Here is a 54,601-nt window from a genome sequence, read left to right as displayed (position 1 = left end):
TCGGTGACCGGCGGCAGCTGGGCGCTCAGGAACGTCACCGGCATCACGCTGATGCGCTTCGACGTCGACGAGGTCGATGTGAAGGGCGCGACGCACTCCTCCTTCGCCTGGCTGCGGGTCGCGGAGAACTGGGTGGGCCTGGCCGCGTCGGCGGGGCTCCCCGTGCGGGACGTCGAGCTCATCGAGGTCGTCGAGCCCGACTCCGCCCTCAAGAACGGCGACTCGGCGCAGATCAAGGCGTACGCGCCGGACGTGCTCAGCGACGTGCTGGTCGAGGGCGGCTACATCGCGCCGTCGTATTACGTCGACGCGCAGTACGGCGGCGCAACGCCGCGCCCGCACACCGACAGCCTCCAGATCGAGGGTGACGGCATCACCGGCCAGGTCACCGTCCGGGACACCGTCGTCTTCAGCTCGAACAACAGCGCCGTCATCATCGGCGGAGTGCGCAACGTCGCGTTCGAGGAGGCGCTCGTCGTCGGCGGCGATGTCGCCGCCCGGCGCTACCCGTTCCTCCGGGGCGGCGCCGGCTACCCGGGAGCGACCAACGGCAAGGGCAGCCTCAGTGCGATTCAGGGGTCAGGGGGCGGGAACGTCGACGCGTCCGGCTCGACCTTCATCGGCTCTCTCCAGCCCACCTGGGACTCCGTCTCGAGCACCCGCACCGACCTCCCCGGCAAGGTCGCGCGCAGCGGCGGCTTCGCCGTCGACGCGGGTCTCAGCACGATGACCGCCGCGCAGCTCGACACGATGAGTACCCGGCCCACCACGGCCTCGCTCACCCGCATCTGGGATGACGTCACCACCTCGGGTACGCCGTCGCCGGCTGCGACGGCGAGTGCGACCGCCTCTCCGACCGCGCCCGGGGCGCCCGTCGCCGACACGACCGCCCCGAAGGTCGCGATCACCTCGCCCCGGGCCGGGGCCGTGCTCAGCGGCACGACGACGGTCACGGTGACCGCCACCGACGACACCGCCGTAACGGGCGTCTCCTTCTACCTCGGCAGCGACAAGATCGGGGAGGCCGCTCGGACGGGGTCGGCCACCTGGTCGATGACGACCGGCACAGCGGGCCTGCGCGGCACCGTCCTGCTCACCGCTCGGGCGACCGATGCCGCGGGCAACACGACGACGAGCGCTCCGGTCACGGCCGTGCTGCGGTAAACCGCACTTCCGGCACCGCCGAGCGGCCCGCCCCGGGCACCATACGGATTCACCGGAACCTCGATCAGCAGGGTGCCCGTCCCGGCCGGTCCCAGTAGCACCGCGTTCACTTCCCACCGCGCGACCATCGTCGGCCGTTGGCCGTCGCGGTTCGCAACGCAACGAGCAACGGCACTAGGACTGCAGACCGCCGGATCGTTCGACGACGTCGTCCGCGAGTGCTTCCGTGACGGCACGACTGCATGAGCACCCGAGCGGCGACCAGTGCGGGGCTCGCCCGCCGTCAGCGGCGCCGGCACCGGAGGTCGATGTCCTTGCGATGAACCTTTAGTTACCGAGAGTGCGTCAGTTGACCAAGCGGCTAAGCGGGCAGTTCAAAACCTGAAAACGAAAACGAAAACGAAAACGAAAACGACTACGACTACGACTACGACTACGACTACGACTACGACTACGACTACGACATTCTGGACACTTTCAAGAGTCCTTTGAACTCCGATGAGGTCGTCTCCTGATCATGACGAGGTCAGTACGCGCGCCGGCGGGGTGCCTGGTGCTTTGCGGCCCGATGGTCAGAGCACGGCGAATGCGGGTGTGATGGACGCGTGGATGTCGGCGGGGATGACGGCCGTGAGGTAGCGGTCCTCGAGGTGGGCGCCTACAGCGATGACGTGAGGAGCGATGTTGACGCGGTAGCTGCGGCAGAGTTCCCCGTTGATGCGCAGCGGGATTCCTCGGTGGACGTCGTACTCAGCTAGTGGTGCACCTCGGACGGTGCGGAGCCGCTCCGCACGCGGCTGCCGGGGAGAGAGTGCGCGGAGGTAGTCGGTGATGTGTGCCTCGAGTCGAGCCTCGAGGGGGTGGGTCCGTTCGGCGGGGATTGGTAGAGAGGTCCGCACTGCTTCGAACAGGGTCGGGTAGCGCAGGCGGCGGATCTGATCACGCATCCACGCGGGCAACGCCGACGTTTCCGCGCGCGCGATCGCGGCCTGCTGCTGCCGGTTAAGGTCGACGAAGTTGCGGGCGTCATCTGGCCGGGCGGGGTGTCGGTAGAAGGTGTAGGACATGCTCACAGCGACCACTCGCCCACTCGCACGCGTGGAGGACGCAGCGAACGCTTCGAGGTGCGGTTGCGGCGCGAACGAATAGACCGGGCCGGGAAGTGTTGCCGCGACCTCGTGGAGAGTCGGCGGCGCCGGCACGTCGCGGTCTGGTGGCTCATTCATGCCGCGGCCTGCTGCTACTGACCGTTGAGGATCTGCCGCGCGAGGATCGTGATCGGCGTGCTCGTTGACCGCGATCGGCTCCGAAGGACCTCGAACGCCTGCTCCACGGTGATGCGGTTGGCGTAGGCGAGGACACCCTTGGCCTGTTCGATGATGACCCGGCTGTCCAGAGCTCGCTGCAACTGCGTCTGCGCGAGAGTGCTCTCACGAAGCGCCCGCTGTTGCAGGATGCCCACCGTGGCGACGTCTGCGAACCCTTGAACGACGGCTATGTCATCCGCGTCCAGGGTTCCGGCGTGGCCTTGGAAGAGGTTCAGGGACCCGATGGTGACACCGTGAGCGCGCATGGGCACGCAGTGCGCGGCGTGAAAACCCAGCTCGGCCGCCCGCTCACGAAACTCGGCCCACTGCTCTCTAACCGCCGTGATGTCGGGCACGATGACCGGCTCACCGCTCGTGTAGCTGTCGATGCAGGGGCCGGCGCTGTCCAACTGCAGCAGCTCGATCAGCCGAGTGTCCTCGTCCGTGGACGCGAGAACCTCCAGAACGCCGCCCGCGTCGGCGAGGACGAGACCAGCGGACACGGCGTCGAACAGCATCGCGCTTGCATCGACGAGGGTCAACGCGAAGTCGACGACGTCGTAGTCCTCGACGAGAGTGTTGGAGAGGACGACGAACGTGTCGATGATGCTGCGTTCGCGGGAGGTGGTCACCACGGGTCCTCCTGAGCGGCGAGGGGGCTGTCGGGAAAGGCGTCTCGACGCTTCACAATGTCTTCGGCGACGTCCATGACGGAACGGTCGTGGGCGAACGCGTGAGCGCGCAGAAGCAGCAGCGCGTTCTCCGATGTGGTGCCGTAGTGGGCAAGGAGCATGCCGGTGGCCTGGTAGACGATTCGCCGGGAGGCAGGATTGCTGCTCTGCTCCTCCCCGCTGTCGCGCAGAACAGCCGCGAGTACGCGCAGGGACGTCCTCGCGGACGCGGCCATGATGTCTTTCACAAGCGTGTCGCTGAGCAGGCCGGGGGTGCGGGAGTAGACGTCGACGGCGCCGATCGAGAGTCCTGCGAAGACGAGCGGGAAGGCGAACACCGCCCGGATGTCGATGCCGCTGACCGCGTCGGCGAACAACGGCCACCTGGTCTCGGCGCTCGTGTCGGGGACGAACATCGGAGCGTCAAGGGTGATGGCGTCCCAGCAGGGACCTTCTCCGAGGTCGAGCTGGATCTCGTCCAGACGCGACGCAGTGGAATCACTCGTCGCGATTGTCTCGGCGCTGAAGGAGCTTCCGATGGTGGAGATCGCGACACCGTCGATAGGGAAGCCGCGCAGGTACGGTTCGCAGAGAGCAGCACCATCCATGGCCCCCACCCTAACCGCGGGTAGCGGGCGCTGCTCGCGCAGCTGCTGCACGACATTGCGGGCGAGACCCGGATGGATGGCGCCCGGCGGATCAAGAGCGGCGAGCAGATCATCGATGACAGGTTCCACGGGATCGCTCACAATCGGAACCTCTCAGCCGGCGACCCACGACCGCTTCCCGATCCACTCACATCGCGAACGGCCGGAGATCCACCGCACAGGGTCCGGGCGCGACGAACGATTCACCTCGACGGTAAGAGACGACATTTTCAGAGTCGAGACGCTTGACTTCCGCCCTCGCCTTCCTCGCTACAGTCCGAAACGCCGCGTGACCGGCACTTCTGGCGTGCGTGCTGCACTCAGTCGGTGTTGGTGTCGTCGACATCGTTGCCGATGATCGCGAGCGATGAGTACTTTGTCACCAGAATGAGGGCACTGTTCGCGCGCCCCTCACCATGGTGACCTTCACCCACTGCGGCATGTCTGCGGCGAGGACGGCATCGACCTCGGCTTGGAACTGCTCGGTCGTGCTGTCGAGGACCGTGTAGGGCGTGCCGTTGTAGAGGATGTCGACGCGTTTCATCGGTGCGGCTCGCGTTCAGGGGCTCGGAGGTGCTGCGTGTCGGGTTCGGTGATCACGAACAGGCCTCCCGCGGAGTTCGCGAGGTCGGTCAGAGTGTTGATCCATGCGGGATTGATCGCGGGCATTCGACCACCGAAGTACTTGTAGCGCAGCGACTGAGACGCGTGCAGCCAGATCGCGCTGCGTCCATCGCCCATGCTGTGGTCATCACGCCAGCTGAGCAGGAACGATTCGTTGCGGCGTAGTTTCGCGGTGATCACGATCTGCAGATGAGCGAGGACCCTGTCCTCGAAATCGATCTCGACCGATCCGTCGTAGTGCAGCTTGCCCATCGGCGCCTCCACCCTCAGTGCAGGCCGCCAAGCACCCGCCAGAACAAGGCTCTCCTCGGCAGCGGGTTCCGGCAACCGGGACGCCAGCCGGGTCGCGGGTCTGCTATGGCCCTGTCGAGGCGGGGCAGGACTGTCAACCGTCTCGCCAAGTGCAACAACCGCGCAGACCATGGGCGACATGAAGCACATCCTCTTCGCCGACAAGACCGTCCTCGTCGGAGACGACGCCGCCGACGCTCTCGTCGAATACGCCGTCGCCCTCGCCGCGAACGACACCGCCGACCGAGTGGACTACACCGGCATCGGAGCAGACGGTGCAACGATCCAGGTGTCCTTCCTCCTCAACGCCGGCGCATCACTCGTCGCCGAAACCACGCCCTCCGACCTCCCCGAACCAGACGATCACGCAGAGATCGCGCGGATCCGCGAACGCGTCGACGCACTCACCGGCAACCATCCAATCCAACCTGATGGCGATGCGATCACCTCCGATTTCGACCTCGAACGCCAGTTCGATCTCTGACCACGCCATGAGCGCCCTCAGCCACCCCAACCCTCGCCCGAGCAAGGACGCCACCGTCCCCTCAGCTCGCGACCTTCCGCTCTGGGTCCACCAGGCCCGCAAAGAGCCGCAGATGGCGGTGCTGCAAGGACGCGTCTTCGAGATCGGAAGTCCCGACGTCGTCAGCGACCTGATCCTTCTCACCGTCTGGCAGGCAGGCCGACCAATCGGGCACATCCTGCGCGACCACCCGCTGAGCTACCGCTCCTCCACCAGCCTTCGAGCATCCGCACCGCAACCTGTGCAGAGCATCGAGGATCTCCTCTCCCTCCTCACCCTCACCTCGACGACGAGCTCTGCCGATGCGAGGCGGACAGCCCATGGCTGAGACCGCCCCCCTCCACATCGGCTTCCGCTTCTGCGAACCCAGCCCTGACGGCGCTACCGAATGGACCATCAGCGCCCTTCATGGCGACACCGTGACAGCACGAAGTGGCACCAGCGCCGAACGGACCTTTCCGCAAACCTTTGTCAGAGCCTGCGCGGACGCGACAACGAAGGCTGTGAGCGCCTTCGAATGAAGCGGTAATCACCCGGAACCTCTTGCCGTGCAGCAAGATCCCTACCCTTGCTCGTGACACAGCACCCGCTCACTGACCGACCGTGCGGCGTCGCTGCTAAGCGCATCGAATCAGACTGGAGGCGGCCGGCAGCGCCACTACGGACGAGGTCCTCATCATCGGCGAGGGCGCGGCGTTCGTGAGGCGACACCGCTCGACTACACACACGTTTCGAGCGCGCCGCACTCGTGCATGCCTTCACCGAACCCGGAGCGACCGTCACAGACGTCGGCGGCGTGCCCACGCTCGCCCCGTACGGCGCGCTCACCACCTTGCCCGTCGACTAACGTTGACCCGACTCAGCACCCCCCCGCTGACGTCGGAAAGCCCCCGCTCGAGCCTTCGCTCGCGGGGGCTCTTCCGTTCCGACCAATGGGCAGCCTGGGCAGCTGGTTCAGTAGGATCCGATTCGTGGATGACTACGAATCGCAGCTCACCAGCATCTTCACCAAAGTCGAGCAAGGCGTCGACGGCGACGACGGCGCGAAGGTGAACGTTGACCATCCAGAGATCCTTCACGATCGGATCCACGACTGCTACGAAGCCGTCATGGCCATGACGTCAAAGGGGCAGCCCAACATTCGAAAAACGGTCGGCGGCACATTGCCGACGGACTGGCAGAAGGTCATCTACGCGAAGCTCGACGATGCAGTCTTTGATCTTTCGATGGACGATCGTCAAGGAGCCGCAGACAATCTGTTCGAAGCTCTCGAACTTGCCTCGCTCGCCAGCGGTCGCAGAGCGCCGAACATCAACTAGCGCTACAACCGGATCATGACGCCGGCTCTGCCACTCGAGCAGCAACCGAGCGAGAGCTTTGGTGTGCAGGCTCACGTCGGGGTCAGCTTTCCGTCAGTACTGACCTCCTCCCACGCGATCCACCTCATCGGAACTCACGCACTCTTGAACCGGGTGAAGTGCGGGCTCGGTCACCCACAGACGCCCCCTGTCCACCTGTGCACAGCCCAGCTCTCGCTGGGGCTGGCCTGCACACAGGTGGACAGCGGGACCCCGACTGAATTGCGTCCGAACGGGGAGTGAGGACTCGACGCGAGCAGCCTCAAACTCGAGTCACTACGGCCGCAACCAACGGGGTCTACCGTGCCGTCGCCGGACGCGAAGGCCCGTTCGGATTGATCCACGCCCGGATTCTTGACGACAAGGGAATCGACTTCGGCCGGGGCATCGGGGACCTCGACGGCTGAGCACCCAGGCCAGGATGGTCACATGACAGAAGCTTCCCACCGCCCCTCACTGGCGGACGTGGCGCGTCTCGCTGGTGTGGCCCCTGTCACGGCATCACGGGTTGCAAATGGGCAGACCAATGTCGTTCCCGCGACGCGGCAGGTCGTGCTGGAGGCGATGCGCGCCCTCGGCTACCGGCCCAACAGCGCGGCTCGTGCGTTGAAGAGCGGAACATTCCGCACCCTAGGGGTCGCCTTCTTTGATCTAGGCACCTTCGGGATGATGCGGACCATGGACTCGATCGCCACTGCAGCGGCGGAGGCGGGCTACGCCATCACGCTGGTGCCGGTCTCGGCACCGAGTCAGATCGGGCTCAACGGCGCCTTCACCCGCTTCGGCGAGCTGACGGTGGACGGCCTCATCGTGGTCGTGGAGACGTACCTGCGGGACACGGCGCAGCTGGTCCTCCCCGAGATCCCCCGCGTGCTCGTCAATGCGGCCGCCGGAGCGCACGGGCCCGTCGTCGACGCTGATCAGGCGGGCGGCGTGCGCGCCGCCGTGCAGCACCTGCTCGAGCTCGGGCACCGCACGGTGCACCACATCGCCGGACCCCGCGGCTCCTTCGCGTCCGAGCGCCGCGAGGCGGCCTGGCGGGAGGCGCTCGTCGAGGCCGGCGCGTCCGTGCCGCCCGCCCGCTACAGTAACTGGCGCTCCGATGGCGGGTACCTGCACGGCGCCGCCCTGGCCGAGAGCGGGGACTGCACGGCCGTGCTGGTCTCCAGCGACGAGGCCGCGCTGGGCGTCTACCGCGCGTTCGCGGAGCACGGTCTGCGGATCCCCGAGGACGTCAGCGTGGTGGGCTTCAACGACATCCCGCAGGCGCAGGACTTCTCGCCGCCGCTGACGACGATCCGGCAGGACTACCGGGCGGTCGGAGTGAAGTGCGTCGAGCTGCTGCTCGAGCAGCTGGCCAACGGGGTCAGCGACGATCCCATCGTCGAGCTGGTGCCGACCTCGCTGATCGTCCGGGCGAGCACCGCGCCGCCCGCGACCCGCTAGGCCACCGTGGGGCGGATGTGGCCGGTCAAGCTCATGTTGGTCGCGGCCAACGCTTGCTAACCGAGCTTCGAGAGAGTGTCAACCGACCAGGCGGAATTCGACACCGATCGGATAATTGAGAGGTGTCTCGAAGTACTCCGGCATCATTGGTCAAAGGTCAGCACGTCCGCCTCGTTCGCTATCTGAATACGCGCGACGGCTGGACCTATGAAGTCGTGCAGGGTCAGCTCGAGCAGCGTACGACATCGGGCTGGCATGTCTGGGTGGTCGACGAGTTGCGCGAACTCCCCGAGACGGAGTGGTCCCTCTACCGCCCCTGACGGCGTCTCCGCGGAGAGCCGACAGAAGGCTCCACGGTAGGACTGAAGATTCCACAGTAGGGCGACCCCCTTCACCTCCCACCACCGTGCTTTGCCATTGGTCGGGTGTCCGTCAACCCTCCTGCGACGCTCGGTCGGCGCGCGGTGTCATGACGCATGCGCAGTACCGCCCTCGATCCCGACGCCCTCGCCCAGGTCCTCCGCGAGCAGCGCGCCGACTACCGGGCGCTGTTGACGGAGTGGGTGTCGATCCCGTCGGTTGCGGGCATGCCCGAGCACGCGGGCGACCTGCGGCGGTCGGCCCAGTGGCTGGTGCGCGCGTGCCGCGAGGTGGGCTTCCCGGAGGCGGAGATCCTGCCGACCGGGGAGTCGTTCGCGGTGCGGGCGCGGTGGGCTGCCGCGGATCTCGAGGCGCCGACCGTCCTCGTCTACAGCCATCACGACGTGCGGGCGGCGAAGGCCGAGCAGTGGAGCGTCACGTCCCCGTTCCAGCCGGTCCTGCGCGAGGGCCGCCTCTACGGCCGCGGCGCGTCGGATGCGAAGGGGCAGGCGCTCGCGCACGTGCGGTCGGTGGCGGCACTGCTGGCCGCGACGGGCCTCGAGGCGCCCCCGGTGACCCTGGTGCTGCTCATCGAGGGCGAGGAGGAGCTCGGCTCACCGGGCCTGAACGCCCTTCTGACCGAGCACTACACGGACCTGCGGCCCGACGTCGTGGTCTTCTCCGACACCCTGCAGTGGCGGGCCGGGGAACCGGCGATGTGCACGAGTGTCCGCGGGATGCTGCCGGTGCACGTCGAGGTGCGGGGGACGCTGCACGACGTGCACAGCGGCGCTGTCTCCGGCGCGGCACCGAACGCTGCGCTCGCCCTGGCCGACGTCCTCGCGCGGCTCCACGACGCCGAGGGGCGCATCGCCCTGCCCGGGTTCTCCGACTCGGTCCCGGAGATCACCGAGCAGCGGCGGGCCGAGCTCGCCGCCCTGACGTTCTCCGAGGCGGACTGGCTGCGCCGGTCGCACACCCGGGTCGTCGGCGGCGAGCCGGGCTACTCCGTCCTCGAACGGCTCTGGGAGCGGCCCGCTCTCGAGGTCGTCGGCCTGCTCGCCGGCGACCCGACCGGCATGCCGCGGGCCGTCATCCCGTCCGGCGCGACCGCGGACATCAGCATCCGCACGGTGCCGGGGCAGTCGGTGCACGAGGCGGGCGAGCAGCTGCGCGCCTTCGTCCGCGACGCCCTCGCTTCGGGACTGGACGTCGAGGTGAGCGTCTCGGACAGCACCGCGCAGGAGGGGTACCGCACGCCGTGGACCTGGTGCAGCGACGCCCTCGAGCAGGCCATGCGCCGCGGCTACGGCGTGACGGAGGTGAAGCGGATGGGGAACGCGGGCGGCGGCCCCGCTGAGCTGCTCGCCCGCCGGTTCGAGGCGCCCGTCGTCTTCTTCGGCACCGGCCTGCCCGAGGACAACTGGCACGACAGCGACGAGAGCGCCGACCTCGACGAGCTCCTGCTCGCCGTCGGCGTCCTCGCCCACCTCTGGGTCGAGCTCGCCGACGGACCCGCCGCCGAGGAGACACCGTGACCAGCCGCGCCCGAACCTTCGGCGTCGAGGAGGAGTACCTCCTCGTCGACTCCGCGACGTTCCTTCCCGCACCGATCGCTCCCGCGCTGCTGCGCTCGGCGCACGGCGCGTGGAGCGGATCGCTCACGGCGGAGCTGAAGGCCGAGCAGATCGAGGCGGTCGGCCGACCGCAGCGCTCGCACGCCGACCTCCTCGCCGGCGTCCTCGAAGGGCGCTGCGCCGCCGATAACGCAGCGAGGTCCGCCGGAGGCCGCGCCGTCGCGCTGGCGACGAGTCCGGCCGCCTTCACCCCGCACCTCTCCGAGGACGAGCGCTACGGCCGCATCGCGGAGCACTTCGGCCTCACCGCCCAGCAGCAGTTCACCTGCGGGCTCCACGTGCACGTCGGCATCGACTCCCCCGAGGAGGGCATCGCCGTCCTGGACCGCATCCGCGGCTGGCTGCCGGCGCTCCTCGCGCTCAGCGCGAACTCCCCGCTCGACCACGGAGCCGACACCGGCTACCAGAGCTGGCGCTACCAGTCCTGGGGCCGCTGGCCCACCGCCGGCCCCGCGGACCTCTGGCAAGACCTGGCGCACTACCGCCGCGTCGTCACCGCGCTCACCTCCTCCGGCGCCCTCCTGGACGAAGGGATGCTCTACTTCGACGCGCGACTCTCCCGCACCCACCCGACCGTCGAGGTGCGGATCTCCGACGTCCCGCTCCACCCGGCGGACGCAGCGCTCATCGCCGTCCTCGTACGAGCGCTCGTCGAGACCGCCACCCGCGAGGCCCTCGCGGGTGTGCCGCCCCTGCCGATCCCGACCCCGGTCCTCGCAGTGTCCTCCTGGCTCGCGAGCCGTTTCGGCACGACCGGAGACCTGATCGACCCGGTCAGCGGCTGCCCCGTCCCCGCACGCACGATGCTGGCCCATCTGGTCCGTCACGTCCGAGACGCCCTCGAGGAGGCCGGCGACAGCGACACGGTGTCCTGCTCGCTCGAGCGGATCCTCCACCGCGGTACCGGAGCCCAGCGGCAGCGGGAGATCTGGCGCAGCAGCGGCGACCCAGGTGCCGTGATCGCCGACGCCGCGCGCCTCACCCGAGGCGAAGGCATCGTGGCGTCGGCCAGAAGCGGGTCGTGAGGCAGTGATCGCCCCGTCGTCGTCTGCCGGAGATGTGCGTTCGCCGCAACCCTCTTGAGCGTCTCGTCGCACTCAAGGAAATTTAGAGCATGAGAAAGTTGCACTACTCAAGCGGACATCTGCTCGTCGGAGATCTCACCTGCAAGGCGGTCCTGCGCTACGCGAGAGCCCTCGCCGACGTCGGGAAATCGGATGTCATCTCCGTCCCCGTCCTGACCGAGGGTGGTGGCCGCGCCTACGCCCATCTGCTGATCGGTCCCGCGAGCCAGCTGTGGTCGGTGCCGGTCGACAGCAGTGAGGTCGAGGAACCGGACGACGCGGAGGCGATCGCGCACATCGAGCAGGAGACACGTCGCATGCAGCCCGCGCGGCCCTCCTGGAACGAGGAGATGACCGACATCCCGCCCCTCGACTTCCTGGACTTCCAGGACACGGCAGATCTGGAAGCGGCCCAACGCGACCCTCAGCCCTGAGCGCAATACTCGCCCGGCGCCAGCACCGGTGGCCTTGCAGGGCAGGCGGCACAGAAGCATCAGCTTCTGCGCGACATTCGACCTTGTGAGGACTCGTCTCTCCCCGACGTCGGCGCGACCGCCGAGTTGAACGTCGGCGGCAGTCCTCGAGTGACGTCTTCTTGCCTTGGTGAGGGCCGTACTCGTTCGCAGTACTCTCGCGCAGTCCTGAACCCCATGCTCGCCGAGCAGATGCGAGCGGTGACCGCGGCAAGGAGGCGTCGCCCTGACCGCACATGGGCCGGCGATGCACCGGAACGGCACTGGTCGGCCAGTAACGGCGCCCGTCGTCGACAGCACTTATCTCCTAGTGAGACTGAAGACATGCAAGTGACGAAAATACGAATCGATGGTCAGTTCTTCTACCTCCACGAGGACGTCGACATCCCCGCGCTGAAGGAGGAGATCCTCCAGGCGGCGGCTGGACCGCCCGCGTTCATCACCTTCCGCACGCACGGGTACGGGGAGGTGTCGGTGTTGATGGGTCCGCAGTTCGGAGTCCGCTTCCAAACGGAAGACCACAGCGTCGACGAGGTCACCGCGTGGGAGTGGGAGCCCCCCGTAGCGGATGACTTCCACTTCCTCCCCGAAGCGACGCGTTCTGCCCAAACCGACCCCGGTCTGCAGCGATCTGATCCCTCAGCCGCGTAGAACGCTGCCAGGGTCGGTGCCGAACTCCGAACGATGCAGGGCCGCGAAACGGCCCGCGTTGCTGAAACCCCAGCGATGGGCGACTGACGCGACGGAGTCTCCGGCGGCGGGGTCAGAGGCCACGAGCTGCCGGTGTGCGCCGGCGAGGCGCCCCGAGCGCAGGGCCGCCATCGGAGTGGTGTCGAGTTCGCGCCGGAAAGCGGCGGTCAGCCCGCGGGCCGAGAGGCCCGAGGCCGCCGCGATGTCCGCGACGGTGATCGGCTCCGTCAGGTGCTCATCAATGAACGTCATCCCGCGACGCACCGCCGCTCCGACGCCCTCCCGCGAGACCTGCGGGTCGCGCAACTCCATCAGCGTGTTGGGGAAGACTCGCAGCGCGGCGAGGGCCACCTGCTCGAACACCGCTCTTCGCACCAACGGCGACGCCATCGCCTCGTCGTCGCGAAGAAGATCCCGGTTCAAACTGCGCACCGTCGCCCGCCAGAACCGCTGCAACACTGCAGAGACCGGAGCGATCCCGGTGAAGGCGAACACGAAGGCCTCGGACCCCGCGAGCTGCGACGCGAAACGCTCCACCTCCCGCAGATCGAGGTTCACACCGCCCAAATGCACGTCGTCCCAGGTGGCCTGGAAGGCACGGGGTGGGATCAAGAACGGGCGACTCGTGTCGATGTCCGTCTTCCCAGCCGACATCGACAGCCCTCCCCCGATGAGATGCCCGATCGTGACGACGCCTGTCCCGTCACTGATCCCCGACGAGTTGGGGCTCCTGAAGCGGTACCGGATCGTGCTCAGCACCTCGGCGTCGACCACGTCGAGATCGAAGTGGAACTCGCCATCCCGCGCGCGCGAGAGCTTCGCGCCAGGGAAGAACGGACGCAGCACCGGTGCCGCCTCCTCTGGATCCGACGCTGCGAACGCCGACCGCACGAGCTGCTTCATACGTCCACGCTAAATCAGCAACTCTCGCGTCTGAATGCTCTTGCGCTCGCCCGGCTCGACTGCAAGAGACTCAGTCATCGCAGGCGGGTGGCAGAACACAGGCCTCTGGCTCTGCTGAAGGTCAGCCGAGGTCTAAGGGTTCTACGTCGTCAGCTGGGTTACTCCGACGCGAGTAGCCGATCGGGGAGAAGTACGACCGATTCCCAGAGGATCAGGCGCGTCGAAGAGAGGAGAGGCAAGAAATGGGAGCGCTATACGCGCGCGCCACACGGCGCTGAGCTGGACCGGCGGAGATCGTCATTGTTCCGCGTCGTCGGAACCGTTCGGATCATCGAACTCGTTCGTGATGATGGTCAGCGCCGTGTGCGGAGTGATCAGAATCAGGGCAGAGTTGACGCGCCCCTCGCCGTGGTTCACGGTGAGCCACTGCGGGGTGGCTGAAGCGAGGGCGGCGTCCACCTCCGCCCGGAACTCGTCGACAGTACGATCGCTCACCGTGTACGGCGTCCCGTTGTAGACGATGTCGAGCCGTCGCATCAGCGGCTCTCCCGGTCGACTGTGCGGACGTACTCGGTGTCGGGCTCGGCGATGACGTAGAGGCCGCCGGAGGAGTTGGCGAGATCGGTGAGCGCGGCGACCCAGGCCGGGTTGATGCGGGGCATCCGCCCGCCGAAGTACTTGTAGCGCAGGCCGACCGCGGGATGCAGCCAGATCGCGCTGCGGCCATCTCCCATGCTGTGGTCGTCGCGCCAGCTGAGCAGGAACGACTCGTTGCGGCGCAGCTTCGCGGTGACGACGATCTGCAAGTGCGCGAGCACTCGGTCCTCGAAGTCGATCTCGACAGATCCGTCGTAGAACAGCTTTCCCATCGGCGTCTCCAGCCTGCATCACGACAAGCAGGCGCCCGCCAATCCCTTATTGTGCCCGAAAGTCGGCATTCGGAGCGGGGCCATCCTCCTCGCGTGGTCGACGACGAACGCTCAGCCGGCTGGCAAGCAGAAGCTGAACGCCTAACCGACGATCCCCCTCCGTGACATCAGAGGAGCGAATGGCACCCAGCGGAGGAGCATTCTGCGGGTTACCCCGTACTAATGGCGCGGTGGTCCTGCGTGGATGCGCTGTCAGGCGGTTGGGTCGCTGGCGCTTGAAGTCACGCGTTCGATTTCGGCCTCGGGCAGGATGACCAGCCCGCGATCGTTGTGGGAGGTTTCGAGCATGGCGACGACCCAGGGCTTGTTGATGGTGGGGGGGCGGCCTCCGGAGAAGCGGAACTGCAGCGGGATGGACGGGGCGATCCATAGTGAGGCGCGTCCGGAGCCCTGGTCAACGCCGATTGGCCAGGACAGCAGGAAGCTCTCCTGCCGACGCAGCTTCGCGGTCAAAGCGAGCTTCACGTGCGCGAGGGTGCGGTCGTCCATCTCGTAGACGGTTCCCGGTCCGTAGATCAGCTGTCCCACACTTGTAGTGTGGCATAAGCAGTACTCGACGAACGTCGCCGAGTCAACACGGTCCCCCGTTAGGCCGCGCTCCATAACCTGACCATGCCGGCTACCGTTCCAGCAAAGCCGGGCACGAATGGGGAAACCATGTTGCACGTGATGATGTCGGGTAGGACGTACCTCCTCGCCGCGGATGCGACGATGGAGCAGACGAAGCAGGCTGTTCTTGACGCCGTCCGCGCAGCGCCCGCGTTCCTCTCGCTGCGGACGATCCTCGGCGGTCAGGTTGAAGTGCTGGTCACGCCGACCAGCACGGTGGTGCTCGAGCAGCACGACGAAGCACCACTTCGCGTGATCGCGCACGACATGTCTGCGGAGCACGACTACGACGACCTGTATGGCCTGGACTACGTCTAAGCAGCTGTCAGGTCATCCGCCCGAATCGGGTGCTCTCTGCGCCCACAGCAGCGGACACTGTCCGGTTGGCAGATACGTGGTGCACGAGCTGCGAGAGCTGCCCAACGCGGAGTGGTCGATCTATCGGCCATGAGCCTTGACCATGGAGATTCAGCTCTGCAGATCGGTCAGCGGCTCTGACCCCTCATGCGGCACCGAGATAAAGATCGAGGTCGAAGGCGGTACTCGCGTCCCAGCTGATCTCGGCGACGACGTTTCGGGGCGCCGTCAGCTGGTTGAGGCCACGGTCGATGTCGATGCCGGTATCAGAGCGATCCAGAGAACCTTCCGGACTGCGGGTCCCGACCACGGCGAGGGGAACACCGAGGCCGACGATCAGCACCAGCTGGTACCTGCTCCATGATCTGGGGGTTCTCGTCGAGGCGCGCCTGGATCAGCGGCGTCAGGATGGCGCCGGGCGCGATCGCGTTGACTCGAACGCCCTGCTTCGCATATTCGAGCGCGACCGACCTCGTCAGTCCGAGGACTGCGGTCTTCGCCGCACTGTAGACCGCCCGGGTCGGCATGCCGATGAGCGCCGCGCTGGAGGCGACCCGCGACATGATCCTCTACTGAACAGCCACGGTCACGGAACGCTCGACGCCCGGCTATTAGAGCGCTTCCTCGCGACGTGCGGTGCCCCGCATGGCCGCGGAGGATCGTTCCCAGGAGTTGGCGGCTTCTCCGGAGGTCGAGTGGTTCGATCGGCCTGGCGGTGAGCCGGCGGTCGTCGTTCCCTGGTCACCGAATTGAGCCGTCGACGCCGCTCGATGGGTCGGATGCATTGAGCGCGCGCTCGACTATTCGTCTCCGCGTGTCGAGCACATTGGCTCCACTGCCGTTCCCGGACTCGACGCCAAGCCCGTGATCGATCTGCTCCTCTCCGTACGTCACTTGGACATTGAGGCTGGCTACCGGCCGGCACTGGAATAGCTGGGACTCGTCCTCCGCTCGCGAGAGCCCGGCCACCGTGTCTCACCCGCCCCCCGCCGCAGACCACCCACGTGCAGTCCACATCCACGTCTACGCCACCGGCTCCCCGCAAAAAGCTCAGCAGCTGCGATTCCGTAACCCGTTGCGCCGCGACCCGGGCCCGGCCGCGGAGTACGCCGAGCTGAAGCATCGCCTTGCACGGAGGTCCGACAGGACCAAGGCGCCTACAACCGACGTAAGACAGCCTTCATACGACGCGTCATCGACGATTGAACCGAGCGCGAGAAGCGCTCCGGCGTTCAGGGGGCACTGACTGCTGACCGACGTCCCCTTGGCGGATCGCAGAATATCGGCTGCATAGAGAGGGTTGGGCCTTTAGCGATTGGTCCATTCGCCGGTGGCGAGGTACTGCACCTTCTGGGCGATCGAGACGGCGTGGTCGGCGAAGCGCTCGTGATATCGGCTGGCAAGCGTAACGTTGACGGTGTCGGCCGCGGTGCCTTTCCAGCGTCGCCCGAGGACGGTGTCGAAGACGCTCGCGTGCAGCTCGTCGATCCGGTCGTCGTCGGCGCGCATCTCCTCGACCAGAGCGATGTCTTCCGTTCGAAGGAGCACCAGGAGCTTCTGGGAGATGTCGATGTCCAGCCGGCCCATTTCGGTGAAGGTCTGTCGGAGGCTCTTCGGTATCACCCTGTCGGGGTAGCGGAGGCGTGCGAGCTGCGCGATGTGCTCGGCGATGTCTCCCATCCGTTCGAAGGACGCGCTCACTCGGAGGGCCACCACGACGGTGCGCAGGTCACGGGCGACGGGTTGCTGCCGGGCCAGGATCGTGAGCGCCAGCTCGTCCAAGCCTGTCGCGAGCGCGTCGATGCGGGGATCGTCAGCGATGACCTGCTCGGCAAGCGCGAGGTCTGACGTGGTGAGCGCCGTCGTGGCATTGCTGATGGCCGTGGTGACGAGCTCGGACATCTGAACGAGGCCCTCCTGCACTCCGCGCAGCTCTTGCTGGAACATCTCGCGCATGAGGAGCTGCCTTTCGTCGGGAGGAGCGACAGGGTGGGAGCTGCACGGAACCCCTGTGCTCCGCGGCTGGCCGGGAGAACGAGGTTTCTCGGCCCGAGGAGGGAGTGATCGCTTCTCCTCGGGCCTTCGTCTGCCTCCTCCGACCCGAACGGACGAGGCAGAACATTTCTCCTGCGTCGTGCAGGTCGGCCGGCGCCGGAACCGCGGCGCACCTGTGCTCGAGGGGCGCCGCCGGTGGACTCAGCTGCGTGAGTGTCCGGAGGAGCCGAGCGCGCGTGCGGCGTCGGCGACGCGGGCGGCCATGGCGGTTTCCGCGATCCGGCCCCAGGAGCGGGGGTCGTAGACCTTCTTGTCGCCGACCTCGCCGTCGACTTTGAGGAATCCGTCGTAGTTCGTCAGGACGGTGTCGGCGACGGAGCGGGAGAACGCGTACTGGGTGTCGCTGTCGATGTTCATCTTGACGACTCCGTTGGAGACGCCGGTGGAGATCTCCTGCGGCGAGGAGCCGGATCCGCCGTGGAACACGAGGTCGAGGGGTGTGTCCGCGGTGCCGAACTTCTCCTGGATGCCGTGCTGGACCTCACCGAGGAGTTCGGGGCGGAGCGTGACGTTGCCGGGCTTGTAGACGCCGTGCACGTTGCCGAAGGTGAGTGCGGCGAGGTAGCGGCCGTTCTCGCCGAGGCCGAGGGCTTCGACGGCGCGGGTGACGTCGCCGAGGGTCGTGTAGAGGGCGTCGTTCGTCCCCTCGTGTTTCACGCCGTCCTCCTCGCCTCCGACCACGCCGATCTCGACTTCGAGGATCGCGTTGATCGCTCGGGTGCGTGCGAGGAGGTTCTGGGCGATCGTGATGTTCTCCTCGAGCGGCACTGCGGAGCCGTCCCACATGTGCGACTGGAAGAGGGGTCCGCGGCCGGCTTGGATCTCCTCCTCGGAGGCGGCGATCAGGGGGAGGACGAAACCGTCGAGGGCGTCTTTCGGGCAGTGGTCGGTGTGCAGGGCGACGGTCACGGGGTAGTTCATCGCCACCTCGGTGGCGAAGCGGGCGAAGGCGATGGCTCCCGCGGCACGGTTCTTCACGGAGTGGCCGGCGAAGTAGTCGGCGCCGCCGGTGGTGACCTGGATGATCCCGTCGGATCCGGCGTCGGTCAGGCCCTGCAGGACGGCGTTGATCGTCTGCGATGACGAGACGTTGATCGCGGGGTAGGCGAAGCCGCGTGACTTCGCTCGGTCGAGCATGTCGGCGTACTGCTCCGGGGTGGCGACGGGCATGGTTTCTCCTCGGATGTCGTCGTGGGTGTCGTGTGGAAGGGGTCGTCAGCCGAAGAGGAGGGCGGCTTCGTGGTAGCGGTCCTCCGGAACGGTGTTGAGGGAGTGGACCGCCTCCGCGATGGATCGGGTGACGATCCGGGTGCCCTCGAGCGCGACCATCGAGCCCCACTGCTGATCGTGGACGGCGTTCACGGCGGCCATTCCAAGGCGGGTGGCGAGGACTCGGTCGTAGGCGGTGGGGACGCCGCCGCGCTGCATGTGCCCGAGGACGGTGGAGCGGGACTCGATCCCGGTCCTCTTCTCGATCTCGGGGGCGAGGAGCTCGGCGATGCCTCCGAGGCGCGGCCGGTCGAAGGCGTCGAGTCCCTTGTGGGAGTGCGCTGCCGGCATCCCCTGCAGGCGGAAGCCTTCTGCGACGACGATGACGGCGGCGCGTCCTCGGTTGGTGACCTGGCGGACGTAGTCGGTGATCTCGTCGAGGGTGCGGGGCTGCTCGGGGATGAGGATCGCGTGAGCGCCGGAGGCCATTCCGGAGTGCAGTGCGATCCAGCCGACGTGGCGTCCCATGACCTCGACGACCATGCACCGCCCGTGGGAGTCGGCCGTGGTGCGGATGCGGTCGATGGCCTCGGTGGCGATGTGCACGGCCGTGTCGAACCCGAAGGAGTAGTCGGTCGCCGCGATGTCGTTGTCGATGGTCTTGGGGACGCCGACGATGTGGATGCCGTCGTCGGAGAGACGACGGGCCGCTGTCAGTGTTCCTTCGCCGCCGATGGCGATGACCGCGTCGATGCCGCGTCGCTCCATGGTGCGGGCGATGTTCGTCGGGCCGCCCCAGGCGCCGAGGTAGGGGTTGGTGCGGGAGGAGCCGAGGATGGTGCCGCCCTGCTTGCTGAGACCGCGGACCGTCGTGAGGTCGACGGGGAGGAAGTCGTCCTCGACGAGGCCTCGCCAGCCGTCGCGGATGCCGACGAACTCGGTTCCGTGGACGCGGTCACCGGCGAGGACGGCGCCGCGGATGACGGCGTTCAGTCCCGGGCAGTCGCCGCCGGAGGTGAGGATTCCGATCTTCATGTCACGCGTCCCTTTGTGTTCCAGGCATGGAGGTGGGCTCGGCGGAGGTGCACTTCCACCGAGCCCGGTGATGCACGATCAGGCCGAAGCCCTCACGTGCACCAGTTCGTGTGCCGCGGCGATCAGGCCGGGGCTTTCGCGTGCACCAGTTCGCGCGCCGAGGCGGTCACACCGGCGACGTCGTAGCCGTAGTGCGGGTAGATCGTCTCGGGGTAGCCGAGCACGGCGAACTCGTCGGGCACGCCGAGCTTCTTGATCCGCGCGCTGGCACCGCCCTCGGCCACCGCCGCGGCGACCAGGGTGCCGAGGCCGCCGAGGGTGTTGTGATCCTCGACGGTCAGGATCGCTCCGGTCTCGACGGCGGCGCGGACGACCGCGTCGCGGTCCAGCGGCTTGATGGTGTGCATGTCGATGACGCGCACGGAGATCCCCTCCTCCTCGAGAGCGAGGGAGGCCTGCAGTCCGAGCCACACGCCCACGCCGGCGCCGATGATGGTCACATCGGTGCCCTCGCGGACCTGGATCGACTTGCCGATGACGTACTCGTAGTCCTCGCCCTCCGGGTACACGGCCGGCTCGGCGCCGCGGGCGACGCGCATGAAGATCGGTCCCGGGTAGTCCAGCGAGGCCTTGATGAGCTTCACGGCCTGAGCGGCGTCGGCCGGGGCGACGACGGTCATGTTGGGGATCGCGTTCATGATCGCGAAGTCGGCGATCGCGTAGTGCGTCGGTCCTCCTCCGGACGTCGTGCCGCCGTGCGTGGCGATCAGCCGCACGGGCACATCGTTGTAGGCGACGTCGGCGTGGATCTGGTCGACCGCGCGGAGGGAGAGGAACGGTCCGAACGCGTTGGCGAACGGCATCTTCCCCGCGAGGGCGTAGCCGGCGGCGATGCCGACGACGTTCTGCTCGGCGATGCCGACGTCGATGACGCGGTCCGGCCACTTCTTCGCCCCGATGCTGCGGGGGCTGCCCTCGGCGGTGGCGTCGACGTCGAGCATGATGATGCGGTCGTCGGTTTCCATCAGCTCGAGGAGGTACTTCGGGACGAGGTCTCGAGCGCTCTCGAGCTTCACCATGTCGTCGGTGTTGAAGGTGAATCCAGCCATGATCAGTTCCGCGCCTTCCGGGTGCTCTCGATGGAGGCGATCGCCTGCTCCAGGTTCTTGTCGTCGATGCTGCCCAGGTGCCACTTCGGGCTCCCGGACATGAAATCGACGCCGGAACCCTTGACGGTGTGCGAGACGATCACCGTGGGGTTGGCCTTGACGGAGAAGTCGACGGGGGGCAGCGACTGGAAGGCCGCGACGACCTGCTCCATGTCGTTGCCGTCGATCTCGATGACGTCCCACCCGAAGGCCTCGAAGGCCTTCGCGAAGTCGACGACGATGTTCTCGCCGTGGTGGAACATGCCGGTGGCCTTGTTGAAGTCGATGATCAGCACGAGGTTGCTGAGGTGGTGGGATCCGGCGTACATCGCCGCCTCCCAGTTCGAGCCCTCCTCCATCTCGCCGTCGCCGGTCATCACGAAGATCCGCGAGGTGCGCTTGTCGACCCGGTTCGCCAGCGCGAGGCCGGTAGCCAGCGACATGCCGTGACCGAGCGAGCCGGTGGAGGCCTCGATGCCGCGGATGTGCTGCCGGTTCGGGTGCATGCCGAACGGGTGGTCCGGCTTGTTGTACCCGCCGAACAGCTCGTCCCAGTCGTAGAGACCGCTGTCGGCGAGGATGTTGTAGAGCAGGACGCCGTTGTGCCCCTTGCTCAGGATGAACTTGTTCCGGTCGGGGTCGTCGAGGTTCTGCGGGTCGAAGCCGAGGAACTCGTAGTAGAGCGCGACCGCGACATCCGTCGCGGAGAGCGGGCCGCCCAGGTGGACGACTCCGATCAGGTGCGAGGAGAGCACGATCTGCTTGCGGATCGTGATGGCCTTGTCTTCGAGCCGGCGCACGAGCTCCTGGTCGACGGGCGTGCCCGTGACGTCGATGGTGGTCATGGTGCTGTCCTTTCCGGCGCCGCGAGGCGACCGCGATGAGATGAGGGGGAGGGTCACCAGATGGTCGTTCCGCCGTCGACGAGGATGTCGGCGCCGGTGATGTAGGACGCGAGGTCGGTGGCGAGGAACGCCACGATCCCGCCGATCTCGTTCATGTCGCCGAAGCGGCCCATGGGCACGGAGAACGGCTCATGCAGCGCCGCGGCGTTGAACTGCTCGTTGGTCGTGTTCGACGCCGCGAGGAACTCGTCGTGGATGCCCGAGAGCATCACTCCGGGGCTGACAGAGTTCACGCGGATCCCCGCCAGGGCGTAGTCCGCGGCCATCGCCTTGGTCAGGTGGCGGACTCCGGCCTTCGACGTCGAGTAGGCGATGCCGTGGCGACGTCCCTCCGGGGGCCGGTTGACGATCGAGCCCGACATCGAGCAGGTGTTGATGATCGATCCCCGGGTGCCGGCGGCCTTCATGGCGGCAGCGGCGGTGCGGTTGATCAGGAACATACCGTTCAGGTTGACCCTGAGCACACGCTCCCACTCCTCGATCGGCATGTCGGGGCTGTCATTCATGCTGACGATCCCGGCGTTGCTGTGGACGATGTCCAGACCGCCGAGAGTGCGCGTGACGTGGGCGATGGTCTTCTCGACTCCGGCCGAGTCGGACACGTCGCAGGCGACCGCGATCGCGTTCACGCCGTAACGCTCTGCGAGCTGGTCGGCGACCTTCTGCGCCTCCTCGAGGCGGGGGGCGATGTCGATGATCGCGATGTCGGCACCGAGCTCCGCGAAGGCCGCGGCCGTGGTGCGGCCGATGCCTCCCGCGGCGCCCGTGATGAGGGCCTTCTTCCCGGCGAGCGTGAATCCGTTCTTGACGGATCGCAGGTCGGACAGGGGCGTGGCTGACGATGCAGCAGACATGTGTACCTCCTTGGACACGGGTCGAGACGATGGTTCGTCTCGGCGTGTGAGCACTCTACGTACGAGATTAGACACGTGTCAAGTGACGAGACGTTCGTAGATTCCCTGGCAAAACCGTCCGCCGCTGAAACAGCTTGCTCCGAAGGGCTGAGCGCATCGAAGAAGCGCGCGGTGACGCACCGCGCGGATCTTCACGCATGGTGAGACGGGCCGGGCGGGCGCCACTGCGCGGGACATGTGCCGATCTACTCACGCTTTTGACACCCGCAACGACAACCCGATCTCGAAGGCCACGTTAGGCGCCCGTCCAAGAAATTACCATGCATATTGTTATTGACAGTCGTCTATTAACTGCTCTACCGTCAACCACCCCAGCAATGCCGCTGACGACGACTTCATGAGAGTCGCCCTCGCCGCGGTCGACAGGCTCGTCGCAGTCGCGGCAGCCGACACCGGAGAGCTCGCTCGTGCACCCCTCGGTGGTGAGCTCCATCCGACACGACCCGCGCCGCCTCGAGACGTCGCACCTGCGCAGCCATCGACGCTCTCCCGACATCTCCGCGCGCCGTCCCGACCTGCGATCCGGCGAGGCGGGGTGACGCGCTCCCTCTCGTGGTCGGCGCACCCTCCGGCAGCACCAGCAGACGACTCGCCCTCGAGTCGATGCCTCTTCAACGTAGAAAGGCACCACATGTCCGTGACCGCATCCGCATCCGCCGTCGACGACCTCCGCACCGTCCGCGCCTCGTTCTGGCGCAAAGCCGGCTACGCGACCGGCGACTTCGCCTACAACTTCTCCTGGTACATCGTCAGCGCACTGCTGCTCGTCTTCTACACCGACGTGTTCCTGATCCCCGCCGCCGTCGTCAGCGTCTTCGTTTTGCTGATCCGGCTCACCGACGCCGTCGTCGATCCGATCGTCGGCAGCATGGCCGACAGGACCCGCAGCCGCTGGGGCCGGTACCGCCCGTGGATCCTCTTCGCCCCGATCGTCATGGCCCTGGCGATGACGCTGACGTTCTGGGCTCACCCCGACTGGTCCGAGCCGGCGAAGATCCTCTACGCGGTAATCACCTTCGCCATCGCCGCCATCGCCTCCACCGCCGTCAACATGCCCTACGGCGCCCTCGGCGCGGTCGTCTCCCAGAACACCGACGACCGCCTCAGGTTCGCCAGCTACCGCATGGTCGCGGCGAGCCTGGGCTCCACGATCATCGGCTTCATCATCTTCCCGATGCTCAGCTTCTTCTCCGGCCCCTCCGGCGACTCCGCACGCGGCTACGCGATCACGGTGCCCATCATCGGCGGCGTGACGGTCGTCCTGTTCCTGATCAGCTTCTTCTCGACCAAGGAGGTCGTGCAGCCCGTCGAGACGGCGCAACCGAAGATGCGGCAGCTGTGGAAGTCCGTCGGCGGCAACCGGCCGCTGCAGCTGGTGGTCATCGGCTTCTTCCTGCTCGGCTTCATCGGCTACGGGCGGATCGCGATCATGGCCTACTACTTCCAGTACAACATCGGCGACGTCTCGGTCTTCGGCACCTTCAACCTCGTCGCCACCGGCGCGTCCGTCATCGGCGCGATCATCGCACCGCTCCTGCTCAAGCTCTTCCCCAGCGGCAACAAGTCACGCGTCCTCGTGCTGTCCTGCATCATCCAGGCGGTGTTCTTCAGCGCCATGTACGTCGTCGCCTCCGATCTCACCCTCTTCTTCGTCTTCGGCGGACTCGCCGGCATCGGACAGGGCGTCTTCAGCGCGATGATCTTCGGAATGGTCCCCGACACCGTCGAGTACGGCGAGGTGAAGAGCGGTGTGCGGAGCGAGGGCTTCAACTACGCCTTCACCTCCCTCGCACTGAAGTGGGGCGGCGCGGCGGGCCCGGCCGTGCTCGGGATCCTCCTCGCCTCCACCGGCTACCGACCGAACGCGGAACAATCCCCTGAAGTGCTCAACGCGATCACCCTGATGTTGACGCTGGTGCCCGGAATCCTGACACTGCTCATCGCCGTGCCCTTCCTCTTCTACAAGCTCGACCGGACGATGTTCAACGACCTCGTCGACGAACTCCAGCGACGGAAGGAACTCGCGACTGGTGTCGAAGACCCCGACACGCGCGCTCCCGCCCCGACCCTCACCTAGGACGCACAGCACCGAACGAGTCCACCGACTCGACGAACCGGCGACGGAAGGACCTCCTGCTCGGGGTGGAGCCACCGCTCCCCCGCGCCGCGGGAGGTCCTTCCGTCGTTCCGGACCCGTCCGAGCAAAACGCCCGGGTCACCGCCGCCAGGCGTCGGCCAGTTCCCGGTGCCACATCACCGCGAGCGCGTCGAGGATCGCATCGCTGTCGAAGCTCAGCTTCCGCTCGAACATCTCGAACATCGTGTAGCCCAACTGGAACAGCAGAACCAGGAAGCGAGCCCGCACCGCCTCCCGCTCCGCCTCCGGGTGCCGGTCGATGACCGAGTCGAGCAGCGACAAGTTCTCATCGACGATGCGGCGATCCTGATCCGAGAAGACCGAAGAGGAGACGCTGCTGCGCATGCCCAGCGAGTTGGCCGTCTTGTACTTCTTCCACGCGACCGCGAACCGGTCAATCCACGCGCGCACGTCAGCCAGTGCCAAATCCTCTAGCGCGGGGAGCTCGGACAGGACATCCGAATAGGCCTGAATACCCTGGGTGCCGATCTCGACCGACAACTCCGCCTTGCCACCAGTGAAGTACAAGTAGAACGTGGCGCGGCTGATCCCCGCGACCTGAGCGATCTCGTTCACAGTCGCGGCCTGGAACCCACGTCGAGTGAACACCTTGATCCCGGCACGGACGATGTCCTTCCGGGTCGCGTCCTGGCGTCGCTCCCGGAGCGTGGGTACCGTCTCGTTTCCTGACACGCATCCATTATCCAGGCAGCTGCCGACCACGTCGACTCGAAGGACTACTGACGCGCAACGCCACCCCAACGTCCCTGAAGGGTCGCATCCGCTCCGGTCAGGCGTATCCCTCGTCTTTCGACCAGTGAGCTTTACCGGATGGTTCGTGTCGGTGCGCCCACCGAACCAGGGGATGAAGGATGCGGATGAGTTCGTCACCGGATTTCGTGAGCCGGTAGCTGATCTGCACGGGGACGGATGGGACGACCTCACGCGTCGTCCGCCTCCTGGCAAGAAGGCCTAACATCGTCGAATCCCAGCACTCAGCCCACACGGGAACCACGGGGCACAGAAGAGCTGTGCGCCTCACATTGCTGCTGACTGCTCGGTGGTATACCCCGACCGTTCTCTGAAAGACGGCGCGGCGCCATCAACTGGGGGAACGTCGCCACACATGTCGACGCCGAGGCGCGTCGAGGATCAGCGATAGGGGTTTGCGCCGCGCAGCAGGGTCTCGACGACCAGGGAGGCGAGGGCCACGTGGTCCTGCTCTCCGAGTGATCGGTCGGTCTTCTCGATCGCTTGAGCGAGGAGGGCGTAGTAGACCTGCCTGGTCCAGGCGAGGTCGACCGAGGGTTCAATGAGCCCCTCATCGCGGGCCCGCGTGAGCAGTTCGAGAGTGCGCTCGTTGATGTCTGCCCAGATCTCGGTCGCTGCCGTCGAGACGGCCAGCGGATCGCCGAGGGTGAAGCGCCACCTGTCCTTGACCCGGAGGACCGACTCGGAGATGCGATGTAGTGCCACCAGGGCGGGAGCCTCATCCATGTGGGCGTCGCGGATGGCGCTCACGAGTTCCTGTTTAGCCCGGATGGCGAGGGCGTCGACGATCGCCTGTCGGTTTGCGAAGCGGCGGTGCACGGTCGTGCGGGTTAGGCCCGCTCCCGCGGCGATCTGTTCGATGGGAGCGGAGTGGTCCGCGGCCAAGACCCGCTCCGCCGCCTCGAGGATGGCCTGGACGCTGCGCTCGGCGTCGGCTCTCAGCGGTCGCGCCATGGCGAGAACCTCCTCTGGTCGGCGTCGATGCTACTCCAGTGTCGCCACTGCCAAGCAGAAAGACGCCATCGGTGTTGCTGTAGTCGGACTATCTGTTACCGTGTTGTATCAGTTGACGGACTGCCCGACCACGGGATCCGCAGCGCGACAAGCAGGAGACGCATCATGGCAGCACAGGGGCGAGTGGCTCTGGTCACTGGCGCATCGACGGGCATCGGACGAGAGTCGGCGCTCGCACTCGTCGCACAGGGATTCACCGTCGTCGGGACGAGCCGACGGGCGTCTACCGCGCCCAACGTCGCGGGCGTGACATTCCTCGATCTGGACGTCACGAGCGCCGAATCGGTCGACGCGACAGTCGCCTCGCTCCTCGCCGCCCACGGCCGGCTCGACGTCCTCGTGAACAACGCCGGTCTCGGCTCCTCAGGCGCGGCCGAGGAGACCTCCATCGAGCATGTGCAGACCCTGTTCGACACCAACGTGCTGGGAGTCATGCGGGTGACGAACGCCGTCCTGCCGACCATGCGGGCGCAGAAGAGCGGGCGCATCGTCAACATCTCCTCGATCGTCGGACTCATCCCGCAGCCGTACATGGCCGCCTACTCCGCGACCAAGCATGCGATCGAGGGCTACTCGGAGTCTCTCGACCACGAGCTTCGCGAGTTCGGGATCCGCGTCGCCCTGGTCGAGCCAGCGTGGACGAGGACGTCCTTCGCATCGAGCATCCTCCGGAGCCAGCAGCCGCTCCTCGCCTACAGTGCTCAGCGTCAAGTGTTCGAGGAGTACATGGCGGGGGCCGTACGCGACGGCGACGACCCTGCAGTCGTGGCGAAGGCGGTCGTCGCCGCCGCGACCGACACGACTCCGGGGCTCCGGTACGCCGGCAGCCGGCGCACGGCGACCGTGTCCGCACTCCGCAGATTCGTCCCCGCGCGGATGTTCGACAAGCAGGTGCGCACGCTCAACAAGCTGCCCGCCTGAGCTCTGCGGTTCGACGAACGACGCCGACTCGTGATCCGCGCTCCGACGCGACGCCGGGCGAGGGGATGGACGTCGGCGTGTGACGGGTCCACTAGATGTAGTTTCCCGTGAGGTTGTGGACGCGTTCTGCGGGGGTTGATCCGCCGATGCCGGTATGGGGACGGTGGTGATTGTAGTGATGGAGCCAAGCGGCGTAGGTGGCGGATCGGGCGTCGTCGGAGTCGTAGGTGGTGGCGTAGGCCCACTCGGCGGCGAGGGTGCGGTTGAAGCGCTCGACCTTGCCGTTGGTCTGGGGCCGGTAGGAGCGGGTGAAGCGGTGGCGGATCGTGCCGAGCTCGGCGTTGAAGGCGTGAGATCGATAGGCGGGGCCGTTGTCGGTCATGACTTGCTCGATGGTGATGCCGGCATCGGCGAAGAACGTGGTCGCGCGGCGCCAGAACTCGATCACGGTGTCGGTTCGTTCGTCGGCGCGGATCTCGGAGAACGCCAGCCTTAAGTGGTCATCGACCACGTGGTGCAGATAGCGGAAGCCGCGGGAGACGACCGCTCCGGCTCGTTTGGCACGGGTTCTGCTGACGTGAGAGCTGCGGTCCTGCGCTGATCCTCGGCCGTGTGCTCTCCACCCGCCGCCCTCGGGGATTCGACCGAGTTTCTAGATATCCATGTGCACCAGCTCGCCCGCCCGGGCCTTCTCGTAACGCACGGGAACGGGTCGTCGCACTGGCAGTCCGGTGGCGCGGTCCAGGTGCACGAGCAGCGGCATTCGGAAGCAGGTGAGCACCCTACCGACCGTTGATCGAGGAACTCCAAGATGGAACGAGATCCTTTGCGGACCTCAACCAAGCGTGAAACGCAGACCGATGATGCGCCGCTCGAGGCGAGTCGCAAGCCGGTTTGGGCTGGTCAGAGGCCGGGACGACCTGTCGGTCATCGGCAGACCGGATCGGTATCTTTCCGCCCACTTCGCGGCGGTCGCCGGTGAGCACTGGAACCTCTCCGCCGCCCGGCGCACCGGCCAGCCGTCGATAACGATCAGCCGAGCCAGACGTTCCCTGCCAGCAGGCGTGACGGGGGCATTAGCGTGAGTCACGAAGACCTCCGGTGACGATGCATGTGTGGTAACCCACATCGTCCCGGAGGTCTTCTTCTACGTCACCCGTTCACAACGTCCCGAGGAACTACAGCTAGCGCAGCTCTTCGGCCGTGGCACCCTCGAATCCGAAGAAGGCCAGGTACGCCGGGACCATCTCGTACAGCATGTCGGCGCCGACCTGGATTGTGCAGCCTCTCTCGAGCGCTGCCGCCAGGAACGGAGTCAGTGCAGTCGTGTTGACCGCGTCCGCCACGTAGGTCCCACTGTCGACGCCGTCGAGATCGACGGGCAGCGGGTCGCCCGCCCGCAGCCCCAGCGAGGTCGCGTTCACGATCAGTTCGTACCCGCGGGGGTCCCGCGATCCGAGGCCGGTCGCCACCTCCGGGTAGTAGTGGCGGAGACGCTGGGCGAGAGCCTCCGCCGAGGCGCTGCTGCGATTTACGAGTCCGATCTCGCCGACCCGGGCCCCCGCCAGAGACGCGGCGATGGCCGATCCCACTCCGCCCGTGCCGATGATCATCACGCGCGTGCCGTGGGGGACGAACCCTTTCTTGACGAGTGCGCGGACGAAACCGGCACCGTCGAACTGGTCGGCCAGGAGCGAGCCGTCCTCCCGCCTGACGACGGCGTTGGTCGCACCGGCGATCGCGGCGGCAGGGCTGACCTCGTCGACGAGATCCATGGTCGTGACCTTGTGAGGCATGGTGACGAGCGCCCCACGGAGATTGGTCAGGGTGAACAGCGATCGGAACAGGTCCGGATAGCCCACCGCCTTGGCCGACATCGGAATGACGGCCGCATCGAATCCGTTCCTCTCGAACCAGGGATTGCAGATCGAGGGCGAGGTGAAGGTGTCCGTGGGGTAGCCCAGATGAGCGATGAGCGTCGTCCTCCCGCTGATCATCGGAGCTGCACCGTCAGCTGCCCATCCCCAGGTGCGCGCCTCCCGCCACATCGAGGCTGACGCCCGTGATGTAGCGGTTCACCGGATCGGTGAGGAACAGGGCAGCGCTCGCGACCTCGTCGGGCCGGGCGAAACGCTTCATAGGCAGCTGCGCGGCGCGGACTGCTCGGGCCTTCACAGCTGAGTCGACCTCACTCCCGGAGGCGTCCGCGAGCTGCGCCCACATGTTCGTCTCGACCGGACCCGGAGTGATCGCGTTGACCGAGATCCCCGACGGGCCGAGGATCTGCGCCATCGACCACATGATGTGCAGGACCGCGATCTTGCTCGCATTGTAGGGCAGATAGGTTGTCCGGCCCTCCTTCGCGGCGACGGAGGAGAAAAGGAGGATCGTCCCCTTCGTCCCGGTGTCGAGCATCGCCTGCGCGCTCTCGCGAACGATGGTGAAGGTGCCGGTGGCGTTGATCGTGAGGACCCGTTCGAACTCGGCGGTGCTGGTGCGCATCGGGTCGGGGGTTTCGCCGAGCACCCCGGCCGCGTGGACGAGGGCGTCGAGCCGGCCGTGCCGCTCGACTATCGAGCGCACGACCGCGGCGGTCGCCGCCTCGTCCGTCACGTCGAGCGAGTGGTACTCGTCCGTCTCGTCGGAGGCGTTCTCGCCGCGGTCGGCGCCGATCACGGTCGCCCCCGATCGCGCGAACGCCGCCACCATCGCGGCACCGATGCCGCCGTTCGACCCGGTGATCAGGACGATCTGCTCAGATGCGGTCGGCACGACGTCGTCATTTCTTAGCATGGCTGGCCCACTCTCGTCCTTCTTGCTCTTCCGTCGGGAGCCCGGCCGCCGTGAGGATGCGGTCGAGCAGCAGCTGCGTCTTGGCGGCGTCCGCTCCGGAGGTGAGGGGCTGCTCGCGGTCGCGGACACGGTCGAGGAAGTGGTGCACTGCGCCGGCGAACCCGAAGGTCTGCGTCGCGGTCGCCCAGCCGAAGGCCTCCGGCGACATCTCCCGCACGGTCGTCTCACCGTCGCGGGTCAGGGCGATCCGATCGGGCGCGGTGACGGCCGCGGTGACGCCGCCGCCGTAGGCGTCGAGCTTCTCGCTCCAGGCGCCGGCCGTGCGGGCGGCCATCAGCACGCCGGTGTTCCCGTTGTCGAAGCGGATGAGGGCGCTCACGCCGTCCTCCTGCCAGAGGTCGTCACCCGCGGCGTGCGCGGTGACCTCCACCGGCTCTCCCCCGCAGTACCAGCGGAGCAGATCGACCATGTGGATCGCGTTCTCGAACGTCGCCCGATACTCGGAGCCGGCACGGTTCTTCTGCGCGATGCAGAAGGTCGCCCCGCTCTCGGCGAACGCGCGACGCCCGGCCTCGTAGACGGGGGCGAAGCGCCGGTTGAAGCCGACCATCAGGATCCGCCTCTCGGCCTCGGCCAGGCGGGCGAGCATCTCGGCGTCGGCCGCGCTCGTCGCGAGCGGCTTCTCGCAGAAGACGTCCACCCCCGCCTCGAGCGCGAGACGCGTCGCCTCGACGTGCTCGGAGCGCGGAGTGAGGACGAAGAGCGCATCGAGCTCCTCTGCCTCGAGCGCCGCTTCCACAGTGGGGTACGCGGCGAGGAAACCCCAGCGGCGCAACAGGGCGCTCGGATCGCTCTTGCGGGTGATCAGCGCGGTGAGCTCGATGTCGTCGCGGCCGACCAGGGTGGGGAGCTGCGCGATGCTCGCGATGTTGCCGGCGCCGACGACTCCGACGCGGAGCACGCCGCTCACGAGGTCACCGCGTTCCGCGCGAGGATGTCGCGGACCGCGCGGGCGCCGTCGGCGAATCCGACGGCCGGCTCGGGGAGGTCCTGCGGGTGCCAGCGGTACTCGTACTCGAGGGTGAGGACGTCGTCGTAGCCTCGGCGGATCAGCTCGCCGAGGATCTCGGGCCACGGCACGACGCCGTCGCCGACGACGCGGGAGGAGACCGCGCGCTCCTCGGCCTTGACCCGGGCGGTGTCGCTGGCGCGGAAGCGGGCGTTCGGGTCCTTGAAGACGAGGTCCTTCACGTGCACGTGGCTGATCAGTTCGCCCTGGATCGCGAAGGCCTCGTGCCAGTCCTCGTCGTGGGTGAAGGTCAGGTTCGCCTGGTCGTAGAGGACCCGGACCGAGGGCGAGCCGATGTCGCGGACGAGGCGGGCGGTGTCGGCGGCGGTCTGGGTCATCGTGCCGAAGTGGTTCTCGACGCAGAGGACGACGCCGGCGTCGGCGGCGTAGCCGGAGAGGACTCCGAGCGCGGTGCGCAGTTGACCCCAGTGGGCCGAGTGGTTCGCATTGCCGGGCTGCCAGGATCCCGCGTAGACGCGGACGCGCGCCGCGCCGAGCTCCTGCGCGGCGTCGATGCAGCCGCGGAACTCGTCGACGCCCTTCCGCCAGTCGGTCGTGTCGGTGCTGTTGATGGAGGTCGTGTACGGGGTGAGCGCGACGATCGGCACGCCCTCCCCCGACGCTGCGGCGGCCGCGTTCTGCACGGCTCGGCTGCCGGTGGGGTCGATCGCGGCGGGATAGTCCGCCTGATAGATGACCTCCGCGGCGTCGAGTCCGGCCGTCCGGAAGAGGCGGAGGGCGTCGGGAAGGGTCTGCCCGGGGGTTCCGAGGGTGTGTCCGGCGATGATCATGGGGAGGTGGTCCTTTCTGCAGGGCGGTTCCAGTCCGCCGGTCCGACCAGGTCCGGTGCGTTGCGCACCCGGGAGCGGTCGACGAGTTCCATGTGGAGACCCCAGGGGGTCCGGAAGTAGGTCCAGCGGTTGCCGGCGACGGACGGGCTGTCGCCGCCCACCTCCTTGCGTCCGCCGAGGATCTCGACGCCGGCGATCCCGCGGAGGTGCTCGACGGCGGCGTCGACGTCGTCGACGACGAGGCACAGGTGGTGGGCACCGCGGTCGCTGAGCCGCGGGTGCTCCGACCTCTGGTCGGCGGTGCTCCACTGGAAGAGCTCGATGTTGAGGTTCGGGGGCAGCCGCAGCATGGAGAGCTCGAGCGCCGCGTCCTCCGGGACGCCGAAGTGCAGGGGCATGAAGGCGGCGTCCGGTCCTCGCTGAGAGCGGTACAGCTCCTGCGCCCCGAGGACCTCGACGAAGAAGGCGACGGCCTCCTCCAGGTCCGGCACCGCGAAGGCGGCGTGGTCCACGTGGCTGATGCCGGGCATCAGGCGCGCGCTCATCGGACCGGTCCGGTCGACGCGCGCACGAGCAGCTCGGGCTGGAGGACGACGTGGTCGACGTGGCCGTTCGCGGCCGCCTGCTCCGCGAGGGTGATCGCGAGACGGCCCATCACCGCGATGGGCTGCTGCACCGAGGTGAGGGGCGGGGTGCTGTGCGCACCGAGCGGCAGTCCGTCGAAGCCGACGACGGAGACGTCGCCGGGCACGGAGATCCCGCGCGAGCCGAGGGCGCTGATGAGGCCGAGCGCGACCATGTCGTTCGCGGCGATAACGGCCGTCGGCCGGTCCGGCATCGTGGCGAGCCGGGTGCCGGCGTGCTGGCCGGCGTCCGCGCCCACTCCCTCGTCGAACTCGAGGGGGTCGACGCCGTGTTGCGTCGTCAGGCGGCGGTAGGCGTTCCGGCGGTCGGCGGCGGTGTGGGTGCCGATGATGCCGGAGACGTACACGATGCGCCGGTGGCCCAGGGCGAGGAGGTGGTCGAAGGCGAGCTCGATGCCCTTCGCGCTATCGACGGTGACGGTCGAGATCGCATCGTCGGTGTCGATGCGGTCGATGACGACGAGGCGGCTGCCGAAGCCGAACGGCGCGAGCTCCGCCGGATCGATCCGGGTGGAGGGGGCGATCACGCCGAAGGGCGCGTACATCGCCTGCATCGCCTGGAGGTAGCGGCCGGTCGCGCCGGCGTCGTTCTCGGTCACGCAGAGCACGAGCTGGTAGCCGCGCTCGACCGCCGCGGCGGTCATCGTCTTGGCCAGCTCGGCGAAGAACGGGTTGGTGATGTCGGGGACGATGAGCGGGACGAGCGTGCTCGTCTTCGTGCGCAGCGCCTGGGCCAGCGGACTCATCGAGTAGCCCATCGACGCGGCGATCTCGAGGATGTGCTCCCGCGTCTGGCGCTTGACCGCCTCGGGACGGGAGAACGCCCGCGACACGGTCGACTTGTGCACGCCCGCCGCCGCGGCGACCGCCTCGATGCTCGGAATGGTCATCGTTCTTCCCCTCGTCGTGCGTGGGCGTACGCCGCCCAGACGATCTCCATCGTCGCCTCCAGGTCGCGGATTCCGGGGAGCCCCGTCCAGCCGTCCTCGAGTCCGTCGGCGACGGCGTCGACGAAGACCGCGTAGAGCGGGTCGCTGTCGACGTCGAAGCGAGCGGTCTCGGTGACCCCTTCCGTCGAGGTGAAGGAGGCCGTGCCGTCCGAGCCGATGGACGCCGTGCCGGCGGTCCCGGTGCGGAGGTACGAGCAGTGCCGCTTGAGCGGCGAGTCGGGGAAGGCGTAGCCCGTCTCGATCGTCGCGATCCGCCCGTCGGGCGTGGTCAGGGTGAGGGATGCGAAGTCCTCGATCGGCCGCCCGTGCAGGGCGGAGGAGAGCGAAGCGGTCACGGCCGCGCTGCTCGCTCCCGCGGACTGGAGGAAGAGGTCGATGAAGTGGGGGGCCAGGTTGAGCAGGCAGCCGCCGCCGGCGCGGGCGGGCTCGACCATCCACGGGCTGCCGTTCGCGAGGTACCGCTCCGGCGGGCCGGCGATGAAGCGGGTGCTCTCGTAGACGGCCTGCCCGGCGCGTTCCAGCCACCGGTCGACCGGTCCACCGCGCTGCACGAGCGGCACGGCGGTCGGCACTCCGGCCGCCTCTGCGGCGGTCCGGATCTCGACCAGCTCGGCCAGGGAGATCCCGGCCGGCTTCTCGACGACGAAGGGGATCGTCCGGGCGATGAGGGCGAGGCACGCCTCCCGCATCTCGTCGTGGGGGAGGAAGACGTAGGCGAGCTCCGCGTCGGGATGCGCCGCGACCACCTCACGCCACGACTCGGACACCGGCGCGTCCCACAGCTCCGCCAGTCCCGCGACGGCGGTCGGGGTCGCGTCGCTGATCCCGACGACGTCGTGGCGCGCCGCTATGCGCTCTGCGAGCAGGGGCACGTGCCAGTGCGAGGGTCCGAGGACCAGGGTCTTCACGCGCGTCATGCGGCTGCACTCTCCTTCAGGATCCGGTCCGCGAGATCGGTTGCACGCAGCGCCTGCCGATAGCCGACCACAGGACGCTCGCCCCTCGCGAATCGGAGTGCGGTGCCGGCCTGTTCGAGGAAGAGGTCGGTCTCCGGGAAGTGCCGGGTCGTCTCGGAGCCGAGGCGGTCCCACTCGTGCAGGGTCCAGTTCGACCAGAGACGGCGCCCCTCGTGGGCGACGACGTCGATCTCCAGTGACCAGTCGCTGAGGTTGAGGCCGGCGCTGTGGTTCCAGGGGTTCCAGTACGTCTCGAGCCGGAACAGCGGCCCGTCCGCGAATGACATCGTCGCGGCGGCGTAGTCGGGGGCCGCCGTGCCGTGTAGTCCCGAGCTCGCGTGCGAGGCGTGCACGGTCGCGTCCCCGGGGAAGAGCGAGGCGACGAACTCGATCGCGTGGATCCCGTTGACGACGGCGACCCCGCCCTCGCCCGGCTCGGTGCGCCAGGAGTCGAGGGTGAGCTTCCGTGCTGCGGAGCGGACGCCGATGCTGATCACCGTCGACGACGACACCCAGTCGGCGAGCAGTCGTGCCACCGGGTGGTGGTGCAGCGTGTAGCCGACCATGAGGGCCTCGTCGACGGCGTCCGCCGTGCCGAGCACCGCCGCGTTCTCCCGGGAGGAGCCGAGCGGCTTCTCCACAAGGACGCGCAGCCCGCGGCCGAGCAGCTCGGCCGCCACGGCCGGCTGGGCCGCCGTCGGCAGCGAGACGACCACCAGGTCGACGTCGTCCGCGCCGATCGCCGCCGCGGAGGCGAGCACTGTCGCTCCCACCTCGCGGGCGAGGTCCGCCGTGCGCGGGCTGGGGTCCACGAGCGCGACGACATCGGCACCGAGCTGATGGAACGCGCGGACGTGGCGGCTGCCCGCCCATCCCGCCGCGCCGACCACGGCGACGCGCACCGCGCCGGTCATCCCTTGACCCCGCCGGACGTGAGGCCGGCGATGAACCAGCGCTGGAAGGCGGTGAAGACGATCAGGACGGGGAGGAAGGCGACGACGACGAAGGCGGAGAACAGGCCCCAGAAGTTGCCGAATCCGGTCGTGATGTAGCGGACGATGCCGTTCTGGACCGTTTTCATGTCCTCCGTCGTCGCGAGGACGGTCCCGACGAGGAAGTCGTTCCAGACGAAGACGAAGATGAAGATCGCGATGGCGGCGATGCCGGGGCGGATCAGAGGGAGCACGATCCGGATCAGGATCTGCAGGCGCGAGCAGCCGTCGATCGCTGCCGCCTCCTCGATCTCGACCGGGATGTTCTCGATGAAGTTGCGCAGGAACAGGATCGTCTGCCCGCAGATGATGGCCGTGTAGACGACGATCAGCATCGGGTAGGTGTTGATCAGGGCCGACTTCACGAACATCGAGTACAGCGCGATGAACACGACGATCGCGGGCACCATCGACATCACCAGGATCCCCGTCATCAGGGTCTCCATCCGCCGGCTGCGGAATCGGGTGGCGACGTATGCGGCCGGGATGCAGATCACCAGCGCCAGCACGATGGAGCCGCCCGCGTAGACGAGGGAGTTCACGAAGAAGCGGATGTTCGTCGAGGTGAAGAGCCCGGTGTAGGCGGCGAGCGAGAACGGATCGGGGATCCAGATCGGTGGGAACTGGATCGTGTCGGCCTCGACCTTGAGCGAGGTGGAGAGGATCCAGACCACCGGCGGGAGCACGATGATCGCGGAGACGAGTATGTAGACCCACGAGGGGATCGCCTTGAGCACGTCGCCCTTCTTGCGGCGGCTGCGGGCGGTTGCGGTGGTCACAGGCTTTCCTTCCGTCGGAACCGGATCGCGACGAGCGTGAGCACCACGTTGATGGCGAAGAGGAGAATCGCGGTCGCGGACGCTCCCGAGAGGTCGAAGACGTTGAAGGTCTGGTTGTAGACCCGCATCGACAGGGTCTCGGTCGCCGCCAGCGGTCCGCCGCGGGTGGTGACGAGGATGATCGTGACCATCTGCACGTAGAGCATCAGCAGCACGACGGTCACCGAGACGATCGTGTTCCGCAGATAGGGCAGGGTCACGCTGATGAAGCCGCGCCAGACTCCGCCGCCGTCGACCCGCAGGCTCTCGCGCAGCTCCTCTGGGATCGTCTGCAGCGCGCCGAGGAACAGGAGCATCGCCTGGGGGTAGGACCACCAGGCGGTGATCAGCGTGACCGCGACGAGCGCACTGGTCGGCGAGGAGAACACGTCCGTCGGGCCGAAGCCGAGGGAGGTGGTGATGGCGGAGGCCGGGCCGAAGTTGGGGTTGAGGAACCACAGCCAGATCGTGCCCGCGGTGGCCTGCGACATCAGCCACGGCAGCAGGAACAGAGCGCGGACGGTCCGCTTGAAGGTGCGGATGTTGTTGAGCACGATGGCCGACAGCAGGCCGGCCGGCAGCGCGATGACCAGCGCGCCGAGCGAGAACGCGAGGGTGGCGCCGATCTGGCCGGGGAGGGTCGGGTCGGAGAAGAGCTTCGTGAAGGAGTTGAGCCCCGAGAACTCGCCGATGGCGTAGTAGTTGGTCTCGTGCAGCGCGGTCCACGCCGTGTAGAAGAGGGGGCCGACGAACACGAAGAGGAAGACGAGGCTGACCGGGAGGACGTAGAGCCAGACGCGTCGATCCGCTCGCGGGCGGTTGATCGGCACGTCGACGGCGGCCTCGGGCGTCTGCGGGTCGAGGACCCGCGAGGCACTGGTTGTAGACATGATGGTCCGCTCCCCGGAGGGCCCGATCGCTCGGGCCCTCCGGATGGTTGGCGAGGTTACTGGTTCGCCGCGTCCTGCGCGGCCTGGATGAACTCGGAGCCGGAGGAGCCGTTCAGCACCAGCTCCTGCCCGGAGCGGGACAGACCGGTCGCGAGGGCGACCCAGTTGTCGGAGTAGGAGTGCGGTTCGCTGTTGCTCTCGACGTAGTCGGCGATCGACTTCACGGTGTCGGCCTCGGGGGTCGAGAAGTAGTCCTCGTCGTAGGTGGCCTGCCGCGTCGGGACCTCGCCGCCCGTCGCCATCACGGCTCCGGCCTCGGGGCCGGTCATGTACTCGATGAACTTCCACGCGGCGTCGACGTGGTCGCTGCCGGAGCCGATGCCGAGGGTCCAGCCGAGGGTCGCTCCGGTGGAGTCCCCCGTCGAGGCGGCGGGGAGCTCAGTCCACTTGATGTCGGGGTTGGTCGCGGCGTAGGAGACGATCCGCTCGGTGCCGAGGATCGCCATGGCGGAGGTGCTGTTCGCGAGTCCGTCGGTGACCGTGCCGTAGCTGTCCGAGACGACGCTGGTGCCCAGCGCGCCGGCGTCCCGCAGGTCGGCCAGGAACTGGCCGAACTCCTCGCCCTTCTTCGTCGCGAAGTCGGCCTCGCCGTCCTCCGTGAACTCCTCCTGGCCGACCTGGCTCATGAAGCAGTCGAAGAACGTGCCGATGATCGCGGAGTTGTCGGTGTCGGAGAAGCCCGTGCCGAAGCCGGTGTAGCCGGCCGCGGCGGCCTTGCCCGCGACGTCGACGACCTCGTCGTAGGTGGTCGGCACGGTCGCGCCGATCTCGTCGAGGATCTTCTGGTTGTAGTAGAGCGCGCAGGTGCGGTATTCGTACGGCACGGCGACCTGCTTGCCGTCGGGGCCGGCGAAGACGTCGACCGGACGCAGCCAGTCCGTGACCTCGGCCGCCGCGTCGGGAAGCGGCGAGTAGGCGCCCGCCGCCGCCATCTGGGGCACGACGGGGGTGAACATCTTGAACACGTCGGGCGCCTGACCTGCCGCAGCGGCCTGCGGGAGCCGGTTCAGCATGTCCGAGAGCGAGACCACCGACAGGTCGACCGTGATGTTCGGGTTTGCGGCCTCGAAGCCGGCGATGTTCGTCTTGAGGGCGTTGGCTCGGGGGTTGTCCTGGCTCGGGTCGAGGAAGTCCCAGTACGTGAGCGTCACGGGGCCGTCGGGAGCAGCGCTCTCCGACGGGGTCGAGCATCCGGCCAGCATCAGGCTCGCGGCGGCGAGCCCGGCAAGGGCGAAGCTCCATCGCTTCTTGGTCATGTCTCTCCAATGAGATCGGTTGCTGCGATCGGTTGCAGCGATCGATTGCAAGATAGACCGCTCGGCGAGCAGGAGTCAATGCTCGATGTGGATTCGGTTCGGAACGCGGCGGGTGCCGCGCGTCAGCTCCGGATCGATCCCGTGACGAGGGTCGCGCCGGAGGACTCGGCGTCCCGGCGCTGCTCGGCACCGAGCGCGTCGTCCGTGATGATGGCGTCGAAGCCGTCGAGGGTGCTCACGACGTAGGGCTCGACGGCGCCGAACTTGCTCGCGTCGACGAGCAGGAAGCTGCGCTTCGCGCGCTCGATCGCCGAGCGCTTCACCGCGGCGTAGCCGAGGTCGCCCGTCGTCGCGCCCGAGGTCGCGTCCCACGCGCTCGCGCTGACGAAGACCGCGTCGAACACGAAGTTCTCCAGGACGGCCGGGAGCAGCTCTCCCCCGGTGGACAGCGTCGCGCCGTCCACTCGACCCGCGGCGATCACCACGGACGCGTCGGGCGCCGCGCCGGCGAGCGCAATCGCACTGACCAGATCGTTGGTCACCACCGTGATGCCGACGACGAGGGCCAGGTGCTCGACCAGGGCCGCGCAGGTCGTGCCGGAGTCGAGGAACACGACGTCGCCGGGAGCCACCAGGGCGGCCGCGGCGCGAGCGATCTGCACCTTGGCCTCGACGTGCACCCCCGAGCGCTCCCGGCGATCCGTCGGCGGCACGCGTCCCGTGACCAGCTGCGCCCCGCCGTGCACGAGACGGACGACGCCGACCGCCTGCAGCTCCACCAGATCCCGCCGGACCGTGACGAGGGAGACGCCGAGCTCCTCGGCCAGCTCGATCGAGCGCACCGAGCCGCGCTCCTGGACCCGGGTCCGGATGCGGTCCCGCCGCTCGGCCGCCAGCAGCGGAAGTGCGTCTGTCATTTCTGATGCTTTCTGTCGCTTCTTGGGATAACGTCGGCCGCATGCTTCAGAAACTGCGAACCCTGCACCACATCATCGATGACGGAACGCTCGTCATCGTCCGGCTCGACGACGCCGCCGAGGCCTTCGCGGCGTCCGAGGCCGCCATCGCCGGCGGCATCCGCGCCATCGAGATCACTCTCTCGACGCCGGGGGCGCTCCGCGTCATCGAGCGGCTCGTCGAGGCCCACGGCTCGACCGTCTCGGTGGGCGCGGGCACCGTGCTCGACGCGCAGAGCGCCTACGCCTCGATCTCAGCCGGGGCGTCCTTCCTCGTCAGCCCCCACCTCAGCCGCGAGATGATCCGCACGGCGAACCGCTACCAGGTGCCGACGATGAGCGGCGCCTACTCCCCGACCGAGATCCTCGAGTCGGTCGAGGCCGGCGCCGACATCGTCAAGCTGTTCCCGGCGGAGATCGGCCCCGACTACGCCAAGGCCGTGCTCGCCCCGCTCTCCCACGTCTCGCTCATGCCCGCGGGAGGCGTCAGCGCGGGGAACGCCCGCGCCTGGTTCGAGGCCGGGGTCGTCGCGGTCGGCGTCGGCAGCACCATCACCAAGGCGGCACGACCCGACGGCGACTACTCCAAGGTGACGGCGGCGGCGGAGTCCTTCCTCTCGGCCGTCCGCGACGCGCGAGCCTGAGATGCCGTTCGCCCTGGTCGTCGTCGGCTCCGCCGGATCCGGCAAGTCGACGGTCGCGCGCGAGCTGGCGCGACGCTGCACGGCCGCCTACCTCGACAAGGACGCCCTGGCCGGCCCGCTCGTCGAGGCCGCCCTCGCCGGTGGCGGTCACTCCCCCGACGGACGCGAGAACAGCGCCTTCTACCTCGAGCACGTGATGCCCGCCGAGTACGCGGCGCTCTTCGCCGTGGCGGCCGACAACCTCCGCCTCGGTCTCTCCGTCGTCCTCGACGCCCCCTTCGCGGCCTACCTCGACCAGCCCGGGTTCCTCGAGGAGGCCGCCCGGACGGCCGACTGGCCCTCCGTCACGACGACGGTGCTGCGGGTCGTCACCTCCGAGGCCGAGACCCGCCGCCGCCTCGAGTCCCGCGGCCTCGATCGGGATCTCGTGAAGCTCGCGGAGTGGGACGCCTTCTGGACCCGATGGGGCCGCTCGCCCCTCGCCTGGACCGGGGCCGACGTCCTCGAGCTGGACAACAGCGCGACCGCCGACCTCGAGCCCGTCGTCGCGCGCCTCCTCGCCGGACCCGCCGGCACGCCGGATCCGGCGGCGCTTGACAGTGCTCCGCTCGACGTGTGACCCTGCTGTAACAGCGTTACAAATGCAGCCGCGATGTCCTCCGCCGGCATCGGAGGCGCCGGCGGGATCCGCGCGACGAGAGCGAAGCAGCCCTCGTCGGCACGATCCGGTCGACCCCGCTGCCGCCGCCGCACTCCCCGGCACCGCCCCGCTCCCCGGCACCGCTCCCGCTCCCGCTCGCCGCGACGATCACGACGATCCCGGGCGCAGAACCACGAGGACACTTCCCATGATCATCAACACCTTCTCCTACCTCTGGTCGGCCACGGCGATCGACGCGATCGCCGAACTGGCCGACAACGGGTACTCGACGTTCGAAGTCCCGGTCAGCTCCCCGCACCTCTGGCCGGACGACATGTCCGGCGCCGAACGCGCCGACGGCCTCGCGCGACTCGAGAGGTACGGAGCGTCGATCCGCTCGCTCAACGCCGGCGGCTACGACCTCAACCTGGCCAGCCCCGGCGCCAGCGCGCGCCGCAAGAGCATCGAGCACATCGGCACGGTGATCGACTTGGCCGCCGAGTGGAACGTGCCCGAGATCGTGATCTCCCCCGGCACCCGGCGGCCGATGATCTCCCCCTCGCTCGATCGGGTGCACGGCTGGCTCGCCGAGAGTCTCGAGACGCTCGTGCCGATGGCCGCGAAGTCCGGGACTCGGCTCCTCTTCGAGAACACCCCTTACTGCTTCACCCCCTCGATCGAGGAGCTGGTCGCCGTCATCGACGCCGTCGGCGACGACTCGCTCAAGATCGTCTACGACGTCGCCAACGCGGCCTACTTCGGCGAGGATCCGGTGGCGGCGCTGCTGGCGCACCACGGGTCGATCGGCCTCGTGCACATCTCGGACACGGGGACGGACGTCTGGGGTCACGACCCGATCGGCACCGGCGTCATCGACTGGCGCGCGCTGGGCGCCGCCGTCGAGGCGACGATTGGCGTCGACAACGTGGTCCTCGAGGTCATCCGCGAGGAGAACACCCTGTACGAATTCGACAAGGCGCTGCAGGACCTCCGGTCCGAGGGCTGGAAGCTGGAGAACGCACGATGAGAGCACTGATCAGCGGCGGCAGCAGCGGCATCGGCGCCGCCACCTCCGTGAGACTCGCCGAGGCCGCCCTCGCCCGTGGCGAGCAGGCGATGATCGCGGTCGCCGGACACCAGTCGACCGCCCAGCAGGCCGAGGTGGTGCGCGCGATCGAGGAGATTGGCGGCAGCGCTCTCGCCCTGGTCGGCGACATCGGCGATCCCGAGGTGCCGGCCCGACTCGTCGGCGAGGCGGTGACCGCGTTCGGCGGGCTCGACGCCCTCGTCGCGAACGCCGGCGTCGCCAAGCCCGGCGCCCTCACGGACGTCTCGCTCGAGGACTGGGACCGCATGTTCGCGGTGAACCTCCGCGGCGCGTGGCTCCTCGCGAAGGCGGGCTACCCGCACCTGAAGGAGAGCGGCGGCGCCGCGGTCTTCACCTCCTCGATGTCCGGGCAGATCCCGCACGCAGGATCCGGCCCCTACAGCCCGAGCAAGGCGGCCCTGACTCTCCTCGCGCAGACCCTCGCGCTGGAGTGGGCTCCCGACGGCATCCGCGTGAACGTGGTGTCCCCCGGCATGCACCGCACGGGGATGACCGAGCGGATGTACGTCGACCCCGAGATCAAGAAGGCGCGGGAGGCGATCATCCCGCTGGGGCGGATCGGGGATCCTGTCGATTGCGCGAATGTGATCGAGTTCCTCGTCGGGCCGCTCTCGAGTTATGTGACGGGGCAGGACATCTGCGTCGACGGGGGCTTCTCGAAGTCGATCCTGAGCCACATCCCCGGTCGGCCGAGCTCCAAGGTCTGACCTGCGATCCACACGAGACGACCCGCGCCGCGATCCGGCGTCGAGAAGGGAGAACCATGGCTCTGGCCGATGACGTGGCTCACGGCATGCGCGTCCTGGAGATGCTCGCGCCCGAGCCCGAGGGACTCCGGGTGACCCAGGTCGCCGAGGCGCTCGGCCTCAACAAGGCGATTGCGCACCGACTGCTCGGCGCGCTGGTGACGGCGGGCTACGCCGCCCAGGATCCGCGGACGTCGACCTACTACGCCACCCACCGTCTCGGCGCACTCGGTCTCCGTCAGCTGTCGTCCTCCGGGGTGAGCACGTGGGCGCAGCGCACCCTCGACGCTCTCGCCGCGGAGTCCGAGGAGCTCGTCCGCCTCGCGGTGGTCTCCGAGGACTCCCTGCAGTGGATCGCCAAGGCACAGGGATCGAACTCCTCCCTGCGTCTCGACCCCGTGATGGGCAAGGACGCTGTTCCCTACGCCACGGCGTCGGGGAAGGCCTGGCTGTCGACGCTGCCCGAGGAGCACGTGCGCGAGATCCTCGACCAGCACGGGCTCGTCCCGCTGACCTCCCGCACCGTGCTCGAGCCCGAGAAGGTCCTCGACGAGCTCCACGAGGTCCGCCACCGCGGCTACGCGACGACGCTCGAGGAGATGGACCTGGGCATCCACGCCGTCGCCGCTCCGGTCCTGGGCGCCGGCTCGCACGCACCGGCGACCGGCACGATCAGCATCGCCGGCCCCTCGGTCCGCATGACCCGCGCCCGCATGGCGGAACTCTCCCGGCCCCTCCTCCTGGCCGCGGCCGAGATCACCGCCAGCTGGCCCACCTACGCCTACCTCGCCGGCGAAGAGGACCTCTCCGCGTGAGAGCCGCCCGCTCCGCCCGCCCCACTCCGGGCCGCACCTCGACCGCCGTCTAGGCGGCGATCCCCCTCCCCCTTCTCGTCGACCCTTCTCCCCGGTGACTCCGCACTCGGCCGCAGGCCGTTCGTCGGCGTCCCTTCCTGCCGACCTCCCGACCCTCAGGAGAGCTCAATGACGACCTCACATCCGACTCCACCGACGCCGACGCCGACGACCGGCTCCGTCTCAACGAAGCGCCGCAACGCCAACCTGCTCGCCGGCACCGTCGGCCACTTCGTCGAGTGGTACGACTGGTACATCTACGGCCTGCTCGCAGCGGTGTTCTCCAGCCAGATCTTCCCCAGCGACTCCGCCTTCGCCTCCCTGATGGCGGCCCTGCTGACCTACGCGATCGGCTTCGTCGTCCGGCCTCTGAGCGGCATCATCATCTCGCCCCTCGCCGACAAGTACGGACGGCGCCGAATCCTCACCTTCGCCGTCTCCGGCATGGCCCTGGGCGCGCTGATCATCGGCCTCACCCCCACCTTCGAGTCCATCGGCTACGCAGCTCCGATCCTGTTCGTCATCGCCCGAGTGATCCAGGGAATCTCCGCGGGCAGCGAGGGGCAGAGCGCCATCGCCTTCATGGTCGAGCACGCTCCCGCCGACAGGAAGGGCCTCTTCGGCTCGTTCACCAACATGGCGAGCGGCCTGGCCACCCTCTGCGCCACCGCGGCCGCCGCGCTCGTCACGTCGTCGTTCTCCACCGCCGATCTCGCGGCCTACGGCTGGCGCATCCCGTTCGTCATCGGCGGGATCTTCGGCATCATCGGCCTCATCATGCGCGCACGCTCCGACGAGACTCCAGAGTTCGAAGCCGCCCAGCTCGAGGAGCAGGAATCCGCTCCCGGACGGCTGCGCGACCTCCTCCGCAACCACCCCAAGGCGCTCCTCCAGGCCGCCGCACTGTCGGCGCCGGCCGTCGCGTATTACACGTGGGCGACCTTCCTGCCGACCTTCGCCAACCTCACCACGGGACGCGATCTCTCGCAGACCCTGGCGGGCAGCGTGATCGGCCTCGCGCTCCTCGTGATCATCGTCCCGATCTGCGGCTACCTCTCCGACCGCCTCGGCCGGCGGAAGATCTTCCCCATCGTGGGAGCGATCGGGATGATCGTCCTCTTCTACCCGCTCCTTCTGATCATGCAACGGCCCGGATTCTGGGTCTACACCGCAGTCGCCGCCTCCGGCTGGGTCGTCCTCGGGATCTGGCAGTCGGTCTACCCCACCATCCAGGCCGAGCTCTTCCCCGCCGCCGTCCGCGTCTCCGGCATCGGCTTCGCCCACCAACTCGTCATCGCGGTCTTCGGCGGAACCGCGCCCCTCATCGCAGCCGCCTTCGTCGGCGCCGGCCAGCCGATGCTCGTCGCCGTCTACATGATCGTCGTCGTCGCACTCTGCCTGATCGTCTACTTCACCCTGCCGGAGACCGGCAGCCGAGCATCGCGGAACTCGGCGGCGCAAAGCGACACGGCCGCCGTTGACGCATGAGTGGCGCGTCAGCCGCGCCGGACGGCGAGCAGCCCGTTCGCGTGTCGGACGGCGGCTGAGAACGCCGCCGGATCGGCACCGCCCGCAGCAGTCACGCGGAAGGTGACGGACCCGCCGGCGAGGAGGGTCACCAGCGCCGTGTCGACCGTCGTCTCCAGGTCGACCAGGTCCACCAGCAGAGTGACGTCGCGCGCGTATGAGTGAGCGGCGGCGATCACCGCGACGCCACCGTCGACGGCCTGGCTCGAGATGGAGACGGGGTCGAGGCGCTAGTCGATGACGTCGCTGGGATTCCAGAGTGCACGGGCGGCAACTTCGACCGGGCTGTAATGATCTCGTCCGACGGATCGCCGAGGGTGGCGACGTCGTCGGGGAGCAGCAGCGTCTCGGCCCCTCGCGCGTCCGAGCAGCGTCCCGGCGCCGATGCGGTCCGGGTGCACCTGCGCGGCGCAGACGACGAGGGTCGCCGCCTCGTCCTTCTCCTCGAGCGCCCCACGGAGCGAGTCGCCGTACCCGGAGGGCAGACCCTCCCGCATCCAGTCTCGCCGAATCGGTACCGCCCAGCCCGCCGCGACCGGCACGTCCTCATCGAGGACCACGAGCTCAAACCGGCCGAACCTTTCGCGGACCTGCGGCAGATGCTCCTCCGCGAGGCGGTCGGCAGAGATGTAACGCTGGCCACCCCGAGCTGAACAGCGCCTCCATCTGCGCGTCATCGCACGGGCACGCATTGAGTAGTTCTACTTGCGTCACCGGCACATTCTGCGCGGAGGTGGCCGCTGCGGTCCCCTACTGGGAGGCTGCCTGCTCTCCCGCAGCTGCGCGGCGAGCGGCGTCCGCCTGATGGCGATAGAGCGACGGACGACTCCACCCGACGAGACGAGCAGCATCCTCAGCAGTGCGCCCACGCGATCGCGCGTCCGCAGCAATCGCGAGCTTGTCTGCGACCACCGCAGGATCTGACAGGGGCCGGCCGAAGCGGGTTCCACGCGCACGTGCGGCGGCGATGCCGGCGTTGACTCGCTCGACGATGAGCTCCCGCTCGTACTCCGCGAGCGTGGCAAGCATGTTCAGCATCAGCCGGCCCGTCGACGTCGACGGGTCGATGCCGTCTGAGATCGACCGGACCTGCACCCCTCGCTCACGCAACAGGTTCACCGTGTTGAGGACGTCGATCAGTGACCGGCCGAGGCGGTCTACTCGCCAGACGACGACGGTGTCCCCTTCCTCGGCGTACTCGAGCAGCTTTTCCATCCCGCGCCGCTCGATCGCGGTCTTACTGCCAGACGTCACATCCGCGAACACGTCGCGCTTTTGCACGCCGGCCGCGACGAGCGCGTCGAGCTGCAACTGCGCGTCCTGACTCGACGTACTCACACGCGTATAACCGAGAAGCCTCACGAGCACATTCTGACTCGGGAAGCCCCTCCGGGCACCCTCCTGAGACAAAGTCCGACGAGACACGTTATCGAGACAGAGAGACCTTCGACGTGACGGCGGCAGTCGAACTCGAATCGGCTCTCGCCGGTCTGTCTCGAAAAACTAATGTTTTGCGAGGCAGCCAGCAAATGGCGACCGACCTGCAACAAGTGCCAACAGCCGTCGCCCCGCGCGGTAGCGCGCCACAGTTTCGAGACCGGCAGCCTCGCGCCAGCCCAGAGCAACGGAAGCTACGCGCCAACCACCAATACGCCATGCATCTTCAGGAATGAGAGCCAAAACGAAGCCGTACCGCTTTACGCAGCTACGTACCGCTTGCCGCAACTCAGAAGACCGAATGCCTCCGATGTCATGGCCCGCCTACAGTAAGTCGCGCCAGAGATCTTTCACCTTGCCGGCGATGGTGCTAGGCGCCTTGGAGCAGTGCGCCTACCTATTGCCCTTCGAGCGATTGTGCGGCACGCACAGCATCTCGCAGTTAGCCAAGTCGGTCTTACCGCCCTTGGACCAAGCCGTGACGTGATCCGCATCCATCTCAGTGATCTTCCAAAGGCGTGTTTTGTTGGCGTTGTTGCTTAGAGCGCAGTACGGGCAGTTCGAGGCAGCTTTGGCTTTGGCCTCGTTCGTTTGCGACTTGTAAGCAAGCGACTTAGTCTTCTCGTCGAAAAGTCGGAGCGCGAGAAGCTGAGTTGCCTTTTCTCCCCCGAGAACGAATTCGTAGATATTCCTCTTCAACGACACGTAGGGATCGTCGCGCAGTTCTTGAACCTTTGCATCAATGGCGGCCGCGCTATACGATTTCGAATGCCACTTTTCGTACAACCGCCCCCACTCTAGCCCGCGCATCTCCTTATCAGGGGAGCGCGTAAATACTCCACTAACCCAATCAATGACGGAAGTGAAGTATGCCTTTAGCTCAGTGATATTATCATCATGACGATGCTGAGCTAGGTAGGAATCGACGGAGATACCTGATGACGACGCAACCCAATTCAGCGCCTCGGCCAGTACCTCCTGTCGCTTAGGGTCACCTGAGATAAAGGACTGCCACTTGACCAACTTAGCGCTATTTGAGTTACTGAACTCAGCTTTAGCTTTTGTTATAAAGCTACCTGAGTAGATGGCGTTGAGTAACTCCTGCTTATTCAGAGGCACGCCAGCTATATTGATAGTCTCGAACCATTGCTTAATTTCGGCTTCACTGCCGTCACAGCTGTAGATGTCAAGTCTTGTGGCGAGGATCATATTCTGCAAATCCGCCGCCAGCGACGAAAAGGTCTGTTCCTTGTTGTGTAATTTTATTGCAAACTTGCCCGTCACGAAGCGGCCAATAGTCGTGATGCGCTGCTGCCCGTCCAGCACTTCGAACGTTTCGCCATTGACGTTGAAATATATTAGCCCAAGCGGGTAGCCCTTCAGCATAGACTCTATTACTGCAACATCCCGCTTGCCGTCGTTATAAATGTAGTTCCGCTGGTACTCTGGCTGAATTACTAGCCTCCCGTCCAGACCGAAGAGCCCCTTTCCTTCGAGTTCGTTATACACGAAACCCTCAACGACTTCCCCAACCGTGTAATGTCTGAGTTCAGTCTTCATTAGAGTTCCCCTCGATGACTGATGAAGATTCTTTTATACATTCTCTTCACTGGGTAGCCGACATCGAAAAAGGTACCCGATCCGTATGACTCAGTTCTGATATAGGCTCCACCAGATCCCGTATTGGACTTTACGGGGAGACCATCGACTACTTTACCCTTGGCACGATACGTCTTTGTGGGGACAACGTCAGATTCGTCGGTTCCTAAGATCTCGAACTGATCGGGGTTGTACTTAGCAAGCCATGTGATAGGAACTCCCATAACACCTGAATAGTCCGAGGGTATCGCGTCGGTAAATGGGACTTCAATTGCATCAAAATTGTCGTACCGCTGATATTGCGTCCCGCCGTCGAGCGTGGAAAGAAGCTTTTTATTGAACTTCAGATTGTCGGCCATTGTCATGAGCTGAAGAGGCTCATGTCTGCGCCCGTGCTCCAGGTTTGTAAACCACATTACTCCAGACACGCGAATCATCCCCTCCTCTTTGTCTCCGGACGTCGCAATATCTTCATATGGACTTGCGAAATGGGCGACGTTGCCCTTAAACCCTTTTCCTAGCCACACTTTGTTCGTCCTGATTTGCTGAAAAACCTCTTTGTAAGCCACAGCGTTTTGGTTGCCAATAATTGAGAACTTCACGCCGCCTTTTGTGAGCCAGTCTACGAACTCGCGAAACAGCGAGAATGGAGGATTCGTGATTACAATGTCGGCTTCGTCGCGCAAAGCCGTTATTTCTGCGCTTCGGAAATCTCCGTCACCTTCGAGGTAATTCCATTGCAGGTCGTCGATGTTTACCGCGCCATCCGCGTTGACATCCCTGCGCTCCAAAATGAACTTTTTTCCGTTAGCGTGCGTTTTGGTTTGGTCGAACTGCGGGTTGTTCAGCTCAAAAAGTGTGGGCTCGTAACTGAATAACGACGGGTTGCTATCCGGGGCAAACGACGTTGATATAAGCTTCTTGATGCCATAATCAGTAAAGTGCAGAGCAAAAAACTTTGTGAAGTTGCTCCACTCGGGGTCATCGCATGGCAAGAGTACTGTCTTTCCGCGAAATACGTCAGGGTCGTATTCGAGGTAAGCGTTCATCTCGCGCTCAATGTCGGCCCATTGAGTATAAAATTCGTCCTTCTTAGCCGCCTTCGCCGCGTTCAGATTAGTTGACTGGTTACCAGTTGTCGACATTGCGTAGTTCCGTTTCCCATATCGTTGCACCGCAAAGTCCTAGTGCCTTGTAAGTCGGTATTCTATCGATCAATGAAGCAGCCGCTGGACTCCCGCCGGTGGGTCTCCTGCTCAGCACCCGGCTGCTCTTCAGGAACTGGGGTGGAGCGGTGTATCCGCTCGGAGCAACGGCTCCTTCAGGTCGGGAAAAGACACGTCCGCGCGGCGGCAACCTAGGTACGACCGATCCGCTCCGGAGCCTCAGAAGCCGTAGAGGTGCTGACGGGCGTTGAATGCAGCCGGTCCGCCCTCGAGGATGTTCTCGGCGAGAACTCGGATCGCCGCGTCATCAAGCGAGCCAATGCCACGCGGAGACGGCCTGCCGTGCGTACCATCGCTTTGCATAGCAACGATCAGTTCAGCGTCACCGAGCACGGGAACGTTAGCGTTGTGGGTACTGGCGATGATCTGCCGTCGCCCCTTGAGTTGACGAAGCTTAGTGACCACTCCCCGGTAGACAAAGTTGTTGTCGAGGTCGTCCTCTGGCTGATCGATAATGAGGGGGGCATTTGACGCCGCGAGCAGCAGCAGCAGCAGGGCGGTGGCTCGCTGACCCTTGGACAGCTGATCCATCGAGCGAAGACCTGTGCCGTCGACTTGGAGCAGAACCTCCACCGCCAATTCGATGCGCAACTCATCGAGTTCGCGGGCTAGTCGCTCGCCGGCGGTGAGAAGCGCAGTTGCCTGGGCCCCTCGGATTCCCATCGCATTCAGGGCGTCGGAGCCTTCCCGAATGGCTGCTGCGAGGCTACGGGGAGAAAAATTATCAGTTGCAATCGCCGCTGTGATCTGGGTGCGTTGAGTGGCGATGTACGGTTTGATTACGTCAAGAATATGGGTGCGATCCGAGGCCGTAATGGGGCGCGCGACGACGACTCCGCCAGTCGCTCTGTTGGCCGCTCCGATGGCGGCGTGGAGGTGTTCGGTGCGCCGCGTCTCGTGTGCTCGGAGTTCGTCAAGAAGAGCTTCGCGCCGAGCCAGGAGGCTCGTAAGATCCTTTCTCCGACTAGCTCTGCGGGGCTCCACCGCTTGCAGCCTGTCCAGTTCCTGCTGGATCGCGACGAATCGGTCAGGGTCCAGCTTTCGCTCGTGAAGCTCTCGCACCACCTCCCCATAGGACGAAGCTTCATCCGCTGTGGCAGCTTGCCAATCGGCGCGAGCGGCCCCGATGTCTTCGCGTGCCTCGGCCAGCGCTTCGCTCATCAAGCTAGAGATCTCGGTCGTACGTGACTGCAGTCGAGTGAGAGCATCTACGACTCGAACCAGGTGTTGCTGTTGGGGCGCGCCGTCTATGTCGGCGAGCGGCACGATTAGGTTGCGAAGTGCATGAGCCTGCACAAACCGCGTCCACTCGTCAGTAACGGCGCTTGTTCGGCTGGCGCCCTCCTCGAAGATGGCGTCATCGCGTCCGAGGCGTTGTTGCCCTGCGAGCTTGGCGGGGACATCGGTTGCTTCCCAGTGCCCGACTTGTTCGGTTAGCCCAGGGATGCGAGCGAGCTCCCCGTCGAGGTCATCGAGAGCCTCTTCGACTCGGATCAGGTCCTCGCGGTTCGTCCGAAGCTGTCGAAGCGTGCTTTGCAGATTAGCGTCGTCGTCGAGTTCACCGTCGAAACGGCGGACCAGTTCGGCGACGCGTTCGGTGCTGCCGGCCAGCTCAGCCAGCTCGTGTTGTCCGAAGATCTCGACAGGCCCAAGAACTTCACTGGGCGTCAGGTTGGTCCGGGATCCAGCGGCGTCAAGCACGACAGGAGGATGAGGGACCTCTCGTTCGATTGTAAAGCGCTGTGAAACTGGGTTCACCGCTTCGATCTCGACGCGGATGATCGTCCCTCCGCGCAGAACAGACGAGACGATATTTTTGTGGTCGGCCTTTACTTGCGGAGTAAGAGCCTCCAGCGCAAGCGCGTAGCGGATGCTCTCGATGATGGTCGACTTACCAGCACCGCGACCTCCGATCAATGCGGTGAGGTCGTCGGAGACGGGTACGGTGACCCCGCCGAGGTACCCGCCAACCCACGACACGCTCTTGATCGTCGTGCGCGGCTCGATTCTCGGATTCGTGACAGAAATGCGGGTTGCTGGCGTGCGAACTGCAAGCTTCAGGCTGCGCAGGGTGGGTGCGCTGACCTTGAACCAGGAGCTTGCTCCGTCTGTGCGCAACTGACGAGGTCCCATCACGTCATCTGCATGAATCACGGCAAGGGGATGAGGGCGAGCGAAAATTCCCGTGCCGCCGACGACGGCGGCTTGGTCGCGCGTCTCGGCGACCGTTGGCGTGATACCAATGGCGTGTAGATCAGGAGCCTGAATCATCGTGGCGAGGGGCTGGCCGGCGCGCGTGGTGAGCAAGCCTGCTGGCTGCACGTTGGCGTGCGCCGGGATGACCAAGGCGTCGTCCTCCGTCATTCGCTGAAGGATGATCGAGTATGGCTCGCCCGTCGTTCCGTTGCTGCAGTTCGGTCTGACCCCGCATCGTCCAATCGAGGCATTGATTGACGAAAAGTCCGTACCGGCGTCAAAGATCACAAGAATGTGAACACCTTCAGATGAGTTCGCCTCAAATCCGGGAAGGGCAGTGATGCCTTTTTCCTTTGCGGCGACGATCAAACCGGCGGCCGAGTCGACGCTCCAGTGGTCCGTGACGGCAATGAGAGCGATACCCAAGGATTCACACTCGTTCAGCAGCGCCTCATTGTAGGCGGCCTCGTCTTCAAAGAAACCTGATGGAGCGTTACGCCCCTGGTACGCGTACGGGTTCACCTGCAGGGCAGCGCGAATCCAATTTGCACCGACGGGGGTGGACGTCGTCTCTGGCACGCGGCTCCTTCGGTTGGCGACGCTACTGACGGTACCGGTGGACACCGACATCGTGCAGATGCGGGCATGGAAGACAGCCAAGCGATCTGTCGGCCGAGAACGACTCCGAGCTGCGCACCCTGTTCGATCAGTATGTCTCCGCCAGCCGCCGCAGACGACGGGCGGGAACACTACCTCGCGGTCGCCCGACCGCGGAAAGCTACCCGGAGCGGTTGAAGGCGATCCGGGGGTCGGCGGCCAAGAACGGCCGCGACGTTTCTTCCTCGCCGCGTGGACGCATCTGGACAGCGTCATCGACGGGGAGACCATCGCCGGATGGCTGGCGACCACGACCCGCCGGCGCAGCATCGACCACCTCCGCGCACCGGCATCCGCTCGCCGGAGCGAACTGGACGAGCAACTGCCGGCGCTGGAAAAGGACGACCCGGAGGCCGCCGGCCGGTGCGCAGCTCTTGCCGCAGACGCCCGGCGGGTGCTCGAGCGGATGCCGGCCCTGCAACGTCGCTGCTGGGAGCTGCGGCAGCTGCACGAGCTCAGCTACGACGAGATCGCTCTGGACCTCGACATCACCCCGACTGCTGTGCGGGGTCTGCTCTCTCGCGCACGGCTGCTGATGGCGAGCGAGCTCGCCCACAGGCGCTGACCCGCTCCGAGCGGCGCGAGGTCGTCAGGACGCACCGAGAGAGGACCTTCGGCCGCTGCGGAGGACGCGGTGTCCGAGCGGCAGGCGCATACTTCGTCGATGACGCATGAGCAGTGGTGGTCGAAACTCACACCCGAGAGCCAGACGTGGTTGATCGAGAACAACGGCGACGTCGTCCCTGACACCATCGCTCGAGAGGTGGAGGCTGCGGGCGGTCCCTCCGCGAGTGCTGAAGCACCGGATGTTCCTCAGACCTTCGAGGACGACGTGACGGACTGGATCGAAGCGACCGCGAATCGCGAGTAGATCGCCTTCTGAGGGCTTGTTTCTGCGGCAGCCTCGGTCACTCCGCAGCGATCGCGGCGAGGCGGACGCAGGAAAGTCGTCGTGACGACGGCGGTAGCGCGAGTGTGGTTCCGACCGATCGCGTTGGCCTCAAGAGTGCGGCCGGTGCGGTGGTTCTCGCCCTCACCCCCGCTGACGGTGCGCTCGTAGCCGACGAGAGTCACGCCGTCGCCCTCGTGGAGGGATGCGAGCACGTGCTCGCCTAGCTCAAACTTCGTCTCGACAAAATGCGCCGTCCGCTTCCCAGCGCGGTACTCACCGGTGTTCTCCTGCCATCGCGCTCTGGTGCGTCCGCGCCGGTGCCGACGTTCGCCAGCTCAAGGGAACTGTCCGTTCACTGCCACGCTCTGATCTCGTTCGGTACGGTGATCGCGAGGGTGCCCCGATGCCTCCTCGGAGAGGAGCGAGCCGATGCTGGAGAGTCCACAGCTCCTTGTTCCGGCTCTTGCGGCGGCTGGCTCGGCACTTGGCATCCTCACTGAGCAGGAGGAAGCCGACTACCAGCGGTTCCTACTCCGGCGTCCCGAAGCGCGCGCTCAAGCTCGAGCGTTCGTCAGTGTCGTCGAAGCGCTACGTGTCGATGAGCCGATGACTAGAGCCTCCGCTGAGACACGTCGCGACCTGCTCGCTCAGATCGCCGACATCCCCCAGGCGTAGTTGTTCCGCACCCTCGACACCTTCACGCCGTTCCAACGTTTGTCACCGTGGAGGAGGTGCGCGCTAGACATTCCTCGAGAATGTGCCCGCCACCGCCGGGTGCGCTTAACGGGGGGTGCTCCTCATCAGGCAGACCCGAACAGCCTGCGGCACACTAAAAATGTCGCGGCGCGATTGCGCGGCCACCGCGAATGAGCGGGGGTCTGCGATCTGCCCTCTTCCCCGCCCGACAGGACTCAGCATGACGACCACCACCGACCGCGTCGACTCTCCCGCGGTCCGCCGCCGCTCGGTGGTGCAGGCCGCGTGGGCTGCTCCGATCGTGGTCGCTGCCGTCGCCGCTCCCGCTGCCGTCGCCTCCGCCCCTGCGGCACCGGATCTCTACGTCATCTTCAACGGATCAGGTACGACCGGCGTCATCTTCGTGGAAATCCGCGCAGCGGACGGCTCGCCCGTGCAGACCCAGTTCGCCCTCGAGGGCAAGCCGCGCGGCAGCACTTCCTGGGTCCCCCTCTTCCGCCCGAGCACCCGCGCCGACGGAACCTTCTCCAGCAACATCCCCAGCAGCCTCTCCGCGGACTACTCCGCCCTGCGCGTCACCACTCTCCTCCCCGGCTACCCGCTCCTGATCAGCCAAGAGCAGCCCCTACCGTTTAGCTGAGCTGATCGGGTGGACTGCTGTGTCCTGCAGCATCGGCCAGTCGGTAGAACGGCGGAACCGTCGAATCTGCAGGTACTGCTCGCGACCTCGGCGGGGAATTACCTCCGCCATAACTCCGGCTCGGAGCAGCCAGCGGCCGACCCAATGAAAGGTCAGCGCGGGTCTGACTGGACCTCCACCGTCCGCCACGTCGATGGGCACGTCTGAATCGAGAGAAACGCGGGCGTGGCGGCCTCTGCCGCTTCCTCTGCGCCTCCACCCAGCACGTGCGGCCGGGACGGGATTGGGCAGGCTCTCCTGGCTGGCGCTGCCGTCGGGGCGGTGCTTGCATGGCCCTCATGTCGACCCCGTCAACTCCTCCGCCATCGTCCCCTCGCGCGGAACCGCACGACGGTGCTATTT

61 protein-coding genes and 4 pseudogenes (2 of these 65 only partly in view) are annotated in these 54,601 nt (G+C 66.8%); 27 read left to right on the top strand and 38 right to left on the bottom strand.

Annotation, left to right across the window (positions count from 1 at the left end; all coding sequences use genetic code 11):
* Positions 1-1,164, top strand: partial view of an Ig-like domain-containing protein gene (locus HQQ86_RS20835; RefSeq protein ID WP_173290748.1) — the 3' portion only. The gene continues 435 nt to the left of window position 1, outside the view; only the last 1,164 of its 1,599 coding nucleotides appear in the window; its start codon lies beyond the left edge, outside the window; its stop codon occupies positions 1,162-1,164.
* 572 nt (positions 1,165-1,736) lie between these two features.
* Here HQQ86_RS20835 and HQQ86_RS20830 read toward each other — a convergent pair.
* The 5 genes from HQQ86_RS20830 to HQQ86_RS20810 all read right to left on the bottom strand — a co-directional run bounded on the left by HQQ86_RS20830 (position 1,737) and on the right by HQQ86_RS20810 (position 4,665).
* Positions 1,737-2,231: a hypothetical protein gene (locus HQQ86_RS20830; protein ID WP_173290746.1), complete on the bottom strand. Its 495-nt coding sequence runs from the start codon at positions 2,229-2,231 to the stop codon at positions 1,737-1,739.
* A 173-nt stretch (positions 2,232-2,404) separates the two neighbouring features.
* Positions 2,405-3,106: a GAF and ANTAR domain-containing protein gene (locus HQQ86_RS20825; protein WP_173290744.1), complete on the bottom strand. Its 702-nt coding sequence runs from the start codon at positions 3,104-3,106 to the stop codon at positions 2,405-2,407.
* Positions 3,100-3,891, bottom strand: coding sequence for a GAF and ANTAR domain-containing protein (locus HQQ86_RS22265; RefSeq protein WP_173290742.1), 792 nt, complete (start codon positions 3,889-3,891; stop codon positions 3,100-3,102). The genes HQQ86_RS20825 and HQQ86_RS22265 overlap by 7 nt, the downstream gene beginning before the upstream one ends.
* A 277-nt stretch (positions 3,892-4,168) precedes the next feature.
* A complete protein-coding gene (locus tag HQQ86_RS20815; protein WP_173290740.1) occupies positions 4,169-4,333 on the bottom strand; it encodes a hypothetical protein in 165 nt (54 codons plus the stop codon).
* Positions 4,330-4,665 (bottom strand): ATP-dependent DNA ligase, encoded by a 336-nt coding sequence (locus HQQ86_RS20810; protein WP_173290738.1) that lies wholly within the window; start codon positions 4,663-4,665, stop codon positions 4,330-4,332. Before HQQ86_RS20810 ends, HQQ86_RS20815 begins: the two co-directional genes overlap by 4 nt.
* Before the next feature lie 178 nt (positions 4,666-4,843).
* Between HQQ86_RS20810 and HQQ86_RS20805 the strand changes: the two genes are divergently transcribed.
* From HQQ86_RS20805 to HQQ86_RS20765, 10 genes and pseudogenes are all read left to right on the top strand, one after another.
* On the top strand, positions 4,844-5,188 hold the full coding sequence (locus HQQ86_RS20805; RefSeq protein ID WP_173290736.1) for a hypothetical protein: 345 nt from the start codon (positions 4,844-4,846) through the stop codon (positions 5,186-5,188).
* 7 nt (positions 5,189-5,195) lie between these two features.
* A complete protein-coding gene (locus tag HQQ86_RS20800; RefSeq protein WP_173290734.1) occupies positions 5,196-5,555 on the top strand; it encodes a hypothetical protein in 360 nt (119 codons plus the stop codon).
* Positions 5,548-5,748: a hypothetical protein gene (locus HQQ86_RS20795; protein WP_173290732.1), complete on the top strand. Its 201-nt coding sequence runs from the start codon at positions 5,548-5,550 to the stop codon at positions 5,746-5,748. The genes HQQ86_RS20800 and HQQ86_RS20795 overlap by 8 nt, the downstream gene beginning before the upstream one ends.
* A gap of 450 nt (positions 5,749-6,198) precedes the next feature.
* Positions 6,199-6,546 carry a hypothetical protein gene (locus HQQ86_RS20790; protein WP_173290730.1) on the top strand — a complete coding sequence of 116 codons (348 nt, stop codon included), beginning with the start codon at positions 6,199-6,201 and terminating at the stop codon, positions 6,544-6,546.
* Positions 6,547-7,014: 468 nt separating this feature from the next.
* Positions 7,015-7,164, top strand: a pseudogene (locus tag HQQ86_RS21600) (LacI family DNA-binding transcriptional regulator); the annotation flags it as partial.
* A gap of 99 nt (positions 7,165-7,263) precedes the next feature.
* Positions 7,264-8,031 (top strand): substrate-binding domain-containing protein, encoded by a 768-nt coding sequence (locus HQQ86_RS20785; protein ID WP_254072320.1) that lies wholly within the window; start codon positions 7,264-7,266, stop codon positions 8,029-8,031.
* A gap of 476 nt (positions 8,032-8,507) precedes the next feature.
* A complete protein-coding gene (locus HQQ86_RS20780; protein ID WP_173290726.1) occupies positions 8,508-9,929 on the top strand; it encodes a M20/M25/M40 family metallo-hydrolase in 1,422 nt (473 codons plus the stop codon).
* Complete coding sequence (locus HQQ86_RS20775; protein ID WP_173290724.1) at positions 9,926-11,053, top strand: glutamate--cysteine ligase; 1,128 nt, start codon at positions 9,926-9,928, stop codon at positions 11,051-11,053. The genes HQQ86_RS20780 and HQQ86_RS20775 overlap by 4 nt, the downstream gene beginning before the upstream one ends.
* A gap of 89 nt (positions 11,054-11,142) precedes the next feature.
* Positions 11,143-11,526 (top strand): hypothetical protein, encoded by a 384-nt coding sequence (locus HQQ86_RS20770; RefSeq protein WP_173290722.1) that lies wholly within the window; start codon positions 11,143-11,145, stop codon positions 11,524-11,526.
* A 363-nt stretch (positions 11,527-11,889) separates the two neighbouring features.
* Positions 11,890-12,216, top strand: coding sequence for a hypothetical protein (locus HQQ86_RS20765; protein ID WP_173290720.1), 327 nt, complete (start codon positions 11,890-11,892; stop codon positions 12,214-12,216).
* Here HQQ86_RS20765 and HQQ86_RS20760 read toward each other — a convergent pair.
* The 4 genes from HQQ86_RS20760 to HQQ86_RS20745 form a co-directional block, all read right to left on the bottom strand.
* Positions 12,205-13,158: an AraC family transcriptional regulator gene (locus tag HQQ86_RS20760; protein WP_173290718.1), complete on the bottom strand. Its 954-nt coding sequence runs from the start codon at positions 13,156-13,158 to the stop codon at positions 12,205-12,207. The two genes, HQQ86_RS20765 and HQQ86_RS20760, sit on opposite strands and share 12 nt — an antisense overlap.
* A 297-nt stretch (positions 13,159-13,455) precedes the next feature.
* Complete coding sequence (locus HQQ86_RS20755; protein ID WP_173290716.1) at positions 13,456-13,695, bottom strand: hypothetical protein; 240 nt, start codon at positions 13,693-13,695, stop codon at positions 13,456-13,458.
* A complete protein-coding gene (locus HQQ86_RS20750; protein ID WP_173290714.1) occupies positions 13,695-14,027 on the bottom strand; it encodes an ATP-dependent DNA ligase in 333 nt (110 codons plus the stop codon). Before HQQ86_RS20750 ends, HQQ86_RS20755 begins: the two co-directional genes overlap by 1 nt.
* A gap of 252 nt (positions 14,028-14,279) precedes the next feature.
* Positions 14,280-14,615: a hypothetical protein gene (locus HQQ86_RS20745; protein WP_173290712.1), complete on the bottom strand. Its 336-nt coding sequence runs from the start codon at positions 14,613-14,615 to the stop codon at positions 14,280-14,282.
* A gap of 183 nt (positions 14,616-14,798) precedes the next feature.
* Between HQQ86_RS20745 and HQQ86_RS20740 the strand changes: the two genes are divergently transcribed.
* On the top strand, positions 14,799-15,014 hold the full coding sequence (locus tag HQQ86_RS20740) for a hypothetical protein (RefSeq protein WP_173290710.1): 216 nt from the start codon (positions 14,799-14,801) through the stop codon (positions 15,012-15,014).
* 184 nt (positions 15,015-15,198) lie between these two features.
* Here HQQ86_RS20740 and HQQ86_RS20735 read toward each other — a convergent pair whose 3' ends face one another.
* Both HQQ86_RS20735 and HQQ86_RS22260 read right to left on the bottom strand, forming a co-directional pair.
* Positions 15,199-15,396, bottom strand: a complete 198-nt coding sequence (locus HQQ86_RS20735) for a hypothetical protein (protein WP_173290476.1) — start codon at positions 15,394-15,396, stop codon at positions 15,199-15,201.
* Entirely contained in the window at positions 15,320-15,616 is a 297-nt protein-coding gene (locus HQQ86_RS22260; protein ID WP_173290708.1) for an SDR family oxidoreductase, read from the bottom strand. Before HQQ86_RS22260 ends, HQQ86_RS20735 begins: the two co-directional genes overlap by 77 nt.
* 220 nt (positions 15,617-15,836) lie before the next feature.
* Between HQQ86_RS22260 and HQQ86_RS20725 the strand changes: the two genes are divergently transcribed.
* Together HQQ86_RS20725 and HQQ86_RS22255 are read left to right on the top strand one after the other, a co-directional pair.
* Positions 15,837-15,986, top strand: coding sequence for a GrpB family protein (locus HQQ86_RS20725; protein WP_173290774.1), 150 nt, complete (start codon positions 15,837-15,839; stop codon positions 15,984-15,986).
* Positions 15,987-16,023: 37 nt separating this feature from the next.
* Positions 16,024-16,299, top strand: a complete 276-nt coding sequence (locus HQQ86_RS22255; protein ID WP_173290706.1) for a GrpB family protein — start codon at positions 16,024-16,026, stop codon at positions 16,297-16,299.
* A 62-nt stretch (positions 16,300-16,361) separates the two neighbouring features.
* Here HQQ86_RS22255 and phoU read toward each other — a convergent pair whose 3' ends face one another.
* The 6 genes from phoU to HQQ86_RS20690 form a co-directional block, all read right to left on the bottom strand.
* A complete protein-coding gene (gene phoU / locus HQQ86_RS20715; protein ID WP_173290704.1) occupies positions 16,362-17,009 on the bottom strand; it encodes a phosphate signaling complex protein PhoU in 648 nt (215 codons plus the stop codon).
* A 240-nt stretch (positions 17,010-17,249) separates the two neighbouring features.
* Positions 17,250-18,278 (bottom strand): class II fructose-bisphosphate aldolase, encoded by a 1,029-nt coding sequence (fbaA, locus tag HQQ86_RS20710; protein ID WP_173290702.1) that lies wholly within the window; start codon positions 18,276-18,278, stop codon positions 17,250-17,252.
* 45 nt (positions 18,279-18,323) lie between these two features.
* Positions 18,324-19,352 (bottom strand): 6-phosphofructokinase, encoded by a 1,029-nt coding sequence (locus HQQ86_RS20705; protein WP_173290700.1) that lies wholly within the window; start codon positions 19,350-19,352, stop codon positions 18,324-18,326.
* A gap of 122 nt (positions 19,353-19,474) precedes the next feature.
* Positions 19,475-20,461: a transketolase family protein gene (locus HQQ86_RS20700; RefSeq protein ID WP_173290698.1), complete on the bottom strand. Its 987-nt coding sequence runs from the start codon at positions 20,459-20,461 to the stop codon at positions 19,475-19,477.
* Between the two features lie 2 nt (positions 20,462-20,463).
* Complete coding sequence (locus HQQ86_RS20695; RefSeq protein WP_173290696.1) at positions 20,464-21,345, bottom strand: transketolase; 882 nt, start codon at positions 21,343-21,345, stop codon at positions 20,464-20,466.
* Between the two features lie 53 nt (positions 21,346-21,398).
* A complete protein-coding gene (locus tag HQQ86_RS20690; RefSeq protein ID WP_173290694.1) occupies positions 21,399-22,259 on the bottom strand; it encodes an SDR family NAD(P)-dependent oxidoreductase in 861 nt (286 codons plus the stop codon).
* Between the two features lie 697 nt (positions 22,260-22,956).
* Between HQQ86_RS20690 and HQQ86_RS20685 the strand changes: the two genes are divergently transcribed.
* The gene (locus tag HQQ86_RS20685; RefSeq protein ID WP_173290692.1) at positions 22,957-24,396 is read left to right on the top strand and encodes an MFS transporter; all 1,440 of its coding nucleotides are present in this window, start codon (positions 22,957-22,959) and stop codon (positions 24,394-24,396) included.
* Between the two features lie 138 nt (positions 24,397-24,534).
* Here the strand turns inward: HQQ86_RS20685 and HQQ86_RS20680 are convergent, their stop codons facing one another.
* The 3 genes from HQQ86_RS20680 to HQQ86_RS20670 all read right to left on the bottom strand — a co-directional run bounded on the left by HQQ86_RS20680 (position 24,535) and on the right by HQQ86_RS20670 (position 26,181).
* On the bottom strand, positions 24,535-25,149 hold the full coding sequence (locus HQQ86_RS20680; RefSeq protein ID WP_173290691.1) for a TetR/AcrR family transcriptional regulator: 615 nt from the start codon (positions 25,147-25,149) through the stop codon (positions 24,535-24,537).
* Between the two features lie 97 nt (positions 25,150-25,246).
* Positions 25,247-25,435 (bottom strand): helix-turn-helix domain-containing protein, encoded by a 189-nt coding sequence (locus HQQ86_RS20675; RefSeq protein WP_173290772.1) that lies wholly within the window; start codon positions 25,433-25,435, stop codon positions 25,247-25,249.
* Positions 25,436-25,608: 173 nt separating this feature from the next.
* A complete protein-coding gene (locus HQQ86_RS20670; RefSeq protein WP_173290689.1) occupies positions 25,609-26,181 on the bottom strand; it encodes a TetR/AcrR family transcriptional regulator in 573 nt (190 codons plus the stop codon).
* Between the two features lie 165 nt (positions 26,182-26,346).
* Between HQQ86_RS20670 and HQQ86_RS20665 the strand changes: the two genes are divergently transcribed.
* Positions 26,347-27,162, top strand: coding sequence for an oxidoreductase (locus tag HQQ86_RS20665; protein WP_173290687.1), 816 nt, complete (start codon positions 26,347-26,349; stop codon positions 27,160-27,162).
* Positions 27,163-27,253: 91 nt separating this feature from the next.
* Here the strand turns inward: HQQ86_RS20665 and HQQ86_RS20660 are convergent.
* The 13 genes and pseudogenes from HQQ86_RS20660 to HQQ86_RS20600 form a co-directional block, all read right to left on the bottom strand.
* Positions 27,254-28,252: pseudogene (locus HQQ86_RS20660) on the bottom strand (IS481 family transposase).
* Positions 28,253-28,346: 94 nt separating this feature from the next.
* Positions 28,347-29,159 carry a shikimate dehydrogenase gene (locus HQQ86_RS20655; RefSeq protein ID WP_173290685.1) on the bottom strand — a complete coding sequence of 271 codons (813 nt, stop codon included), beginning with the start codon at positions 29,157-29,159 and terminating at the stop codon, positions 28,347-28,349.
* 13 nt (positions 29,160-29,172) lie between these two features.
* Complete coding sequence (locus HQQ86_RS20650; protein ID WP_367948756.1) at positions 29,173-29,934, bottom strand: SDR family NAD(P)-dependent oxidoreductase; 762 nt, start codon at positions 29,932-29,934, stop codon at positions 29,173-29,175.
* Positions 29,935-29,941: 7 nt separating this feature from the next.
* Entirely contained in the window at positions 29,942-30,925 is a 984-nt protein-coding gene (locus tag HQQ86_RS20645) for a Gfo/Idh/MocA family protein (RefSeq protein ID WP_173290680.1), read from the bottom strand.
* A complete protein-coding gene (locus HQQ86_RS20640) occupies positions 30,922-31,815 on the bottom strand; it encodes a sugar phosphate isomerase/epimerase (RefSeq protein ID WP_173290678.1) in 894 nt (297 codons plus the stop codon). Before HQQ86_RS20640 ends, HQQ86_RS20645 begins: the two co-directional genes overlap by 4 nt.
* Complete coding sequence (locus tag HQQ86_RS20635; protein ID WP_173290676.1) at positions 31,812-32,360, bottom strand: VOC family protein; 549 nt, start codon at positions 32,358-32,360, stop codon at positions 31,812-31,814. The genes HQQ86_RS20640 and HQQ86_RS20635 overlap by 4 nt, the downstream gene beginning before the upstream one ends.
* Complete coding sequence (locus tag HQQ86_RS20630) at positions 32,357-33,349, bottom strand: LacI family DNA-binding transcriptional regulator (protein WP_173290674.1); 993 nt, start codon at positions 33,347-33,349, stop codon at positions 32,357-32,359. Before HQQ86_RS20630 ends, HQQ86_RS20635 begins: the two co-directional genes overlap by 4 nt.
* Positions 33,346-34,326, bottom strand: coding sequence for a Gfo/Idh/MocA family protein (locus tag HQQ86_RS20625; RefSeq protein ID WP_173290672.1), 981 nt, complete (start codon positions 34,324-34,326; stop codon positions 33,346-33,348). The genes HQQ86_RS20630 and HQQ86_RS20625 overlap by 4 nt, the downstream gene beginning before the upstream one ends.
* A complete protein-coding gene (locus HQQ86_RS20620; protein WP_173290670.1) occupies positions 34,323-35,279 on the bottom strand; it encodes a Gfo/Idh/MocA family protein in 957 nt (318 codons plus the stop codon). Before HQQ86_RS20620 ends, HQQ86_RS20625 begins: the two co-directional genes overlap by 4 nt.
* On the bottom strand, positions 35,276-36,136 hold the full coding sequence (locus tag HQQ86_RS21595) for a carbohydrate ABC transporter permease (RefSeq protein ID WP_173290668.1): 861 nt from the start codon (positions 36,134-36,136) through the stop codon (positions 35,276-35,278). Before HQQ86_RS21595 ends, HQQ86_RS20620 begins: the two co-directional genes overlap by 4 nt.
* Positions 36,133-37,065, bottom strand: a complete 933-nt coding sequence (locus HQQ86_RS20610; RefSeq protein WP_173290667.1) for a carbohydrate ABC transporter permease — start codon at positions 37,063-37,065, stop codon at positions 36,133-36,135. The genes HQQ86_RS21595 and HQQ86_RS20610 overlap by 4 nt, the downstream gene beginning before the upstream one ends.
* 56 nt (positions 37,066-37,121) lie before the next feature.
* Positions 37,122-38,381 carry an ABC transporter substrate-binding protein gene (locus tag HQQ86_RS20605; RefSeq protein ID WP_173290665.1) on the bottom strand — a complete coding sequence of 420 codons (1,260 nt, stop codon included), beginning with the start codon at positions 38,379-38,381 and terminating at the stop codon, positions 37,122-37,124.
* A gap of 122 nt (positions 38,382-38,503) precedes the next feature.
* On the bottom strand, positions 38,504-39,298 hold the full coding sequence (locus HQQ86_RS20600; protein WP_173290663.1) for a DeoR/GlpR family DNA-binding transcription regulator: 795 nt from the start codon (positions 39,296-39,298) through the stop codon (positions 38,504-38,506).
* A 41-nt stretch (positions 39,299-39,339) separates the two neighbouring features.
* On the opposite strand from HQQ86_RS20600, the gene HQQ86_RS20595 reads away from it, so the two are divergent.
* The 6 genes from HQQ86_RS20595 to HQQ86_RS20570 all read left to right on the top strand — a co-directional run bounded on the left by HQQ86_RS20595 (position 39,340) and on the right by HQQ86_RS20570 (position 44,817).
* Positions 39,340-39,981, top strand: coding sequence for a bifunctional 4-hydroxy-2-oxoglutarate aldolase/2-dehydro-3-deoxy-phosphogluconate aldolase (locus HQQ86_RS20595; RefSeq protein ID WP_173290661.1), 642 nt, complete (start codon positions 39,340-39,342; stop codon positions 39,979-39,981).
* A 1-nt stretch (position 39,982) separates the two neighbouring features.
* Positions 39,983-40,600: an AAA family ATPase gene (locus HQQ86_RS20590; RefSeq protein WP_173290659.1), complete on the top strand. Its 618-nt coding sequence runs from the start codon at positions 39,983-39,985 to the stop codon at positions 40,598-40,600.
* A gap of 229 nt (positions 40,601-40,829) precedes the next feature.
* On the top strand, positions 40,830-41,648 hold the full coding sequence (locus HQQ86_RS20585) for a sugar phosphate isomerase/epimerase (RefSeq protein WP_173290657.1): 819 nt from the start codon (positions 40,830-40,832) through the stop codon (positions 41,646-41,648).
* Positions 41,645-42,436 (top strand): SDR family NAD(P)-dependent oxidoreductase, encoded by a 792-nt coding sequence (locus tag HQQ86_RS20580; RefSeq protein WP_173290655.1) that lies wholly within the window; start codon positions 41,645-41,647, stop codon positions 42,434-42,436. The genes HQQ86_RS20585 and HQQ86_RS20580 overlap by 4 nt, the downstream gene beginning before the upstream one ends.
* A 56-nt stretch (positions 42,437-42,492) precedes the next feature.
* Positions 42,493-43,290, top strand: coding sequence for an IclR family transcriptional regulator (locus HQQ86_RS20575; RefSeq protein ID WP_173290653.1), 798 nt, complete (start codon positions 42,493-42,495; stop codon positions 43,288-43,290).
* Positions 43,291-43,458: 168 nt separating this feature from the next.
* Complete coding sequence (locus HQQ86_RS20570; RefSeq protein ID WP_173290651.1) at positions 43,459-44,817, top strand: MFS transporter; 1,359 nt, start codon at positions 43,459-43,461, stop codon at positions 44,815-44,817.
* A gap of 8 nt (positions 44,818-44,825) precedes the next feature.
* Here HQQ86_RS20570 and HQQ86_RS20565 read toward each other — a convergent pair whose 3' ends face one another.
* The 5 genes from HQQ86_RS20565 to HQQ86_RS20545 all read right to left on the bottom strand — a co-directional run bounded on the left by HQQ86_RS20565 (position 44,826) and on the right by HQQ86_RS20545 (position 51,893).
* Positions 44,826-44,990 carry a hypothetical protein gene (locus HQQ86_RS20565; protein ID WP_173290650.1) on the bottom strand — a complete coding sequence of 55 codons (165 nt, stop codon included), beginning with the start codon at positions 44,988-44,990 and terminating at the stop codon, positions 44,826-44,828.
* Between the two features lie 616 nt (positions 44,991-45,606).
* Positions 45,607-46,218: a recombinase family protein gene (locus HQQ86_RS20560; protein ID WP_173290648.1), complete on the bottom strand. Its 612-nt coding sequence runs from the start codon at positions 46,216-46,218 to the stop codon at positions 45,607-45,609.
* A 468-nt stretch (positions 46,219-46,686) separates the two neighbouring features.
* Complete coding sequence (locus tag HQQ86_RS20555; protein ID WP_173290646.1) at positions 46,687-47,853, bottom strand: DUF262 domain-containing protein; 1,167 nt, start codon at positions 47,851-47,853, stop codon at positions 46,687-46,689.
* Complete coding sequence (locus HQQ86_RS20550; RefSeq protein WP_173290644.1) at positions 47,853-49,037, bottom strand: adenine-specific methyltransferase EcoRI family protein; 1,185 nt, start codon at positions 49,035-49,037, stop codon at positions 47,853-47,855. Before HQQ86_RS20550 ends, HQQ86_RS20555 begins: the two co-directional genes overlap by 1 nt.
* A gap of 240 nt (positions 49,038-49,277) precedes the next feature.
* Positions 49,278-51,893 carry a TrlF family AAA-like ATPase gene (locus HQQ86_RS20545; protein ID WP_173290642.1) on the bottom strand — a complete coding sequence of 872 codons (2,616 nt, stop codon included), beginning with the start codon at positions 51,891-51,893 and terminating at the stop codon, positions 49,278-49,280.
* 86 nt (positions 51,894-51,979) lie between these two features.
* Between HQQ86_RS20545 and HQQ86_RS22250 the strand changes: the two are divergent.
* From HQQ86_RS22250 to HQQ86_RS20525, 5 genes and pseudogenes are all read left to right on the top strand, one after another.
* A pseudogene (locus HQQ86_RS22250) lies at positions 51,980-52,114 on the top strand (hypothetical protein); the annotation flags it as partial.
* 50 nt (positions 52,115-52,164) lie between these two features.
* Positions 52,165-52,536 (top strand): annotated as a pseudogene (locus HQQ86_RS22245) (RNA polymerase sigma factor); the annotation flags it as partial.
* A gap of 99 nt (positions 52,537-52,635) precedes the next feature.
* Positions 52,636-52,842 carry a hypothetical protein gene (locus tag HQQ86_RS20535; protein ID WP_173290638.1) on the top strand — a complete coding sequence of 69 codons (207 nt, stop codon included), beginning with the start codon at positions 52,636-52,638 and terminating at the stop codon, positions 52,840-52,842.
* A 937-nt stretch (positions 52,843-53,779) separates the two neighbouring features.
* Positions 53,780-54,199: a hypothetical protein gene (locus tag HQQ86_RS20530; RefSeq protein WP_173290636.1), complete on the top strand. Its 420-nt coding sequence runs from the start codon at positions 53,780-53,782 to the stop codon at positions 54,197-54,199.
* A 338-nt stretch (positions 54,200-54,537) separates the two neighbouring features.
* A protein-coding gene (locus HQQ86_RS20525; protein ID WP_173290634.1) for a VIT family protein crosses the window boundary here: on the top strand, positions 54,538-54,601 show its 5' end (the start). 671 nt of this gene lie beyond the right edge of the window; the window shows 64 of its 735 coding nt (coding positions 1-64); the start codon lies at positions 54,538-54,540; the stop codon falls past the right edge of the window.

Origin of the sequence: Rathayibacter sp. VKM Ac-2857 (assembly GCF_013205025.1) — a bacterium.
Classification (GTDB): Bacteria; Actinomycetota; Actinomycetes; order Actinomycetales; family Microbacteriaceae; genus Rathayibacter.
This window is presented reverse-complemented; position numbering and strand designations above follow the sequence as displayed.

Bases quoted from the DNA above. Each gene is read 5' to 3' on its own strand.
- HQQ86_RS20830 (WP_173290746.1), bottom strand. From the start codon at position 2,231: ATGTCCTACACCTTCTACCGACACCCCGCCCGGCCAGATGACGCCCGC.
- HQQ86_RS20815 (WP_173290740.1), bottom strand. From the start codon at position 4,333: ATGAAACGCGTCGACATCCTCTACAACGGCACGCCCTACACGGTCCTC.
- HQQ86_RS20810 (WP_173290738.1), bottom strand. From the start codon at position 4,665: ATGGGCAAGCTGCACTACGACGGATCGGTCGAGATCGATTTCGAGGAC.
- HQQ86_RS20805 (WP_173290736.1), top strand. From the start codon at position 4,844: ATGAAGCACATCCTCTTCGCCGACAAGACCGTCCTCGTCGGAGACGAC.
- HQQ86_RS20800 (WP_173290734.1), top strand. From the start codon at position 5,196: ATGAGCGCCCTCAGCCACCCCAACCCTCGCCCGAGCAAGGACGCCACC.
- HQQ86_RS20795 (WP_173290732.1), top strand. From the start codon at position 5,548: ATGGCTGAGACCGCCCCCCTCCACATCGGCTTCCGCTTCTGCGAACCC.
- HQQ86_RS20785 (WP_254072320.1), top strand. From the start codon at position 7,264: ATGGACTCGATCGCCACTGCAGCGGCGGAGGCGGGCTACGCCATCACG.
- HQQ86_RS20780 (WP_173290726.1), top strand. From the start codon at position 8,508: ATGCGCAGTACCGCCCTCGATCCCGACGCCCTCGCCCAGGTCCTCCGC.
- HQQ86_RS20770 (WP_173290722.1), top strand. From the start codon at position 11,143: ATGAGAAAGTTGCACTACTCAAGCGGACATCTGCTCGTCGGAGATCTC.
- HQQ86_RS20765 (WP_173290720.1), top strand. From the start codon at position 11,890: ATGCAAGTGACGAAAATACGAATCGATGGTCAGTTCTTCTACCTCCAC.
- HQQ86_RS20760 (WP_173290718.1), bottom strand. From the start codon at position 13,158: ATGAAGCAGCTCGTGCGGTCGGCGTTCGCAGCGTCGGATCCAGAGGAG.
- HQQ86_RS20755 (WP_173290716.1), bottom strand. From the start codon at position 13,695: ATGCGACGGCTCGACATCGTCTACAACGGGACGCCGTACACGGTGAGC.
- HQQ86_RS20750 (WP_173290714.1), bottom strand. From the start codon at position 14,027: ATGGGAAAGCTGTTCTACGACGGATCTGTCGAGATCGACTTCGAGGAC.
- HQQ86_RS20740 (WP_173290710.1), top strand. From the start codon at position 14,799: ATGGAGCAGACGAAGCAGGCTGTTCTTGACGCCGTCCGCGCAGCGCCC.
- HQQ86_RS22260 (WP_173290708.1), bottom strand. From the start codon at position 15,616: ATGTCGCGGGTCGCCTCCAGCGCGGCGCTCATCGGCATGCCGACCCGG.
- phoU (WP_173290704.1), bottom strand. From the start codon at position 17,009: ATGCGCGAGATGTTCCAGCAAGAGCTGCGCGGAGTGCAGGAGGGCCTC.
- fbaA (WP_173290702.1), bottom strand. From the start codon at position 18,278: ATGCCCGTCGCCACCCCGGAGCAGTACGCCGACATGCTCGACCGAGCG.
- HQQ86_RS20705 (WP_173290700.1), bottom strand. From the start codon at position 19,352: ATGAAGATCGGAATCCTCACCTCCGGCGGCGACTGCCCGGGACTGAAC.
- HQQ86_RS20700 (WP_173290698.1), bottom strand. From the start codon at position 20,461: ATGGCTGGATTCACCTTCAACACCGACGACATGGTGAAGCTCGAGAGC.
- HQQ86_RS20695 (WP_173290696.1), bottom strand. From the start codon at position 21,345: ATGACCACCATCGACGTCACGGGCACGCCCGTCGACCAGGAGCTCGTG.
- HQQ86_RS20690 (WP_173290694.1), bottom strand. From the start codon at position 22,259: ATGTCTGCTGCATCGTCAGCCACGCCCCTGTCCGACCTGCGATCCGTC.
- HQQ86_RS20675 (WP_173290772.1), bottom strand. From the start codon at position 25,435: ATGTTAGGCCTTCTTGCCAGGAGGCGGACGACGCGTGAGGTCGTCCCA.
- HQQ86_RS20670 (WP_173290689.1), bottom strand. From the start codon at position 26,181: ATGGCGCGACCGCTGAGAGCCGACGCCGAGCGCAGCGTCCAGGCCATC.
- HQQ86_RS20665 (WP_173290687.1), top strand. From the start codon at position 26,347: ATGGCAGCACAGGGGCGAGTGGCTCTGGTCACTGGCGCATCGACGGGC.
- HQQ86_RS20655 (WP_173290685.1), bottom strand. From the start codon at position 29,159: ATGATCAGCGGGAGGACGACGCTCATCGCTCATCTGGGCTACCCCACG.
- HQQ86_RS20640 (WP_173290678.1), bottom strand. From the start codon at position 31,815: ATGATCATCGCCGGACACACCCTCGGAACCCCCGGGCAGACCCTTCCC.
- HQQ86_RS20635 (WP_173290676.1), bottom strand. From the start codon at position 32,360: ATGAGCGCGCGCCTGATGCCCGGCATCAGCCACGTGGACCACGCCGCC.
- HQQ86_RS20630 (WP_173290674.1), bottom strand. From the start codon at position 33,349: ATGACCATTCCGAGCATCGAGGCGGTCGCCGCGGCGGCGGGCGTGCAC.
- HQQ86_RS20625 (WP_173290672.1), bottom strand. From the start codon at position 34,326: ATGACGCGCGTGAAGACCCTGGTCCTCGGACCCTCGCACTGGCACGTG.
- HQQ86_RS20620 (WP_173290670.1), bottom strand. From the start codon at position 35,279: ATGACCGGCGCGGTGCGCGTCGCCGTGGTCGGCGCGGCGGGATGGGCG.
- HQQ86_RS20610 (WP_173290667.1), bottom strand. From the start codon at position 37,065: ATGTCTACAACCAGTGCCTCGCGGGTCCTCGACCCGCAGACGCCCGAG.
- HQQ86_RS20605 (WP_173290665.1), bottom strand. From the start codon at position 38,381: ATGACCAAGAAGCGATGGAGCTTCGCCCTTGCCGGGCTCGCCGCCGCG.
- HQQ86_RS20600 (WP_173290663.1), bottom strand. From the start codon at position 39,298: ATGACAGACGCACTTCCGCTGCTGGCGGCCGAGCGGCGGGACCGCATC.
- HQQ86_RS20595 (WP_173290661.1), top strand. From the start codon at position 39,340: ATGCTTCAGAAACTGCGAACCCTGCACCACATCATCGATGACGGAACG.
- HQQ86_RS20590 (WP_173290659.1), top strand. From the start codon at position 39,983: ATGCCGTTCGCCCTGGTCGTCGTCGGCTCCGCCGGATCCGGCAAGTCG.
- HQQ86_RS20585 (WP_173290657.1), top strand. From the start codon at position 40,830: ATGATCATCAACACCTTCTCCTACCTCTGGTCGGCCACGGCGATCGAC.
- HQQ86_RS20580 (WP_173290655.1), top strand. From the start codon at position 41,645: ATGAGAGCACTGATCAGCGGCGGCAGCAGCGGCATCGGCGCCGCCACC.
- HQQ86_RS20575 (WP_173290653.1), top strand. From the start codon at position 42,493: ATGGCTCTGGCCGATGACGTGGCTCACGGCATGCGCGTCCTGGAGATG.
- HQQ86_RS20570 (WP_173290651.1), top strand. From the start codon at position 43,459: ATGACGACCTCACATCCGACTCCACCGACGCCGACGCCGACGACCGGC.
- HQQ86_RS20555 (WP_173290646.1), bottom strand. From the start codon at position 47,853: ATGAAGACTGAACTCAGACATTACACGGTTGGGGAAGTCGTTGAGGGT.
- HQQ86_RS20550 (WP_173290644.1), bottom strand. From the start codon at position 49,037: ATGTCGACAACTGGTAACCAGTCAACTAATCTGAACGCGGCGAAGGCG.
- HQQ86_RS20535 (WP_173290638.1), top strand. From the start codon at position 52,636: ATGACGCATGAGCAGTGGTGGTCGAAACTCACACCCGAGAGCCAGACG.
- HQQ86_RS20530 (WP_173290636.1), top strand. From the start codon at position 53,780: ATGACGACCACCACCGACCGCGTCGACTCTCCCGCGGTCCGCCGCCGC.